The 45,368-nt window shown below is 36.2% G+C and carries 35 protein-coding genes; 33 read left to right on the top strand and 2 right to left on the bottom strand.

The window, feature by feature from the left end; genetic code table 11:
• The first annotated feature begins 166 nt into the window (after positions 1-166).
• The 19 genes from HPY74_04975 (at position 167) to HPY74_04885 (ending at position 26,981) form a co-directional block, all read left to right on the top strand.
• Positions 167-1,153, top strand: a complete 987-nt coding sequence (locus HPY74_04975; protein NSW90032.1) for a ketoacyl-ACP synthase III — start codon at positions 167-169, stop codon at positions 1,151-1,153.
• On the top strand, positions 1,150-2,748 hold the full coding sequence (ubiB, locus tag HPY74_04970; protein ID NSW90031.1) for a 2-polyprenylphenol 6-hydroxylase: 1,599 nt from the start codon (positions 1,150-1,152) through the stop codon (positions 2,746-2,748). Before HPY74_04975 ends, ubiB begins: the two co-directional genes overlap by 4 nt.
• A gap of 358 nt (positions 2,749-3,106) precedes the next feature.
• Positions 3,107-4,558 (top strand): aminotransferase class I/II-fold pyridoxal phosphate-dependent enzyme, encoded by a 1,452-nt coding sequence (locus HPY74_04965; protein ID NSW90030.1) that lies wholly within the window; start codon positions 3,107-3,109, stop codon positions 4,556-4,558.
• Positions 4,559-4,662: 104 nt separating this feature from the next.
• A complete protein-coding gene (locus HPY74_04960; protein ID NSW90029.1) occupies positions 4,663-7,404 on the top strand; it encodes a cation-translocating P-type ATPase in 2,742 nt (913 codons plus the stop codon).
• 180 nt (positions 7,405-7,584) lie between these two features.
• Positions 7,585-8,535 (top strand): ABC transporter ATP-binding protein, encoded by a 951-nt coding sequence (locus HPY74_04955; protein ID NSW90028.1) that lies wholly within the window; start codon positions 7,585-7,587, stop codon positions 8,533-8,535.
• A gap of 1 nt (position 8,536) precedes the next feature.
• Entirely contained in the window at positions 8,537-9,241 is a 705-nt protein-coding gene (locus HPY74_04950) for an ABC transporter permease (protein NSW90027.1), read from the top strand.
• A gap of 5 nt (positions 9,242-9,246) precedes the next feature.
• Positions 9,247-10,716, top strand: coding sequence for a Gldg family protein (locus HPY74_04945; protein ID NSW90026.1), 1,470 nt, complete (start codon positions 9,247-9,249; stop codon positions 10,714-10,716).
• A complete protein-coding gene (locus HPY74_04940) occupies positions 10,713-12,104 on the top strand; it encodes a DUF4340 domain-containing protein (GenBank protein ID NSW90025.1) in 1,392 nt (463 codons plus the stop codon). Before HPY74_04945 ends, HPY74_04940 begins: the two co-directional genes overlap by 4 nt.
• A 128-nt stretch (positions 12,105-12,232) precedes the next feature.
• Positions 12,233-13,291: a hypothetical protein gene (locus HPY74_04935; protein ID NSW90024.1), complete on the top strand. Its 1,059-nt coding sequence runs from the start codon at positions 12,233-12,235 to the stop codon at positions 13,289-13,291.
• A 208-nt stretch (positions 13,292-13,499) separates the two neighbouring features.
• Complete coding sequence (locus tag HPY74_04930; protein NSW90023.1) at positions 13,500-15,890, top strand: helix-turn-helix transcriptional regulator; 2,391 nt, start codon at positions 13,500-13,502, stop codon at positions 15,888-15,890.
• Positions 15,891-16,148: 258 nt separating this feature from the next.
• On the top strand, positions 16,149-17,759 hold the full coding sequence (locus HPY74_04925) for an extracellular solute-binding protein (protein ID NSW90022.1): 1,611 nt from the start codon (positions 16,149-16,151) through the stop codon (positions 17,757-17,759).
• 93 nt (positions 17,760-17,852) lie between these two features.
• A complete protein-coding gene (locus tag HPY74_04920; protein ID NSW90021.1) occupies positions 17,853-18,824 on the top strand; it encodes a sugar ABC transporter permease in 972 nt (323 codons plus the stop codon).
• 15 nt (positions 18,825-18,839) lie between these two features.
• Positions 18,840-19,715 (top strand): carbohydrate ABC transporter permease, encoded by an 876-nt coding sequence (locus HPY74_04915; GenBank protein NSW90020.1) that lies wholly within the window; start codon positions 18,840-18,842, stop codon positions 19,713-19,715.
• A 230-nt stretch (positions 19,716-19,945) separates the two neighbouring features.
• Positions 19,946-21,124, top strand: a complete 1,179-nt coding sequence (locus tag HPY74_04910; GenBank protein NSW90019.1) for a hypothetical protein — start codon at positions 19,946-19,948, stop codon at positions 21,122-21,124.
• A gap of 115 nt (positions 21,125-21,239) precedes the next feature.
• Positions 21,240-21,947, top strand: coding sequence for a CvpA family protein (locus HPY74_04905; protein ID NSW90018.1), 708 nt, complete (start codon positions 21,240-21,242; stop codon positions 21,945-21,947).
• Between the two features lie 353 nt (positions 21,948-22,300).
• Positions 22,301-23,968: a dihydroxy-acid dehydratase gene (ilvD, locus tag HPY74_04900; protein NSW90017.1), complete on the top strand. Its 1,668-nt coding sequence runs from the start codon at positions 22,301-22,303 to the stop codon at positions 23,966-23,968.
• A gap of 187 nt (positions 23,969-24,155) precedes the next feature.
• A complete protein-coding gene (gene ilvB, locus HPY74_04895; GenBank protein ID NSW90016.1) occupies positions 24,156-25,850 on the top strand; it encodes a biosynthetic-type acetolactate synthase large subunit in 1,695 nt (564 codons plus the stop codon).
• A gap of 473 nt (positions 25,851-26,323) precedes the next feature.
• Positions 26,324-26,554 (top strand): type II toxin-antitoxin system prevent-host-death family antitoxin, encoded by a 231-nt coding sequence (locus HPY74_04890; GenBank protein NSW90015.1) that lies wholly within the window; start codon positions 26,324-26,326, stop codon positions 26,552-26,554.
• Entirely contained in the window at positions 26,544-26,981 is a 438-nt protein-coding gene (locus HPY74_04885) for a PIN domain-containing protein (GenBank protein ID NSW90014.1), read from the top strand. Before HPY74_04890 ends, HPY74_04885 begins: the two co-directional genes overlap by 11 nt.
• Before the next feature lie 278 nt (positions 26,982-27,259).
• Here HPY74_04885 and HPY74_04880 read toward each other — a convergent pair whose 3' ends face one another.
• On the bottom strand, positions 27,260-28,417 hold the full coding sequence (locus tag HPY74_04880; protein ID NSW90013.1) for a Gfo/Idh/MocA family oxidoreductase: 1,158 nt from the start codon (positions 28,415-28,417) through the stop codon (positions 27,260-27,262).
• 336 nt (positions 28,418-28,753) lie between these two features.
• Positions 28,754-31,123: a glycoside hydrolase family 2 gene (locus tag HPY74_04875; GenBank protein NSW90012.1), complete on the bottom strand. Its 2,370-nt coding sequence runs from the start codon at positions 31,121-31,123 to the stop codon at positions 28,754-28,756.
• A gap of 401 nt (positions 31,124-31,524) precedes the next feature.
• On the opposite strand from HPY74_04875, the gene HPY74_04870 reads away from it, so the two are divergent.
• The 14 genes from HPY74_04870 to HPY74_04805 all read left to right on the top strand — a co-directional run bounded on the left by HPY74_04870 (position 31,525) and on the right by HPY74_04805 (position 45,076).
• Positions 31,525-32,550: a GntR family transcriptional regulator gene (locus HPY74_04870; GenBank protein ID NSW90011.1), complete on the top strand. Its 1,026-nt coding sequence runs from the start codon at positions 31,525-31,527 to the stop codon at positions 32,548-32,550.
• 23 nt (positions 32,551-32,573) lie between these two features.
• Complete coding sequence (locus HPY74_04865) at positions 32,574-34,052, top strand: alpha-N-arabinofuranosidase (GenBank protein NSW90010.1); 1,479 nt, start codon at positions 32,574-32,576, stop codon at positions 34,050-34,052.
• Positions 34,053-34,155: 103 nt separating this feature from the next.
• On the top strand, positions 34,156-34,419 hold the full coding sequence (locus HPY74_04860) for a hypothetical protein (protein ID NSW90009.1): 264 nt from the start codon (positions 34,156-34,158) through the stop codon (positions 34,417-34,419).
• 151 nt (positions 34,420-34,570) lie between these two features.
• Complete coding sequence (gene guaB, locus HPY74_04855) at positions 34,571-36,031, top strand: IMP dehydrogenase (GenBank protein NSW90008.1); 1,461 nt, start codon at positions 34,571-34,573, stop codon at positions 36,029-36,031.
• A 282-nt stretch (positions 36,032-36,313) separates the two neighbouring features.
• Positions 36,314-37,171, top strand: a complete 858-nt coding sequence (locus HPY74_04850) for a hypothetical protein (GenBank protein NSW90007.1) — start codon at positions 36,314-36,316, stop codon at positions 37,169-37,171.
• 51 nt (positions 37,172-37,222) lie between these two features.
• The gene (locus tag HPY74_04845; GenBank protein ID NSW90006.1) at positions 37,223-38,428 is read left to right on the top strand and encodes a Gfo/Idh/MocA family oxidoreductase; all 1,206 of its coding nucleotides are present in this window, start codon (positions 37,223-37,225) and stop codon (positions 38,426-38,428) included.
• Between the two features lie 82 nt (positions 38,429-38,510).
• Positions 38,511-39,500 carry a Gfo/Idh/MocA family oxidoreductase gene (locus HPY74_04840; protein NSW90005.1) on the top strand — a complete coding sequence of 330 codons (990 nt, stop codon included), beginning with the start codon at positions 38,511-38,513 and terminating at the stop codon, positions 39,498-39,500.
• Between the two features lie 251 nt (positions 39,501-39,751).
• On the top strand, positions 39,752-40,228 hold the full coding sequence (greA, locus tag HPY74_04835; GenBank protein NSW90004.1) for a transcription elongation factor GreA: 477 nt from the start codon (positions 39,752-39,754) through the stop codon (positions 40,226-40,228).
• Between the two features lie 326 nt (positions 40,229-40,554).
• The gene (lysS, locus tag HPY74_04830) at positions 40,555-42,048 is read left to right on the top strand and encodes a lysine--tRNA ligase (protein NSW90003.1); all 1,494 of its coding nucleotides are present in this window, start codon (positions 40,555-40,557) and stop codon (positions 42,046-42,048) included.
• Positions 42,049-42,110: 62 nt separating this feature from the next.
• Positions 42,111-43,001 (top strand): DnaJ domain-containing protein, encoded by an 891-nt coding sequence (locus HPY74_04825; GenBank protein NSW90002.1) that lies wholly within the window; start codon positions 42,111-42,113, stop codon positions 42,999-43,001.
• Positions 42,998-43,315, top strand: coding sequence for an STAS domain-containing protein (locus HPY74_04820; protein ID NSW90001.1), 318 nt, complete (start codon positions 42,998-43,000; stop codon positions 43,313-43,315). The genes HPY74_04825 and HPY74_04820 overlap by 4 nt, the downstream gene beginning before the upstream one ends.
• 4 nt (positions 43,316-43,319) lie before the next feature.
• On the top strand, positions 43,320-43,745 hold the full coding sequence (locus HPY74_04815) for an ATP-binding protein (GenBank protein NSW90000.1): 426 nt from the start codon (positions 43,320-43,322) through the stop codon (positions 43,743-43,745).
• Positions 43,726-44,496, top strand: coding sequence for a SigB/SigF/SigG family RNA polymerase sigma factor (locus tag HPY74_04810; GenBank protein NSW89999.1), 771 nt, complete (start codon positions 43,726-43,728; stop codon positions 44,494-44,496). The genes HPY74_04815 and HPY74_04810 overlap by 20 nt, the downstream gene beginning before the upstream one ends.
• A gap of 115 nt (positions 44,497-44,611) precedes the next feature.
• Positions 44,612-45,076 carry an ATP-binding protein gene (locus HPY74_04805; GenBank protein ID NSW89998.1) on the top strand — a complete coding sequence of 155 codons (465 nt, stop codon included), beginning with the start codon at positions 44,612-44,614 and terminating at the stop codon, positions 45,074-45,076.
• Positions 45,077-45,368 lie beyond the last annotated feature (292 nt).

The raw sequence follows: 45,368 nt of genomic DNA, 5'->3' as shown, positions 1-45,368 counted from the left end.
GCTATGAGGAAGCTGCAAGTATCTTACAGGGCGAAGGGGCTGATTTTCTGGACAATCTGTCTGCACAATGGGAAAAAGTATCAGAAGGCATTGCCGCGGAAAGATTGAAGACTAAAACAAGGTCAGAGATTTCACAATAGAATGAAAAAAGGGGTTATATACATCTGTGAGGAGCGTAGGAATTTTAGGATATGGATATTATCTGCCCGAATTGGTCTTGGCCAACCACGAACTGGCTGAACGTTTCGGGAAAACGGAAGACTGGATAGAAGAAAGAACAGGGATAAAAGAAAGAAGGATAACCGAATTCAATGTTGCTACATCGGACTTAGCTATAAAAGCTGCGTTAGCTGCAATTGACAGGGCAAACCTATTGCCAGGAGATATTGATTTGATTATCGTTGCTACAACAACACCCGACATGGTGTTTCCTTCAACTGCGTGTCTGGTTCAAAACGGGATTGGTGCACAAAACGCAGCGGCATTCGATGTTTCCGCAGCATGCACCGGATTTATGTACGGGTTGGACATTGCAGTAAGTTATGTATCATCAGGGCAATATAACTATGTACTGCTGATTGGAGCCGATACCTATTCAAGAATTACAAATTACAATGACCTAAACACGAGCATTTTATTTGGTGATGGAGCAGGTGCGGTTGTTGTAGGGCAAGTACCGGAGGGTTTCGGCATCTTGGGAAGCATAATAGGTGCGGACGGTTCAGGCGCGGATTTGTTAAAAGTACCGGCAGGAGGTTCAAGATTGCCTCTGACCCATGACCTTTTGGACAGCAGGCTGAATACAATAGTTATGAACGGAAGAGAAGTTTTCCAGTTTGCAGTAATGATTCTTGAAAAGATGATAAACCAGATTGTTGATAAAACAGGGGTAGCACTAGATGATATAAGCTTAATAATACCCCACCAGGCAAACAAACGAATACTTCTTTCTGTTTTGGAAAGACTGAAAATTCCTCCGGAAAAGATGTATTGCAATATCGAATATTACGGCAATATGTCTTCGGCATCCATACCTGTCGCTTTGTCTGAGGCATGTAACAATGGTAAAATTAAAAAAGACGACATACTGTTGTTCGCCGGGTTTGGATCAGGTTTAACCTGGGGGGCGAGCCTAATTAAATGGCATGACTGAAAGCTGGCTATAATATATTAAAAAAAAGGTTGGGAAAAGGCGATAGTGAGGACAATAATGAAAAGCTTTCAATCGGTGAACGTCTGAGGCTTTCGCTGGAGGAACTCGGGCCTACATTCATAAAGTTTGGGCAGATAATAAGCACAAGGCCGGATATTCTGCCTCCCAATGTAATTGCAGAACTTGAAAAACTCCAGGATTCCGTACCTCCATTTCTTTTTGAGGATGTAAAGGCCCTAATAGAAAGTGAATTTGACGACAAGCTTGAAAATATATTTAAAGAATTTAATGAAACACCCATTGCGGCGGCATCCATTGCTCAGGTGCACTTTGCCCGGCTGAATTCAGGCAAAAAAGTGGTAGTAAAGGTACAGAGACCCGGAATTGAAAGAAACATTGACCTTGATTTGAGAATACTTGAAGACCTGGCGCACTTTATAGACAGCCATACCAAATATGGAAAACTTTACGACTTTACCAAAATGGTATACGAGTTCGAAAATACACTGAAAAATGAGCTAGATTTCAGGGTCGAAGGTGAAAATGCAGAAACTTTCAAGGAGAATTTTTCTAAGGATAGGGGTGTTAAAGTTCCGGACATAAGCTGGATTCATACGACAAGACGCGTACTTACAATGGAATATATAGATGGAATACGGCTTAATGATTTTACTGCATTGGATAATGCAGGGTTGAACCGCAAGGTAATTGCCAGAAACCTTGCAGAGTCAATATTTAACCAGATTTTGAGGGATGGTTTTTTTCATGGAGACCCCCATCAGGGGAACATTATGGTTTTGCCTGATAACACAATTGGATTTCTCGATTTGGGAATGGTGGGGAAATTGAATGAAGAACGTAAAATTCAATTTTTAAAAATGCTTATGGGAGTGGCATTTAAAAATAGTAGGCTGATTACCCAAGCTATAATTGACCTAGATACCATGACGCATTGTATTAATACCAAAAAACTTGAAAAGGAGATTGATATATTAAGGGATAAATACCTTGCCATACCTTTAAACGAAATCAAAGTAGGAGAAGTTTTTAATGAGATTTTCAATCTTGCATTTTCTTATAACATTATGATCCCCGGCGAATTTACAATGCTTGCTAAATCCCTTGTTACTCTGGAAGGACTGGTTGAAAAACTTGATCGGGAGCTTAATGTTCTGGAGGTCGCAGAACCTATTGCAAGGAAGCTTATGTACAAGACATTTTCACCTGAAAAACTGAGGAAAGAAATTCTGGGTGGAGCTATGGACTATGGAAATTTAATAAGGGAATTTCCTAACTTTATGCTTAATTTTTTGAGAAAAATGGAAGATGACGAGTTTACCATGCAGTTTAAGCTGAAAGATATTGAGCGTATCGAAAAACGTATTGACAGAATTTTCAACAGGGTTTCATTCAGTATCGTACTGCTGGCTGTCAGTATAATAATAGCAGGGCTCATTGTGGGATTAGGTATGAGCGCTTATACTGGTACAGAAATATATTTTCTTAACTTAACCGTTTTAAGAATAGGTTTGGTTATTGCAGGGATAATTATTGTCGGTTTAGTACTTTCAATGTTCAGGTCAAACCGCTTTTAAAGACAGCTGATGGCTTTTAGTTTTACGGTGTTTTTTGGAGCTTTTACTTTTAAAGCTTTTGACCTCAATTTTTATGGATTATGAACGCAGGCCCTTATAATGCAACTCCTTTCTTTAACCTTATCACGTGGCGTTCACTGAGATTCAAAAGTTCAGCAGCTTCTTTGATGGTTATCACTTTATCTATTGTCTGGTTTACGACTCTTAGTCTTGTTATTTCCTTTTGAGTCATATTCAACCTAAACAGCTATTGACATTACTTTAATATTTTTTTATAATTCCCTTGTTCAATCTTAAGATGCGAGCAAACTATTAATAAAATAAAATTTATTGATATAAGGGAGGGCTAACCTTGATAATGTTGGAGCAAAAAAGGACTCCTATTTTTGATGCAGTTAAAAAATATGTTGATGATAAGGTTATCCAATTCCATGTACCAGGACATAAACAAGGGCGTGGACTTAAAGAATTAGCTGATTATATTGGAACACGAGCACTTGAGATGGATGCAAACGGAATGGAGGATCTTGACTATCTTACAAACCCTACTGGTGTAATACATGAAGCTCAAACTCTTATGGCCCACGCTTTCGGAGCGCAGGAAGCCTTTCTTTTAGTGAATGGAACTACTGCCGGAGTGCAGGCAATGATAATGAGTGCCTGTAATCCAGGGGATAAGATAATTATTCCGCGAAATGCCCATAAATCTACAATTGGAGGAATAATTCTGAGTGGTGCCATGCCGGTGTATGTACAACCTGAGGTAAATGAAAAGTTGGGAATTGCCATTGGTATTAGTGTGGATAGCATAAAGAAAGCAATAAAAGAGAATCCCCATGCCAAGGCAGTGTTTATAATAAATCCGTCATACTACGGTTTTACCTGTGATATGAAGTCTATTGTAAGGATAGCCCACAGGCATGAAATGGCAGCGTTGGTAGATGAAGCTCATGGTTCCCATATGTCTTTCCATGATGATTTTCCCCTTACTGCTATGGAAGTTGGAGCTGACATGAGCGCGGCCAGCATGCATAAAACTTCGGGTTCTCTTACTCAAAGTTCTATCCTTCTTTATAGAAGTAACATAATTTCTTTGGAAAGAGTTAAACAGGTATTGAACCTGACTTATACAACCAGTGCTTCTTATTTACTTATGTGTTCCCTGGACATTGCCAGAAAACAATTGGCTGTTTCAGGAAGTGAAATGCTTGAGAAAACCCTCCGGTTGGCGAGGTGGGCAAGGGAAGAAATAAATAAAATAGAAGGACTTTATGCATTTGGAAAGGAACTTGTAGGTACACCCGGGTGTTATGACTTTGATGAGACTAAACTCGGGATTAATGTTAGAGGTTTGGGTTATACAGGCTACCAAATGGAAGCTAAATTGCGGAAAGAGTATAATATCCAGATAGAAATGTCTGATTTGTATAATATTCTGGCGATTATTAGTATCGGCGACAGGCAGGAAGATGTAGAAGCACTTGTAAACGCATTAAAAGATATTGCCTCTAAGGAAAGGGTTACGGAATTTAAAAGTGTAATACCGGTACTGGAAAACCCTAAAATGATAGTTTCTCCAAGGGATGCATTTTATAGCCCTAAAAAAACTATTCCTCTGGAAAATGCAGAGGGTGAAATAGCAGGTGAGATGATAATGGCTTATCCTCCAGGAATTCCTGTTATTTGTATGGGCGAAAAAATTACCCGCGATATTATTGACTATATAAAAGTTTTAAAGAATGAAAAATGTGAACTGCAAGGTACTGCAGACCCGTTTGTCAACAATATCAGGGTACTGGGAGTGGAATAATACTTGTACTAAAACCTGTTTCAAGTGAATAAGAATATGAGGTAGAAAAGGATAAAGGAGGTATATTTCACTTGAAGCCGGTTTTAAAACAAGATGATTTATTATTGGAAAGTTTTGTAGGTAAAATAAGGTATGACAGGGGACTGAGTGAAAAAGAAGCGCAGTCCAGGCTTAATAAATATGGTCCCAATACTATATTAGAAAAAAAGAAAGTTTCCGCATTTAAAATCCTTCTTGAACAATTCACTGATTTCATGGTTTTAATTCTTCTTGCTGCTACTGCTATTTCAGCCTTTATGGGTGAAATGATGGAAGCAGTAACAATTGTTGCCATAGTAATAGTAAATGCATTATTGGGATTTATCCAGGAATATAGGACTGAAAGAACTCTTGAAGCGTTAAAAAACCTTGCCGCTCCATCTGCACGGGTTATAAGGGATGGGAAAGTTTCTGTTATACCTGCAGCTCAAGTTGTACCTCCAGATGTGATTATAATAGAGACAGGCGACAGGGTACCTGCCGATGCAATACTTATAGAATCATCAAACCTGGCTGCCGACGAATCTTTGCTCACAGGAGAATCAATTCCTGTTGAAAAACATGCACTTAAAAAGCTCAACTTGAAAGCAGGTATTAGAAATAATGCAGGTTTTGAAAATGATTTAAATATTAAGGATAAAGAAAATTTAATATATATGGGGACGATAATAACTTCCGGAAGGGGAAAAGCAGTTGTATATGCTACCGGTATGAAAACGGAAATGGGTAAAATTGCCGATATGATACAAAATATTGAAGATGAACAGACACCCCTTCAAAGAAAACTTGAACACCTGGGTAAGTTTATTGTATATGCTTGTATGTTAATTTGTGCTGTAGTATCTGTAACGGGGATATTAAGGGGAGAAGATTTATTTACCATGCTCCTTGCAGGAATAAGCCTGGCAGTAGCGGCTGTACCCGAGGGCCTTCCTGCCATTGTCACTGTATCTCTTGCTTTGGGTGTGCAAAGGATGCTGAAAAGGAATGCATTGATAAGAAAACTACCTGCTGTAGAGACCTTAGGGTGTGCCGATATCATATGTTCGGATAAGACAGGTACTTTGACAGAGAATAAAATGACTGTGAGAAAAATTTACGCTGGTGAAAATATATATGAAGTTAGAGGAAGTGGTTATGATACTAAAGGAGACTTCCTGATAAAAGGGAAAAAAATAGATCCAATGCAATACCCGATACTTAAGCTTACTCTTGAAATAGGTGCCTTATGTAATAATGCACAACTTGTAAGGGTAGTTGGCAATAAACAAACGCCTCCGGGGGAAATAAAATCAAAAATAAGTAAAATAAAATTTAGAAAAACCGGATGGTTGGATAGTACGGGTGACCCTACAGAGGTAGCGCTTTTGGTTGTTGCTGCCAAAGGAGGATTGACTCGTGAAATGTTGGATGAAATCTATATAAGGCAGGATGAAATTCCATTTGATTCTGAAAGGAAATGTATGAGTGTTATTTGCAGAAATCATAAAAATGAATCTTTTATTTTTACAAAGGGTGCACCCGATATAATTATTCAAAAGTGTAGTAAAATACTTACAACACGGGGGATTGTCAGTTTAACTCCGGATATAGTAGCGAACATACTGAAGATAAACGACAGTATGGCAGGAGAAGCATTGAGAGTATTGGGTGTAGCTTATAGGCAATCAAACCGGCAACCGACCTTAAAGGATAATGTGGAAGAAGAGCTGGTATTTGTCGGGCTACTAGGAATGATTGATCCGCCACGGGAAGAAGCGGCAGAAGCTGTCCAAAAATGCAAATTGGCAGGAATAAAACCTGTTATGATAACCGGTGACCATAAAATAACAGCTTGTGCAGTTGCAGGAGAACTAAATATATATGCAGACGGCGACATTGTACTGACGGGTGCTGACCTGGACGGCATGAGTGAAGATAAGCTTGCAAAAGTAATAGATAAGGTTTCCGTATTTGCCAGGGTATCACCAAAGCATAAGCTGAGCATTGTAAAAGCCTTTAAAAAACTGGGACATATAGTTGCAATGACAGGGGACGGCGTAAATGATGCCCCTGCAGTCAAAGAAGCTGATATCGGAGTATCCATGGGTATTATGGGTACTGATGTTACAAAAGAAGTTTCATCCATGGTGTTAATGGATGATAATTTCGCTACAATAGTAGCTGCTGTAGAGGAAGGAAGAGTTATTTACAGTAATATCAGGAAATTTATTCGGTATTTACTATCCTGTAATATTGGAGAAGTCCTTACCATGTTTTTAGGTATGTTGGCCGGACTACCTGTGCCCCTTTTACCCATACAAATATTATGGGTAAACCTTGTTACGGATGGACTTCCTGCAATTGCCCTCGGACTTGAACCCCCTGAAAAAGATGTTATGATGAGACCTCCAAGGGAAACAGGAGATAATATATTCTCCGATGGACTCCTTAGTCTGATTACTATTAGAGGTTTGTTACTTGGTATAAGCACATTGGCGGTTTTTGCAAGCATGCTCTATTTTACATATAATGTAGCCCTGGCAAGAACAGGAGCTTTTGTGACCCTGGTAATTACCCAGTTGATACATGTCTTTGAGTGTAAATCGGAAAGAAAGAATATATTTGAAATACCTATTTTTAACAATATTTATCTTGTGTTGGCAGTCCTTTGTTCCTTTATTATGATATTGTCGGTAGTGTATATACCATTTCTGAAAGGAGCATTCAGGACTGTCTCTCTCAATTTAGACGATTGGCTGCTTATAATCGGGTTCAGTTTCATTGGGCCTGTAGGTTCCAGCCTTTTCACAAGAAAGAGGAGATAAAATTACCTCTTGCAATATTAGTCTAAAAACTATACAATGGGAAATGACATTAATGTTTTGTTACAAAATGTTCACAATTTATTAAAATGTATCCTTGATAATATAATTATTGATTATTGTAGGATGCGCTTTCTTTTCTTTTAGTGTAGTTATTATAACATTTAAGTAGGGGGGAAAAAGATGATAGAAATACAAAATCTTACGAAATACTATGGAAACATAGTAGGCGTAAGGAACTTAAATTTCACTGTAGAAAAAGGCGAAATATTGGGGTTTCTTGGCCCGAATGGCGCAGGCAAAACTACAACAATGAATATAATTACCGGTTATATACCTTCAACGGAGGGAACAGTTAAAGTCTGCGGCTATGATATCATGGAGGAACCTGCTGAAGTAAAAAAGAGGATAGGCTATTTGCCTGAACATCCTCCGCTCTATTTTGATATGACGGTTACCGATTTCCTGAATTTTGTCAGCGAATTAAAAAGGGTGGACAAAAAAGTAAGGAGAAGCCAACTTAATGATATAATGGAGCTGGTCGGGATAACGGAAGTGAGAAATAGGCTTATAAAAAACCTTTCAAAAGGGTATAAGCAGAGGGTAGGATTGGCCCAGGCACTGGTAGGGAAGCCTGAGGTCCTTATATTGGACGAGCCTACAGTAGGCCTTGACCCAAAACAGATTATTGAAATCAGGAAGCTTATAAAAGCCCTGGGTAAAGAGCATACCATAATTTTGAGTTCCCACATATTAAGTGAAGTAAGTGCTATATGCGGCAGGGTTGTTATAATCCATAAAGGAGAGATAGCGGCTGTCGATACACCGGAAAACCTTTCAAAGAACTTCGGTAAGGTCTCGAAAATGTCAGTTACTATTTCAGGACCGAAAAATTCAGTATTGGGTCATATAAAGGAAATATATGGGGTTAAGTATGTTGAGCCAAATGTTGAAAAAGAAAGGGACGTTGTAACATATATCGTTGAGTCGGATAAGGATGTTGATGTAAGGCGTCCTCTTTTCTTTGCAATGGCAAAAGCCGGTTACCCGATTATAGAATTAAAATCACTGGGTATGACCCTGGAAGAGATATTCCTCCAGGTTGTAACCGAAGAAGGAAAGGAGGTAAGTTAATATGCAGGCTGTTTTTTGGAAAGAAGTAAAATCATATTTCTATTCACCCGTGGCTTATGTTTTGATAGGTATGTTTATACTTATATCTTCAATCATATTTTGGCCTAATTTAATCGGCATGTATGGAGAATTCAACGGGAATCTTGCGAGTATGGGCTATATATTAATATTTATAGTTCCGATACTGACCATGAGGATACTGGCAGAAGATAGAAAGAACGGTACTGAGGTTATTCTGCTTACATCGCCTGTAAACCTGATGGGAATTGTGCTTGGAAAGTATTTCGCTGCTGTATTTGTATTTCTTGTTATGGTCCTTATATCGTTTATATATCCCATAATTTTATTTGCTTTTGGTGCTTCGCTTACACCACCATTGGTAGGAGGATACGTAGGATTTATTCTTTTGGGAGCATCTTTCATTTCAGTGGGAGTATTTGCGTCAGCTTTGACTGAGAACCAGGTTATTGCTGCAATAATTAGCTTTGTGGGTCTTCTTATAATGTGGATTGCTGACGGTATAGGAGGAATGGTAGGGGGTTTCATAGCAAAAATCCTGTACTGGTTTTCGTTGCTTTCCAGGTATGAAGATTTTAACAGGGGAGTCCTTAATTTGAGTTCAATTATTTATTATCTCAGTTTTATATCGGTATTTATGTTTATAACAATAATGGTTATTGAAAGAAGACGCTGGAGTCAGGGGTGATATGGATGAGAAAAATTGAGTGGACGAACAGTATTAAGAAGACTTTTAATAAGATAATTAAAAGCAGGACTTTCAAATATGGGACCAATTCTATTATATTAATTGCCGCAGTAGTAGCAATTGCAATAGTATTGAACGTTTTGGTTGATATGGCACAGGTTAAATGGGACTTGACACCTAACAAGCTATATTCTATCGGGGATACTACCAAAAAGATTTTAAAGGAACTGGACAAAGATGTTATAATATACGGGTTGTTTGATGAGAGTAGAATAAGTTCTTCAAGCCAGGATAAGGAATTTGTTGATCTACTTGAGCAATACGCAAAATATCCCCATGTTACCGTAAAATATGTGGATCCGGATAAAAATCCCGGTATATTAAAAGAGATTGATCCTGACAATATATTGAAAGATGTCAGTAAAAGCGTTTTTGTCGTAAAGTCAGGGAAAAAACTGAAAAGCCTTTCTTATTATGACCTTTTCAGTACGTATTTCGATCAGTCAACATTCCAGACTCGCATTACGGGTTCAATAGCAGAGCAGGGTTTCACAGGTGCTATAAAGTATGTTACTTCCGAAATTACACCTACAATATATTTTACTACAGGACATGACGAAAAGGATATAGATAGCAATTTTTCTTCACTCAGAGATCAATTGGTAAATAATAATTTTGATATAAAGCCCATTAATCTCGTTATAGAAGAAAAAGTGCCTGAAGATGCTGAGATCCTGGTGGTAGCATCTCCCAAAAAGGATTTGACTATAAGCGAGAAAGATAAAATAAAAGAGTACCTTAAAAATGGCGGAAAAGCGATATTTATGTTTGACTACCTGGAACTCGATCCGCAGTTTCCCCAGTTTGAAAATATTTTAATGGATTATAACCTGGGGTTGAATTATGATAAGGTAAAGGAAAATGACGAAAGACGGCATTGGCCCCAAAACCCCTATGTAGTTTTGATGAATGTAAGCAGTAACAAAGTAATGTCCCAGAGCTTTAACATACTATTGGGAAATTCAAGAAGTATAAATATACTAAAAAATGTAAAGGAATATATTGACGTAATACCCCTTGCAAAAACAAGCAGTTTGGCTGTAGGAGAGCAGGTTGACAAGACAAGGGGCAATGATATAACCGGACCACTGGATGTTGCAGTTGCTGTCGAGCATACAGGCTGGCAGAAGCCTTCAAAAATAGCTGTAATAGGAAATAGCTCTTTCCTTGAAGATAGTGCAGCTGACACCCTTGGACCTTATTTCAGTAACAGCTTGGTATTCTTTCTTGAAATAGTTGGTTGGATGCGTGAAGCAAAAGATGATGTAATTATAGCACCCAAAAGTTACACAAGTCAGTATATTAATATTACAGCCGAACAGGCAAACTACATGGGAATTATTGTTGTAGTTGTACTCCCCCTCATAATCCTTGGGTTAGGTACTTTTGTATATTTAAGGAGGAGGCATCTATGAGAAGGTACAGAAACACTATAATTGTTTTAATTGTGTTTGTTTTGTTGTTCGGGGTCTATCTATTTGTCACTAACTACAAAAACAGTAAATCGTCATCCGACACAAGAAACTTTGATAAGATTATTGATTTGGATACACTGGAAATGGCAGAGATAACCATAGAAAACGAGGGAGAAAAGCTGGTATTTGTAAAGAATGAAAATGAAAATGAGTGGGAACTTGTTTACCCTGAAGGTATAAGGTATGATAAAAGCAAACTAAATAGTGTGGCCATAAACTTCTCCTCGATATTTGTTGAAAAGGTTATAGAAGAAAATGCAACAGACCTTGCACAGTATGGGCTCGATAAACCCGTTGTCGTATCTGCAAAAATGAAAGACGGGACGGTTGAGACACTGGAAATCGGCAGCCTTACCCCTACAAAGGGAGCATATTATGTAAAGAAGAAGGATAGTAACAAGGTATATACCACTGACACTTACACAATAGATAAAGTAAAAGTAAAAAGAAATGATATACGGGATAAAGCGCTGTTTACTGTGGAATCTGACGATATAATCAAAGTGTCCATGGAAAGAAAAGGCTCATTGGTTTTTCGGGCTGAAAGACCTGATAAAGACTCTGACTGGACAATGACATCACCTATAGAGGGGAATGTAAATGTTAGTGCATTATCTCCAATGCTTGATGCAATAACCCAGGCAACAGTTATTGAGTATGTTGAGGAGAATCCGTCAGACCTTGAAAAGTATGGGCTTGCAAAACCATCCTATGTTTTGGAGTTTGAAACTTCAGAAGGGAAAAACCGGCTTCTTATGGGACAGGAAAGTAAGGAGAACTCGAAAATATATGTGATGCTTGAAGGTGGAAATGAGGTTTGTACAATTTCTACTGAAGCTTTTACTTTCCTGGATAAACCGCTCAAGGAGATTGTAGAAGTATTTGCCTATATAACAAATATATGGGATGTAGAAAGAATAGTTGTAGAAATGGATGGCTACACACTGGACTGCGAGTTGCAAACGGATCCTGAAAAGGATACAGACAAGGACAAGTTCTTTGTGAACGGTAAAGATGCCAGCATGAAAGATGAAAATGATAAACAACCCTTCAGGACATATTATCAATCTCTAATAGGAGTAACCTTGAGTGAAGTGGAACCTGGTGCAACACCTGTGGGAGAACCCGAAATAACTTTCACTTATTACAGGAAGATTGAACCTAAGGTTATGAAAGTGGAGTTTATACCAAAAGATGACCGTTACTACTACGTAATGAGAAATGGAAAGTATAGCGGCATACTCGTTGAAAAGAAGAAATTTGATGAACCCGAGGGAGTAAGGGAATCTTACACGAAGTTAATGGAAGCAATAAATAAGAGCCAGTAAAACCATGACAAATGTTCCTTTGTATTGGAGGATTTATTACGTTAGAGCAGCTGTTGTGTTTAAAGTAATTAAGGTGATTACTCCGTCATAGTATTATAAGGGATAAATGCTATGACGGAGTCGTTTTTTTGAGGGGAGAAATAAGGAACATAATTAAAGTATCAAGCGTGTATTTAGCAGTAATAATTGGTGCAGGCTTTGCATCCGGCCAGGAAATAATACATTTTTTCACCAGCTATGGCAAAGGGGGCTTTTATGGTATTCTTTTATCAGGGGCTTTATTTGCTTTTTCTGGCTATATTATATTGGAAAAAGTATACCTGGAAAGAGTAAGGAATTTCGAGGAACTGATATTTCCAATAGCGGGGTTGCTCCTTGGCAGGATAATGCAATTGATATCTACCATTTTTCTGTTGTCGGTTTATTGTGTTATGATTGCAGGTATGGGAAGTATTTTATCAGGATTATTTCATTTACCCCTGGAATATGGCATTATTATTATCAGCATAATATCCATGATAATTATGTTTGTAGGTGTAGAAGGGATTGCCGCGTTAAGTGCCGTATTGGCACCTGTCCTTGTTGTGGGAATTATAGGTGTAGGATTTTTTATTATTATCAGCAGAAATAAAGAAGTATTTAGCATTATCAGGGGTGTTGAAATAATAACTAATAATTGGGTATTTTCTTCTCTTTTGTATGTTAGTTACAATAATATACTTGCAGCATCCGCTTTAAGTAGCCTATTACCTTACCTTAAGACAAGAAGGACCGCTATAGCCGGAGGCATTCTGGGAGGACTTTTATTGTGCTTTACTGCTTTAGTTTTAAACCTTGCCATATCAACTTTTTTTACAGATACGTTAATCGGAGAATTTCCAGTAATTGATATTATAGAAAGATATAGTAGTTTCATAATGAATGCATATAACATTGTAATGGCTTCTGCCATGTTGACTTCAGCAGTAACTTCAGGATATGGTGCAATTTGCAGAATAAGTACCAGGCTCAATCTCAACATAAAAACTACTACAGTGGTAATATGTGCATTATCAGTGCCATTATCCAGTGTTGGATTTTCAAGGCTGATATCCACAGTTTATCCCATATTTGGATATACAGGGATGTTTATGTTGTTTTTGCTGGTATTTGATTGGATTAATAGAGCTATCAGAACATCAGCTTAACGACATTAAGATTTTTCCTTGTTTACTCTTCCAAAAGCTGCATACAGGACAATAGTGCTCTTGGCAGAATGTTTGGGCTCATTTACAGAAATTAACATGTTAAATTAGAAAGAAATATGTTATTATATATATGTTATAAGTTGTGTTATTAATTATTTATAAGTGCTATAAATAAATTATTGAAAGTGTGTTTACAGGGGAGATTGCCTTGAAAAGGAAAATTATTGATATACTGCTATTAAGAACTATGTTTTCAAGATTAATGGCAAGTTTTTTATTAATAATACTGACAGTTTCTTTCTTTTACCTATATGCATATAAAACGTATTTGAAAATAATTGAAACTGAAATAACTGTAAATATGGATGAACGATTCAGTAAAGTTGTAGCTAAAAATGAACAGATTTTTGAGCAAATTAAGAATGCCATGGTACAGTTGCATTATGAAGAGGTCTTTTTCCCATTAATAAACGGACAGAGCACGAATATGTATGAAAAGAGAGTTTTATTCGAAAAACTCAACGAGCGAGTGTACAAAAAAAATTACAGTGGTTTTATGGATTATGTAAAGGCTATGTATATTATGCCAAAGCAGCCTGACAAGATTATTGTAGAGGCTTTGGGAACATATGACAGTGAATGGTTCTATACCAAATTTTTTAACAGCCGAAATTATACAAAGGAATTCTGGCTTGAGGAAATGAATAAGGATTTCATTTTTAAAATTTATCCTGCTGATACATTTAATGATTATAGCCGTATAGGTTCTTCCAGTAGTTTTCTTATGCCTTTTGCTTTCAAAAAAGGTAATAACAGCAATTTTCTTATAATAAGTTTGGTTAGAATTGAAGATCTTATAAGATCTATTGATAAAAGTTTTGTAGACTACTATTATATATATAATAATTATGGAGATATGATCTATCCTTCAGTTTCGGGTTCAAAACTTTTAATACCTGAAGGTGCTTTTGCTGATGGAAAAAACTTTGTTAAAACAAGCCAGGGATACCTTTTTATGAGAACATCAAATTTCAGCGGATTAACGTATTATAGACTTGTTCCTGATGCACAGCTAAAACAGCAGCTTGCCAAAGTTAATATTATTTTCAGGCTCGTATTGGTATTCTCATTATTGTTTAGTGTTTTATTGTCATTTTTAATTGTAGTTAAGTTTAATAATCCTGTAAAACAAATTGCAGAGGTCATAACACAATCAAAAAACTTTAAGCAGGAGCATTATGCAGTAAACCATGAAAAAACGGCGAAAGTATATAAACCCGTAAGTGCAATTAAATCTATGAAAATGAGGGAGGTTTCTTCACATAAAAACATTTTCGACCTTAATTATATTCGAGATAATGTAAGGTTAATTGTTGAACAAAATGCTGATTATGCCAGAGATATTAAAACACGCAACTCAAACCTGGAAGCGTTTTTATATCAGGCTAAGATGAAAGATATATATATACAAGCTGATGAGATAAAGGAGAACTTATCTGTAACTCAGAGTTATATAATCATATATTTTAAACTTCATTTTAAGCCTGAATTCCTTAAGAAAATGCCTCATGAACAAGAAACCAGCAAAATCACATTCTTGTTCAAGGAGCTGATTCAACTTTATGTAAAAGAGCATTTCAAAAGCTCCATTACTTTTCAGATGGAAAACAAGAAAATTGTTTCAATTATTAATGTTGAAAAAAATGAGAAGAATATTGAGATGTTGATTAATGATATAATCAGACAATTGGAAAATGATAAGGAATTTGTATATTTTACTATAGCAATAAGTAAGACCTATGATAATGTGTCTTATTTGAAAGAGGCATATAACAGCATGTTTGAAATTGCCAAGTATCGAAAACTGGTGCCTGAGACCCAGGTATTAACTGAAGATTCTATTAATAAAAACAGCAATAGGTTCTATTTCCCTCTGGAGCAAATGGAAGAGTTTACAGGTTTTCTTCGTAATGCACAAAAAAAGGAAAGCCTGAAAATGGTAAGTGATATTCTTGATTATAATATGAAAAAGGATGTTAATAGTTTTTATATTAAACTTCTCTGCATAGAAATAGTAAATTGCTCTATAAAGTTATTAACACGAATGTACTATGATATACCTAAAGAAATAAATACATCGAGAGTATATTATTTGCTTGAAGAATGCGATACCATTAAAGAATACGAAAGTATATGCCATGAGTTTATAGAGAATGTTATAGATTATATTGCAAGAAACAAAAAGAAAAATGATTATATTATCGATTTTATTATTAATTATGTAGAAGAACATTATATGGAAGATATTTATCTTGATTTGCTGGCGGAAAAGCTTAATCTTTCCGCTGCATATATATCTTCTTATTTTAAAGCAAGGCTTAATATAAATCTCAATGATTATATTAATAATTATCGTATAAAAAAATCTATGGAACTAATAGAGAACACTCAGATGAAGGTTAAAGATATAGCAATGAAAGTAGGATTTGCTAATGGCAATACTTTTATTCGATTATTTAAGAAATATTCAGGATTTACCCCAAAGGAATATAGAAGGAATTCAGGATTGTTGGATGAACCATTCAGGGCCGATTCCTGAGTACTATTAAGAAGAATTATTATTTTATATTGAAAATTTTAAGTTATCACTATATTTTTAAATATTTAAATTTATCGGTATTTTCAATACAAATAATCATTTATTTTATCACACGCACTTTTTATAATAAATGAGCAGCATGCTTTTTCAAACTTTAATAACTTTAATTTCAATATATAATGCAGAAACAAAGTCGACAGATTATAAGTTGAAAAAGCAGAGGCTGCACATTAAATTTTAAAAAGGAGGATTTATTACATGAAGGGAAAGTCTTTATTAAAAAGAATTATTGCATTGGCCTTAGTACTTTTGATAGTACTTGCACTGGCAGCCTGCAGCAATTCAAAAAAAGGTGGCGATACGCAGGAAGATAGAACTGCTGCCGATAACCAAAAAGATAATACCGGCGAAATTAAGAGCGGAAAACTCTTTGACAAGCCTACCAAGATATCAATTGTCATGGGTTCTCATGCAAGCTGGCCCTATGATCCAAACTGGGCAATGTGGAAAATAGTCTCTGAAGCAACAAATATTGAATTTGATATTCAAGCTATACCCAATACGGAAATGGAAACAAAGGTTAATTTAATAATGGCATCTAGGGATCAGCTTCCTGATTTGCTTCATTTAATTTCAAAAGCAATAGCTGATAAACATGCTCTTGCAGGTGCTTTTGTCAGCATTATGGACAATCTTGATAAGTTGCCGAATTTTAGTAATTGGATAAAAAATACCCCTGATTCAAAGGAATGTCTTGCACAACGTACATCTGGTGATGGAAAGATTTATTTCTTCCCAACTTATGGTCTCCATACTATTAATAATCTGAGAGCATGGATGTATCGTAAAGACATATTTGAAAAACATGGTCTTACTCCTCCAAAAGATGTAAATGAGATGTATCAGGTTGCTAAAAAACTAAAGGAGTTATATCCTGACAGTTATCCTCTTGCGTTCAGAACAGGTTTAGGACAACTTGAGATTATGGCACCTCAATGGAAACCTTATCATGCCCTCTATGGGTACTATGATTTTAATACAAAAAAATGGGGCTATGGTGCTATAGAAGATACTACAAAAGAAATGGTAATGTTCTTTAAGAAAATGGCTGATGAAGAGCTATTGCCTCCGGATTTCCTGACAATTGAGACAAAGAGCTGGCAAGAGCTGGTATCATCAGGAAGAGGGTTCATGATGCCTGAGTATATTGTACGTATCGACTTTTTCAACGGTCCCGCGCGTGTAACTGATCCTGAATATACATGGGCAGTTATGGCACCCCCGAAAGGTATTGGACCAAATGCAACCGACAGAATTAAAAAGACTAATTTCGAATTTTCCGGTTTCTTAGTATGTAATACAGGAAAACAGGAAAATATAAACAATGCGTTCAAGTATGTTGACTGGATGTATAGCCCTGAAGGAATTGAAATTCTTAGCTGGGGTAAAGAAGGTGTTACCTATAAAGTAGTTAACGGTGAAAAACAATTTATCCTTGATGACAAGGGTACACCCCCTCGTAATCTCTATGGTGTAGGTACCTACGGCCTTTATCAGGTAATTGACCCGGCATCAAACGAAGCCCTCTACTCAAAAGAGAATGTTGAACAGGCTCGTATAGCAATACAATATGTTGAAGAAAGGGCTAATCCACTTAATTGGCTTCCTTTTAATGAACAGGAAACTGAAATGAATGCGCAACTTGGAACAACTATTGCGACTTATGTCAACGAACAGCTTTCTAAATTCCTGCTTGGACAAAGACCGCTAAGTGAATGGGATGCATATGTTCAGGAAGTAAAGAAACTAGGGGTAGATAAGCTTATAAAAATGTATGAAGAAGCTTATAATAGAGTAGCAAAAGAGTAGCAAACGAGTAATCAAAATGGCACTGAAAAAATAGAAAATATTGGAGATACCGGGGAAATGATTCCCCGGTATCCAAAAGTTAGGGGTGATTTAATGGGGAGGGAAGTTACAAATAATACAAGTTCAGTTTTAGATATAAAAGCTATGCCTGTTTCCAAACCCAGAGGGTTTTTAAAGAAGCTAAAAAAGGGAAAATATTTGTTCCTTTTAGTTATTCCGGCAGTAATATGCATGCTTTTATTTTACTATCTTCCCATGTGGGGAGTTTTAATAGCATTTAAACAATACTCACCTTTTAAAGGGTTTTTTGACAGTCCGTGGGTTGGCTTGAAACATTTCAGGACATTTTTTAGCAACCCGTTTTTTTACAAGTATTTTAGAAATACTATACTGCTTTCGGCATATTCTATACTATGGGGATTCCCTGCACCTATTATATTTGCCCTTATATTAAATGAAGTGCAAAATATAAAATTCAAGAAATTTGTGCAGACTGTAAGCTACATGCCGCATTTTTACTCAACAGTAGTCGTAGTGGGACTTTTCAGTATGTTTCTATCACCAACCAGCGGCCCCATTAACAAGTTGCTAGTTTCCATGGGATATCAGCGAATAAACTTTCTTGCTGATGCAAAGTACTTCAGAACAATTTATATAGCCTCTGAAATATGGCAGGGACTAGGATGGGGCGCAATAATATACTTAGCAGCACTAACTAATATTGATCCTCAGCTATATGAGGCTGCTATAATAGATGGAGCATCAAGGTTAAAACAGCTTATTTATATAACCTTGCCATGCCTTGCACCAACTATAGTAACAATGCTGTTGTTAAGGCTTGGACATGTTATGAATGTAGGATTTGAAAGAGCTTATCTGTTGCAAAAGCCATCTACCTATGAAACATCCGATGTTATCCAAACATATATATATAGGACAGGTATTGAGAGCAATAACTTCAGTTTTGCTTCGGCAGTTGGGTTATTTAATTCAGCAGTAAATGTGATCTTCCTTGTAATTTGTAACAAGATTTCCAAATATCTGACAGAAACGAGTCTTTGGTAGAAAGGTGATGTAATTATGGTTAATAAAAATAAACTTTCATTTTGGACATTATTAAGAACGCTTTTGCTCTTATTTGTAATATTTGTTACAGTATACCCTTTTATTTATATGGTTGCTGTTTCTTTTTCAAAAAATATTTATGTTTTGAGAAATGAAATTACTTTTTATCCCAAAGGCTTTAATCTGGATGTATATAAAAAAGTATTTGAAGATAAAAGGATTTTTACTGCCTATAAGAATACAATTATTTATGTGGTTCTTGGTACAGCTATTGCTCTTTTTGTAACTACAACTGCAGCCTATGCCCTAAGTAAAAAGAACCGTTGTCCTTTTGCTAAAGTAATAAATGGAATGGTTATTGTTATAATGTTTTTTAACGGCGGAATGATTCCAACTTATCTGGCAATTAACTGGCTGAAAATATATAATACCATATGGGCGGTGGTGCTTCCCGGTGCATTAAGTGCATGGAATTTAATTATTATGCGAAGTTTCTTTTCTACATTTCCGACAGAAATAGAGGAATCGGGACAAATTGACGGTCTAAATGACCTGGGTATATTATGGTTTCTTGTTATTCCTACATCCAGTGCCGTAATTGCTACAATAGGATTATTCTATGCAGTAGGATTATGGAATGCATTTTTTGGACCGTTTATATATTTACGGGATCATACCAAATACCCATTGCAGGTTATATTGCGTCAGATAGTTCTTAAGGGCGAAGCCATTGATGCAGAAATGATTGTGTCCGGTGGGAAGAATATTATTGCCGAGGATTCAATTAAATATGCAACTATTATTGTATCTATATTGCCAATAATATTAGTTTACCCGTATTTACAGAAATATTTTGTGAAAGGTGTTATGATAGGATCAATAAAGGGCTGAGCATCATCTCTATATTCCATATTCTATGTTCTATATTGTCTCTATATTCTATATTGTGTACGTAAATCTCACAAGGGGCGGAATCAGCATCAGTTCCCCCGTCTAATAAATATTGTAATCACTAATAGCATTGTTTCAGTAATTTTTTTTATTTATTTATAAATACTTTAATCAATATTTATGGTAAAATAGACTTAAGTTAAAGAAGACAACTTGTGGGGTGAATTCCTTTGAATACTACTGATGAAAGGGCAACAGTAAGAGAAGGCAGTAAAAAGCCTAAAGTAATTTTATTTATTTTGCTTTTTATTGCTGTTTTGCTCACAGCATTTACGGCTTATTTAAGAAATAGCGATATTAATATTGATGAAAATTATATAAAAAAATTGTTTTACGACACTTTACATAAAAAAGGGGTTGATGAAGAGGATATAAAGCTTTGGGAGATAGAATACGAAGCAAAAGAAAGGCCGGATTTTGCAGTATATAAGGACTTGTTGGTAAAATGTACCATTTACGGTATAACCGCTATGGATAAAAAAGGGAATAAACAATGGAGTATTACAGTTAAAATGAATGAACCCATGTTAAAAACAAAAGGCCAAAATTTACTTGTAGCAGACATTGGGGGAAGACAAGCTTTTGTTATGGATACTAAGGGTTTAAAGTGGGAAGAAACTTTTGAGGGGGATATAATAAATGCTGATATTAACCAAAAGGGGTTTATTACTGTTGTACATGAATTGGAAAAATATAAGGGAATTGTAAAGGTTTTTAGTCCTGAAGGGCAGGAAATTTTCCGCAGGTCTATAATAGACACATTTGTATTTTCAAGTGAAGTTTTACCTTCCGGGGAAACCGTTATAATTCATAGCATTGATGTTTCAGGGATGAGTGCTGCCTCCTATATTGAGTTTACAGATTTATTAGGCAACCCCTTTGCAGCTTTATCACCCTGTGAAAACCATGTATATCCTTTTGTATGGGCACTTGAAGATGATTCATTCGCTATTGTGAATGATACATCAATTATATATTTTGATAAAAATAGGAGTGAGGTGTGGAAAAAGGAGTATAAAAGAGTGTATAGTACCGGCGTTATTGACGACAGGGTTTTTATTGCAGCTGTAAGCAGCGTAGAAGGGGCAAATGCATGTAAAATTGTGCTGATAAACAAAGCAGGAAATATAGTTAAAGATTACCAATTAGGTGAAGAAGTGTATAATATAAGTACTTACCATGATACAGCGGCAATAAATACCGGAAGAGAGGTGCATTTTGTAAACGGCAGAGGGGACTTAATTGTCAAATACAGTTCAATTTCGGATGTGGAAGAAGTACATTTCTTCAGTAAAAATGAGGCAGCTGTGGTTACTAAAAATAGTGTGGACATAGTAAGAATCCGCTGATGTTCTTTTCATACGAATTAAGAGTACATAGAGTACATATGAATTAAGAGCATAAGTTAAATTGACCGGCAAAATTATACACAAAATTATAAAAGTTTTTATAGGGGGAGAGAACATGAATTTAAGTGATATCGCGGTAGTTGCCATTATTTTGGGTTTCGCATTAGTGGGACTTAAAACAGGGTTTATTCTATCTATTTTTAAAATTGCCTCGTATTTTATTTCAATATGGATATCATTAAAATTTTACCCTAAGGTTGCAGAATTGCTAATGAAGACAAAATTATTCGAAAATATTAAAACATCAATACTTGATAATTTACTGAAGCAAAAAGCAGAACTTATATCCCAAACCGGTCAACAGGTAAAGGAGGCTGCCGTCAATACCGTTATTGAAAAGCTTCCTTTGCCCGAGTTTTTGAAAGGCAATATAATTAACCAGGTACCTGAGCCCGGAAAGCTTATAGATGTAAATAAAGTAATGGAAATAATAAGCGGAGAATTGGCAAAAATCATTATTTATATAATAAGCATGGTTTTGTTATATTTAGCAGTAAGAATTGCCATAGTTATTGTAAAACATTTGCTTGAGGGTATTACAAAACTCCCTGTGTTCAAACAGCTGGACAAATTGGGAGGTTTTGCACTTGGTGCGGTTGAAGGGTTGCTCACCGTGTATATTGTTTTTGCAATATTAATGCTTTTTAATTCTGTACCTTCCTTCAGGCAAATACATGATGCTATAGGAACTTCTACAATAGCCAAATTCTTTTACGAGAATAATTTTATTATAGACTTTATGTTCCCGGGCAAGGGGATATAGACATTTTGCAGAAACATGTAACATTTTACCGAACCGTGTAATTTGAGTTTTTGAATGTCGTCCTAAGTTGACGCTAACAATTTTACACAATTTTACAGCTTTAATGAAAATTATTGTGGTATGTATGAAATAGTTAACGAATTATACTTTTTTTATTTAATACTATGGACATACTAAAGCTTTGCATAGTAGAATAAAGAATAAATATTATAACAAGTTGAATTTAACCGGCGCTGTTATACGCACCTGAATTTGGGGTGTTGGGCTTTTGAGAGTAAGTTAGGTATTATATATGAGTGTTATACGTGAGTATAATATATAAAACAACACATGTTATGAAAGAGGGGATTTAAATGAGAAGCGATACAATTAAAAAAGGCATAGAGAGGGCTCCCCACAGATCTTTATTTAAGGCCATGGGATATACTGATGAAGAAATAAGGCGCCCCCTTATCGGTATAGCTAATTCCAAAAACGATATTATACCGGGACATACACACCTGGATAAAATTGCGGAGGCGGTAAAAGCAGGGATAAGAATGGCAGGGGGTACGCCTGTTGAGTTTGGTGTTATTGGGGTTTGTGATGGAATAGCCATGGGTCATTTGGGCATGAAATATTCTCTTGCTACCAGGGAGCTTATTGCGGATTCGTGCGAGGCAATGGCATTGGCACATAGTTTTGACGGCATGGTATTTATACCGAATTGCGATAAAATTATACCGGGTATGTTGATGGCGGCTGCAAGGATAAATATTCCCTCGGTATTTGTAAGCGGAGGACCTATGCTCTCTATAAAAAGGGATGGCAAGTACCTGGATTTAAATAGTGTATTTGAAGCTATCGGAGCTTACAAGGCTGGTAAAATGACAGAAGATGAAGTAAGGGATTGTGAAGAGTATGCGTGTCCCGGTTGTGGCTCATGCTCCGGAATGTTTACTGCCAATTCAATGAACTGCCTTACTGAGGCTCTTGGTATGGGACTTCCCGGTAATGGTACTATACCAGCGGTTTACGCGGAAAGAATAAGGCTTGCCAAGTTAACAGGGATGAAGATCATGGAGCTTATTGAAAAAGACATAAAACCATCGGATATACTTGTTCCTGAAGCTTTTAAAAATGCCCTTGCAGTAGACATGGCCTTGGGGTGTTCTACAAATTCAGTCCTACATCTTTTAGCTATTTCGCATGAAGCAGGGGTAAAGATAGACCTGGATATAATAAATGATATTAGCGCTAGGGTGCCAAATATATGTAAATTATCTCCCGCAGGGCCTCATCATGTACAAGACCTTTATGCGGCAGGAGGAGTACAGGCAGTAATGAAGGAATTATCCAAAAAAGGATTGTTAAATATTGAACTCATAACTGTGACCGGGAGAACGGTTGGCGAGAATATTGAAAAAGCCTGCGTTCTTGATAGGGAAGTAATCCGGAGTGTGGACAATCCTTATAGTCCTACTGGAGGAATAGCTATTCTAAAGGGTAACATTGCTCCTGATGGTGCTGTTGTCAAAAGGTCGGCGGTAGCTCCGGAAATGCTTTGCCATAAAGGGCCTGCAAAGGTGTTTGATTCGGAAGATGATGCTATAAATGCCATATATAATGGGAGAATAGTGAAAGGGGATGTAGTGATTATCCGTTATGAAGGGCCAAAAGGCGGACCCGGGATGAGGGAGATGCTAGGTCCCACATCTGCTATAGCAGGAATGGGTTTGGATAAAGATGTTGCCTTGATAACTGATGGGAGGTTTTCAGGGGCAACAAGAGGTGCTTCTATAGGGCATGTATCTCCTGAAGCAATGGAGGGCGGACCAATTGCAGTTGTAAAGGATGGAGATATCATAAGTATAAATATTCCTGGGGGAAGGTTGGATGTAGAAATACCGGATGAGGAGCTTAAAAAAAGAATGGCCGAATGGAAAGCCCCTGAACCGAGAATAACGGGAGGATACCTGGGAAGGTATGCAAAATTAGTGTCATCGGCAAGTACGGGAGCGGTTTTTAAGCATAAGACTTGACAAGCTTGCTGTAATTTATATTTCAATTAAATTGTTAATTAAATTGAACTGTTCATATAATTAGCCATTAATTAGCTATTGAAATATTGCAATCCGTATCCATATAGTGTATAAATATAGTAAGCCTTATGAGTTGTTAAGAGACAGTTTGTTTTGACTTTAAAAAGAGAAAGTGGTGAGAGTTCAAATGAAATTAACCGGAGCTGAAATAGTAATAGAGTGTTTAAAAGAACAGGGTGTTGATACTGTATTCGGCTTCCCCGGGGGAGCGGTATTAAATATATATGATGCGTTATACAAGGCACAGGGTGAAATAAGGCATATATTGACATCCCATGAACAGGGAGCATCTCATGCAGCGGACGGTTATGCCAGAGCAACGGGAAAGGTGGGTGTATGTATTGCTACATCGGGGCCGGGGGCTACAAACCTTGTTACTGGGATTGCAACAGCATACATGGATTCAGTACCGATAGTTGCATTTACCGGCCAGGTTGCTACCTCTTTGCTTGGCAAAGATTCTTTCCAGGAAGTAGATATTACCGGAATAACCATGCCTATAACAAAACATAACTATATAGTAAAAGATGTGACAAAACTTGCAGGAATAATCAGAGAGGCGTTTGTTATAGCAAAAGAACGAAGGCCGGGGCCTGTACTTATAGATATATGTAAAGATGTAACAGCAGCTGTTGCAGAATATCAACCCGAAGATTTTAGTAATAGAGTTAAGGTACATGATGTTTTATCCAGGAAAGGTATAACTCAAAAAATAAAAGAGGAAGATATTGCCATTGCGGCTGAAATGATTAGCAAGGCCGAAAAACCCGTAATCTTGTCTGGTGGAGGTGTGTCAATTGCTGCGGCAGACCAGGAAGTTCTGGCTTTGGCTGAAAAGGCAAAAATACCGGTAACTACGACACTTATGGGCCTGGGATCTTTCCCGGGGACTCATGAACTTTTTATGGGTTTGGTGGGCATGCATGGAGCACGGACCACTAATATGGCTATTTCCGAGGCAGATTTGTTTATTGCTATTGGTGCCAGGTTCAGTGACAGAGTAATAAGCAATGTAAAAAGATTTGCACCTAATGCAAAAATAATGCATATAGATGTAGACCCTGCAGAAATAGGGAAAAATGTTAATGTACATTACCCGTTAATTGGAGATATAAAAAAGATATTACAACTTATAATCCAAAAAGTACCTGAAAAGGGGTATTCCGAGTGGAACAGGAAAATTGACCAATGGAAAAAAGAGTACCCTTTAAAGTATACACAGGATGGCACTTTAAAACCTCAATATGTAGTGGAAAGGATATATGAACTAACAAAAGGTGATGCAATTATTACTACTGAAGTAGGTCAAAACCAGCTTTGGGCAGCACAATTTTATAAGTATACAAGGCCAAGGCAGTTTATTTCATCAGGTGGATTAGGTACAATGGGATATGGCCTGGGGGCATGTATAGGAGCCCAGATAGGCAGACCGGATAAAAAAGTTATTAATATTGCCGGTGACGGCAGCTTTAGAATGAACTGCACCGAACTTGCAACGGCAGTCGAGTATAAACTGCCTATTATAATAGCAATCCTGAATAACCGGGTGCTTGGGATGGTAAGACAGTGGCAGGAGCTTTTTTATGGAGGCAGGTATTCATGTACTACAATAGATAGGGGGACTGATTTTGTGGCCCTTGCAAAAGCCTTTGGCGCAGAGGGCATAAATGTTACGAAACCTGAGGAAGTAGACCCTGCATTAAAGACAGCACTGAACTCAAAAGACAGACCGGTATTAATAAATTTTGAAATTAATAAGGATGAAAAAGTATTTCCGATAGTCCCGCCGGGAGCACCAATATATGAGTTGATAGAGGAATAAACTAAGGACTAAATATAGGAATGAATTATAGGAAAGATATTTAAGGATGTAACAGGTACAACTGGATGGAAATACGGATTGCTATATATAATCTTTTTACAGTATATCAACCGATTTCTACCCCGTGCTCGCGAAGGTGAGAAATCATAGCATCCCTATTAGGGTTTTGAACAGAGATAACGGCTGGATGGACGCCGATCTTCCATGCGATGTACATATGCCGCTTATAAAAAACGGAATAATAAAAGAGCCTCTTGAAGCTGATAATTGTTTCGATTGTGAGTGGATAGAAGACAAGTGATAAGCGCGGTAAACTAGCACGAAAATTCGGGAACATGATAAAATGTACAACTTTTAATAAATTATGTACATAATTATTGACTAATTGAACTATATCTTTTATAATAAATATGTATTAGTTTTATTGTTGAGTTTTTAGTTTTTAAGTATTAGTAATGGATAGAGGAGTGAGTATGTTGAAAACAATGTCTGCCAGTGAAGTAAAAACCAAATTCGGAACTTTTATTAAATATGCTCAAAAAGAAGAAATAATTATTGAAAAAAATGGAGTGCCTTTACTTAGGGTTACACCTATAAGAAGGTCCAAAAAGGAAATCATTGATGACCTGTTTGATTGGGGCGTAACCGGACTAAAAGACGAACACGTATTAAGTGGAATGTTGGAGAAGTATTATGGGAAATAAAGTTTTTATTGATACAAATATTCTGTTTGATGTAATAGACGTTTCAAGACAAAACTCAAATAATGTCAGAAGTATGTTTAAATTGATTGAAGAAAAGAATCTTACTTTTTTTATTTCAGCTATAACGATAAACAATATTATATATGTAATGCAGAATAGATTTAAAATGAAAGCTTCAATCTTGAAGGAAAGAATAAATAAATTATTACAAGTTGTAGAGGTTGTTCCCTTTGATATGGAAGTAATGATTTATGGTCTGCACTTGGATTTTTATGATATTGAAGATGCGTTTCAATTTGTCAGTGCATTAAAATGTCAGTCGGAATATTTGGTTACCGAAGATAAAGATTTTTTAAAAATGAATCTTGATAATGATAGAATACAAGTTATCAGTACACAAGACTTTTTAAGGATATTGTCATCATAATTGAAGGGTTTGTAAAACGGATTATAAATTCCCATTGTACTTGCAATACCGATAGACAGTTCTGAAGTGTAACCTGTCCGGGGAACGTGTGTTAATATTTCCTTCTGTAATTTATTTTATCTAAACTCCTGTAGATTAGCTTATCCTATAACAATTTTTTTTCTTTTCTAAAAAATTGAAAACTATATTCTATTTTATTTCCTCCCTTCGTGGAGATTTAAAGATAAAAGACAATACAACGCAAAATATAGCTAATATATCATCAGATAGCATGATATTTATATAAATAACTCATCATAGACATTTTCCAGGGAATATTTACTTGGTAAACCAGGTTTTCTATCTATCCACTTACCATTTGTAAAATCAGGAAATGCTATAGCGCTGCTCCCTGTGGCAATTGATTGCTCCGAGAGAGGCGTAACAGCCATCCAGGTAGCAGTATCATATACATCTATAGGAGTATCAGTTTTAGCTTTTACACTTTCAATATAAGCTCTCAGGACAAGATAATCCATACCACCATGACCACCACGAACTCCAAGGCCAAGATATTCTCTCCATAATGGATGTTCATATTCTTCCAGGTAATTCTCAAAAGGTTCCCAGGTATGTGCGGGGCTTTTTCCCTGTATGTAAATAGATTTATTATCCTCCATCCATATGCCTTTTGTTCCTTGCACTCTTCCTCCTCTTGAATAGGGGCGAGGAAGTGATGTGTCATGAATTATAAGGATGGTTTCACCATGAGCACATTTTATCATTGTAGTAACTATATCACCTAATGCAAAATTCACTTTTGCAAGGGGATGGTCTTCTCCCTTGTTCTCTTTAATCCATTCATTAATTCCACGAGATTTTGAAGACATAGAGGTTAAGCTTATAAATCTATTGCCTCTATTAATATTTAAACACTTAGCCATAGGACCAAGTCCATGTGTTGGATAAACATCCCCATTTCTATTCAAATAATTATGAATTCTGTAGTGCCTGTTTTCTATTCCACATGCAACTTCTTGTCTAAGGTCATGCTCATATCCACATTGACAATGGATCAGTTCACCAAAAAGGTTCTTTTTAACCATATTAAGTATAGCCATTTCTTCTCTACCATAATTACAGTTCTCAAGCATCATGCAAGGCATTCCGGTTTCTTCGGAGGTCTTTACCAAATCCCAACACTGTTGAAGCGATGTAGCTCCACCAACTTCAATAGCGGCATACTTTCCTGCTTTCATAGCTGCAATAGCAATTTCAACATGAGTAGTCCATGAGGTAGCAATAATTACTCCATCAATGTCTTTACGCTCTAATAATTTTTTATAGTCTTTGTATCCTTCGGGTTTTTGTCTGGCTGAAGCTTCGATCCGGTCAATGCCCATTCGCAGCCTATCGTCGTATAGTTCACACACTGCAGGAACGTCAACATCCTCCATTGTTAAAACAGTTTCCAGGAGGCCTATTCCACGGCCACTAAGACCAATAAAACCTAATTTCACTTTACTTTGACAATTTTCAATATTTTTACTCAATTCAATTCACCTCTCAAATAAAATGCAAATAGTATTAGTGAGACTATTGTTGTGTAAGTTATTACACGGAATATCGCATATCACATCTCTTATACAACTTATTATTAAATGTACTATAATATAATAATAATCTTAAATATATAATACTTTGAAATGTAAATTTAATCAAGGGTAAAATATAATTGGGCGCATTTTTTCATAAAAATAAAATGCGCCCATATTAATTCTTTGTATTCATGTTTATTGTGTTAAGGACTTGAGATCGTATTCCCAGCCCATGACATTAATAAGTTTTTCCAGCATCTTAATATACATTTCAGCATTAAATGGTGGGTTTCCTGAAATATAATGGTTCTTTCCACTTTCGTGCTCACTCTCCCATTCCACTATATAGAATCTTTTAAATCCATTGCTGAATGGAATGCTTCCGATAACTGTTGAAGAATCCTTATAGCAAACAGCGTTCCCGCTTTTTAGTATTTCTCCGGTATCCAGGTCCTTTACAGAATACATAATGTCAATATTGTCCCTAGTGTCGTTACACGCAATGATGTCATGTTCCCATCCTTTTGGCTCTGCAATAACCAGGCAGAAGTCCTTTTGGGAGTTCCTTATGTAATAATAGGCAAGCTTTTTTTCAAAGTAATAATCTACAACTGCATCAGAAAACTGTGGCCATCCATCCAATATGTTCCACCAAATGATACCGGTTCTTCTCCATTTCGATGCCCTGAACAATTCTATGAAATACTTCTTTGCTTCCGCTTGACATATCTGGCTTAAAAGTGAGAATTTTTCTAAGCTGTCAGGAACCACTCCAAACATTTCTTTGATCTGATTAGCCATCAGACTGATACGGTAACTCCATGGCCCTTCTTTTTCAGGCTCGGGGTTGGATGAATGAATAATCCATTCGTCATTATCTTCATAAGGCCATAATTTATCTGCGGAAATGAATTTTTTTATCGACCTGGGAGATGGACATCCATGATACCCGATTTCACTTGCAAAATGGCATAAGGAATTACTATAGTAATCACTCTTGAAATAATTCCTGGGGCCCCATAGGTGATCTTCCGTAATATAGGTTTTACCTGTTTTGACCGCTTCCTCATCCATATAGGGCGAACTTGGCAAATATGGTCTGTGTGGATCGTGCAGCCTTATAATTTCAGGCAGTATTTTGCGTGTAAGTATATTTTCATTAGGGTTCCTGCTCGTTTTTTTCCAGTAATATGCCATATCACATTCATTGTCTCCGCACCACAACACAATGCATGTATGCTGCCTGAGTCTCTTTACCGTACATACCGCTTCATGCTCAATTCTTTCGCAGAACTCCTTGTCTTGCGGATAAACAGCGCATGCCATGGCAAAGTCCTGCCATACCATTATACCCTTTTCATCGCATAAATCATAAAACAGGTTATCTTCATACACGTTCCCACCCCAGCACCTTAGCATATTACATCCTATATCATCTACCAATGAAATGGCATTGGGTATTCTTTCCCTATCCCTCGAATGAAAGGCATCCAGTGGAACCCAGTTGCTCCCTTTTATGAATACCCTCTCACCATTTACTTTGAAACAGAATTCACCTTCTCCTTTCAAACCGGTTACGCTTGTTCTTATAAGTTCTATTGTTCTTATACCATATTTGAATGATACAGTGTCAATACTCTTTCCATTTCTTAAAAGAGATACGGTTATGTTATAGAGGTTTGGCTTTCCTTTTCCCTTTGGCCACCATAAAGCAGGATCGTTAACATAAAAGTACATATGACCGGCAATGAAATGCATTTTTTTCTTTTGCTCAAAGGAAGAACTGCCGCAACAGCCGTTGACAACGATTTCCCACTTGTCGTTATTGTTGCCGTTATTATTGTTATTATTTTCGTTTCTTATTTTTACCTTGTAATACAGTGATAAATATGCCAGTTTTTTATCATCAGACACATCTATCGTCTGCAAATAAACCTCTTCAATTCTATCCTTTGGTCTATATTCTATGTATACGGGTCTCCATATACCTGCGGAGACTATTCTTGGCATAATATCCCATCCATACATGTGGGGAGCTTTTCTTACATAAAGAGATTCATACCAGTATTCACCGGAAATTGCAGATACAGGGTAATCATATTTTTTAGCTTCAATACATGCAGGCCTAATATGAACTACAATTTCATTATTCCCTTTCAGATAATTATTGATATGAAATTTATGTTCTATCAGCATATTATCACATGATGCAACATGCATACCATTTATATAAATATCCGAGTAACAGTCCAATCCTTCAAAAACAAGGATTGCATCAATTTCTTCTTTAAAACCGGAACTGCTGAACTCCCTGAAATACCATACGTGACATTTTTCCAACCATCGGTTTTTATATGAATTGGTCCCGAAAAACAGATCCTCAATTATACCTGCTCTTTGTAAATCCAACTCGAAATTTCCTGGAACAACTGCTTCAATTTCTTCCATACCTGATTTTTTTATTGATTCAATTGTTGTATATTCTTTTTCCGGTTCATTAAAGCTGTATGCAAGACCCCATTTTCCATTCAAATCAAGACAGCTGCAATTGACACCAAATTTCATACTTACCATCCTTTCATATTAATATAAATAAGATAATATAAGATGCTTTCCAACTTTTGAATTATTTACTTCTGCTATTAGACGGTAAAATTCAGATTCAATGCTTTCATATCCTTTCCCATCTAATTGCGCAGTGTAGCAGCCATATTCTGAAAAAAGAATATCCTGCAAAGAATCGTTAATCATAAAATCCGTGAGATTCTATAAAGGACTTTTAGCCTTTATTTTTTGATATAATTATACTAGAAAACAATTATATTATCAAATAAAATGTCTGCTTATATGTGTCTGCTATATTGACATTGACATATTGACATACATATCTTGACACACATATTAAGTATTGGTATTATATTGGTATTATATTAGTATTAATTGGAACTGGAAATGGAGAACAAATAATGCAAAAGCCCCTTATTAAGGAAAAAACTACAGAAAAGCTTAGAACACAAATACTGAAAATTCGTACCGGTTCACTTGTAAAAATTGCTTCCGAAAGGGAACTGGCTGAAACCCTGGGTGTTAGCAGGGTCAGCGTAAGAGCGGCAATTAAAGCACTTACAAATGAAGGCCTGCTTATACAGATACGCGGCAAGGGAACTTATATAACGCCGGATATAAAACTCAATTCACTTCACGTGCTTTGTTCTCCTGATATTAAGGCTAACGACCCCTTCTATAATATGTTTCTTGTCGAATTGACCAATATGGCTGTCAGGCACTCAATAAATATTTTTATGAAACATCCGGAACACATAAATAATAATTCAATAGAACCTTTTCCTCTCATAGTAGTCGGTATAATAGATGACAGGATTATGGAAAGGATACAGCAGGCATATAAAATAATCATTACATTGCATGACTACCCAAACTTCAATAATATAATACAGATTTACTATGATGATTATAAAATTGGGTATAAAGCGGCTAAAACTCTTACGGAGCATAACCATAGAAACATCTTGCTTCTTGCGGGACCTGGAAAATACCCATCCGCTCTAAATAGAAAAGAGGGATTTATTGATGCCTCAAAAGCTTTAGGAACAAACCCAACTGTAATAACAGAAAAGATGAACTGGGCCGGAGGCTATAAAGCTGCTGAATATTTATTGAATAATTTCTCTGAAAGTACGCGACCTACCGGTGTTTTTGCTTCAAATGACTGGATGGCGGTAGGATTTATACAAAGATTAAAGGAAGGAGGTTTAAGGGTGCCCGAAGATCTATCAGTAATAGGGTGTGACGATATCCCGCTTGCAAAGGAATACTTTCCCGCCCTTACAACATTTAGTCTTGATATGAAGTATCTTGTTGAGGAACTGTTTTCAATCCTCAGTAAAACAAGCATAACAGGAGGCGATATAGGTAAAAAAGTATTGCTTAATCCTTCGTTAGTTTATAGGGAATCCTTAAGAAAAATATAACTTTATGAAAGGAGAATATTCTAATGACAAAAATGGTTATCAATGCTGATATTAAAAAGGGTAAAATCAACAAAAACATTTACGGGCATTTTTCCGAGCACCTGGGAAGATGTATCTATGGAGGAATCTGGGTCGGAAAGGATTCGCCAATACCTAATACTGGAGGTATCCGTAATGATATTATAGAAGCATTGAGGGAGTTACAAGTCCCGGTATTAAGGTGGCCCGGAGGGTGTTTCGCAGATGAGTATCATTGGAAAAACGGCATAGGGCCTTATGAAGAACGCGTCAAAATGATTAATACGCACTGGGGAGGCGTTATTGAGAACAACAACTTTGGTACCCATGAATTCATGACATTATGTGAATTAATTGGCGCTGAGCCTTATATCTGTGGCAATGTAGGAAGCGGCACTGTCCAGGAAATGCAGGAATGGATCGAATATATAACCTTTGACGGGGAGTCCCCAATGGCTAATCTTAGAAGGAATAACGGGCGTGAGGAACCCTGGAAACTGCCCTATTTTGGGGTAGGGAACGAAAATTGGGGCTGTGGAGGGAATATGCGGCCAGAGTACTATGCTGACTTATACCGCCGATATTCCTGCTATGTAAGAAACTTTAGCGGCAATAAGGTATATAAAGTAGCGTGTGGTGCAAACAGTAAGGATTACCGCTGGACCGAAGTTTTGATGAGAGAGGCTGCCAAATATATGGATGGTATAAGCCTTCATTATTATACCGTACCCAGACCAACCTGGGATAGAAAAGGCTCTTCCACCGAGTTTGATGAGTTTGAATGGTTTACTACCTTGAAGAAAACCCTGTTCATGGATGAATTGATTACTAAACATAAATCGATAATGGATCAGTATGATCCGGAAAAAAGGATAGGCTTAATTGTTGATGAATGGGGGACATGGTATGATGTAGAGCCGGGAACAAATCCTGGATTCCTTTACCAGCAAAACACGCTGAGGGACGCTCTCGTAGCCGGCATAAATTTGAATATATTCCATAACCACTGCGACAGGGTGCACATGGCAAATATTGCCCAAACAGTTAATGTCCTGCAGGCAGTAATACTTACTGAAGGGGAAAAAATAGTTCTTACACCTACATACCATGTGTTTAATATGTACAAAGTACATCAGGATGCAGAACTATTATCTTTGGAATTTGACAGTCCCAAATATACCTTGGAAAATGAAGAAATCCCTCAGATAAGTGCATCTGCCTCTGTAGATTCGGGTAACAGCATAAATATATCACTTTGTAATCTTAATCCCAATGACGGTATTGACATTACTTGTGAATTAAGAGGATCAAACATATCAAAAGTGACCGGAACTATTCTGACATCTACTGAAATGAACGCACACAATACATTCCGATCGCCGGAAACCATAAAACCGTCAGAATTCAACGGGGCTTCAATTGAAAGAAGTGCTATTAGTATATCATTGCCACCCAAATGCGTAGTTGTACTAACTGTTGAGTAGAAAAAGCAAAGTTTGACAGGGGGACGCAAAAATAGGACTGTTTTCCGATTTGGTATTTGGATTGTCTCTCCTGTTAATTATATGCTGTGAAAGAGGATTGAAAATGCAAGATAAAGGAAAATGCAAAAGCTGCATGGACATTGTAGGAATAACGCCGGAAGAGACAGCCCAAATTTTCGGTAAAACTCTCAAAATAAAGAATATTAAACTGGTTACAGAAAAAGAATACGAACAAAGACTTAATATATGCACGGAATGTGCTTATCTCGATTACGGTACTACTTGTAGGCACTGCGGATGCCTCGTTCATATAAAAGCCAAAATTGCAGGTACACACTGTCCTTATCCCTATTCGTCAAAATGGTAGAATATACCACTTGTTTGCAAGCTTACTCTAAATTACTCTAAAGTTGATAGTTTGAATTATTCTTGACGATATAGCCATTCTCTAGTATAATATATCCTAATATTTTTGTGTCCGTAAAATCCGCCCCAGACAGGGCAAAGGAGGGAAAAATATGCAGGATAGATTTGAAAAAGAAGGGCTCACATTTGATGATGTGCTTTTAATACCTCAAAAGTCTGAAATATTGCCAAGGGATGTAGATGTTACAACACTACTTACAAGAGATATTAAACTTAATATACCTTTAGCCAGTGCTGCCATGGATACTGTCACCGAATCCAGACTGGCTATTGCAATAGCCAGGGAAGGAGGAATAGGAATAATTCATAAAAATATGTCTATTGAAGATCAGGCAACTGAAGTGGATAAAGTTAAAAGGTCGGAGCATGGGGTTATTGTAGACCCTTTTTATTTATCTCCTGAGCATACTATCTATGATGCTCTTGAGCTAATGAAAAAGTATAGGATATCCGGAGTACCAATAACTGAACATGGGAAATTGGTAGGAATATTAACTAATAGGGACTTAAGGTTTGAGACCAATTATAACAGAAAAATAAGCGAGGTAATGACAAAAGATAGGCTAATTACTGCACCTGAAGGGACAACATTGAATGAAGCCAAAGAGATATTACGTAAATACAAAATTGAAAAATTGCCCATAGTAGATAGTGATGGTTATTTAAAAGGACTAATTACAATAAAGGATATAGAAAAAGCAATTCAATACCCCAATTCGGCCAAAGATTCCAGTGGAAGGCTCCTTGCCGGAGCAGCGGTAGGAGTGACCAAAGAAATGATGGAGAGAGTAGAAGCCCTTGTAAGCTCAAAAGTTGATGTGGTGGTGGTAGATTCTGCCCACGGTCATTCAGCAAATGTTATTAATAGTGTGAAAAGGATAAAAGAAAAGTTTCCTGATCTACCTGTTATTGCAGGTAATGTAGCAACAGCTGAAGGGACAAAGGATCTAATCGATGCAGGAGCAGATGCTGTAAAAGTTGGTGTAGGACCTGGTTCTATTTGTATCACCAGGGTTATAGCAGGTACTGGTATTCCCCAGATAACGGCAATAAATGACAGTTATGAAGTAGCAAAAAAATATGGCATTCCCATAATTGCTGACGGAGGGATTAAATACTCGGGAGATATTGTCAAGGCAATTGCAGCAGGAGCTGATATAGTTATGCTAGGTAACCTGTTTGCAGGTACTGAGGAAAGTCCGGGAGAGTCTGAAATATACCAGGGAAGACGTTTTAAAGTTTATAGGGGGATGGGTTCTATCGGCGCCATGCAAAAGGGAAGCAAGGACAGATATTTCCAGGAAGATGCAAATAAGCTTGTACCTGAGGGGGTAGAAGGTAGAGTTCCTTATAAAGGGCCTTTATCTGATATAGTATTTCAATTGGTTGAGGGTTTAAAACATGGTATGGGATACTGTGGCACCAGGACAATTGAAGAATTAAAAACCCAATCGAAGTTTGTTAGAATAACCAGTGCAGGTTTAAGGGAAAGCCACCCTCATAATATAAATATTACCAAAGAGGCACCTAATTATAGTATAACGAATGTGTAACTTTTGCCTGTTGACTGCTGATCTTTGCATATTCTATCTGTGGTGACAATATTAATACTATGTATTAACTATGTACTATTATATGTAATCTATTAAACTATTAAAGGCAGGGGAATATGCATGGCTGATATTTTACTGGTATTATGTTCCGAAAATATTGAAACAAGTACTGTAGATACCAAAACGTCAGTTAATATATGGCACAGAGCGCTAAAGTTATTAGGAAGATTATTTTACAAAGATATAGTTATGGACCATATTATGGACCATATAGAAGAAAGTTTGAAAGAAATTGAGGTGTATAATGATTTAAAAGTTTATTTATTGCAATTACCCTGTACTATCAATGATGAAGTTTTCAGGACAATAGAGTTGGTATGTTCCAAAAAAAATATTGGAAGGTTTTATTTTTCAAGAAAGTTAATGAATATTTATAATTTGAAAGAACATTATGAAGAAGTTTCTGGCGGTAGGTTTTTGTTTCAAGCCCTTGTTGTTGAGATACTGAAAAAACTTTACCCTGATAAGGCTGATATTGGCCATTTGGATATTATTGTTATTGAAGGTGATAATAAAAACGAAGTTATTAATGTCGTAAGGATGCTTTATCCTGTAACAAAATTTATTACACTTTTAGCTATGGATAGGACATGGCTTCAAAAAGAGCTTGAGGACATTTATATTAATACCGGACTTTCGATAAGCGTAATTTCTGATTTTAAAAAGGGCTTGAATAATGCAGATGTTATTATAAATTTTGGGGATATGGGTAAAATTGATGAATATGCAAAAGTTAAACCAAAGGCTGTGATATTAAACTTTGGTCCGGGTTTATATAAAACCGGATATTTGAAAAGCTATTTAAATAAGGAAGAAATTAGTACGGGAAATATTGTGATATGTAGCCTTGAAATTTATATTCCACCTGCTATTATGGTGAAGCTGGGAAAGTTAATACCAGCGGACTTTAGCAGTTTGGAGATGGCTGAGTTCTTGATACAAAACCGGATTGGGCCTTTATCAAATAACGTACAGGGAGATTATATCATGCAGGATATGGCAAGGACTTTTAAAGAAAATGGTTATTACATAAAAGGATTTATTGGAGTAAATATTTCAGATGTATCAAGTATATATTGAACCAAAATACATTGGACTAAATAAAAAAATTATTAAGAGAAGGTGTAAATTATGAGAAAAAAAGTATCGATTGTGTTGGTTGGTGCAGGAGGTTATGGTAATATATATATTAATGAACTCTTAAATCATATGGATAAAGACAGTTTTTCAATAGTGGGTGTGGTTGATCCAAATCCTCAAGGCTGCAAGTTTCTCAAAAAGCTTGAAGAGCTCAGAATTCCTTTTTTTCAAACCATAGAGGAATTTTATATGGGAAATAATGCTGAGCTTGCAGTAATATCTTCACCCATACAATATCATTCGTATCAATCTTGTTATGCAATGATGCACGGTAGCAATGTTTTATGTGAGAAACCCGTGAGTGCAACTGTGCAGGATGCTCTTAAAATGACGGAAGTCAGAAATAAAACAGGCAAGTTTCTTGCTATTGGTTATCAATTGTCTTTTAATGATGCAGTTCTTGAACTAAAAAGAGATATTATGGAAGGAAAGTTGGGAAGGCCTTTAAGGTTAAAAACAGTTGTTTTATGGCCGAGAGACAAAAAGTACTACAGCAGGAAATGGGCAGGCAAGAAAAAAGATGAATATGGCAATTGGGTATTAGACAGTGTGGCAGCTAATGCTACAGCTCATTATCTTAATAATATGCTTTTTGTATTGGGCGAAAAAGAAGACGGAAGCATATATCCATCCGAAGTAAAAGCGGAGTTGTATAGGGCCAATGATATTGAAAACTTTGATACTGTGGCGGCTCATATAATTGCTCAAGACGGCGTAGATATAATGTTTTATGCATCCCATGCGGTTAATGGGAATATAGGTCCCGTATTTTGCTATGAATTTGAAAAGGCAGTGGTTACATATAAGCATGGAACGGAAAATAGCAATTTAATAGCCCAATTTAAGGATGGAACAATAAAAAATTACGGTAATCCTTTTGACAAAGAAGTTAAAAAACTTTGGATATGTATAGATGCTGCAGGAGGACTTGATGTAAATATAACATCAAAAGTTGAGACTGCCATTCCTCACATTATATGCGTAAATGGAATGCAGGAATCGGTACCTGAGATAATCAACTTTCCTAAATCATTGATAAAGGTGGAAGGAGAACCTGAGCTTGTTTGGGTTGATGGTTTAAAAGAGATTTTACTGGAATGTTATGAAGATTGGGCTCTGCCGTCAGAAAAAGAAATATGGTGGGCAAAAGCAGGAGAAAAGGTTAACCTGGTTGGCTATAAGTATTTTGGGGCTTGAATTAACTTGGTATGCTGATTGTATTTATGATTGTATTTAGGACTGGGACAATAGATTAAATTGCTCACGGGAGGATTATATCATGAAAGTCTCTATAATTGGCTCAACGGGTCATTATGGGTATGTTTTAAATGGAATTAGAGATGACCGTGAAATCAAAATAGTAGGTATATCACCAGGATCTGAGGGTGAAAATATATCTTCTCTTTATAATATTGTTGCAAAAGATCATCCGTATGTTAAAACATATGACGATTATTGTAAAATGTTGGATGAGTTAAAGCCCGACATTGCGGTTGTGTGCTGTTATTTCGGCGACCATGCAAAGGTTGCTGCTGAAGTTTTAAGACGGGGAATTCACTTATTTATAGAAAAGCCAATTGCTACTAATATGGAAGACCTTTATATGTTGAAAGAAATCTATAGTAAATCGGGAGTGTTTCTTGCAACTATGTTCGGTATCCGGTACACACCCTGGTTTCTTACTGCATGGGAGGCGGTAAAAAAGGGTAAAATCGGCGAAATAAGGCTTATGAACGCTCAAAAATCATATAAACTTGGCAACAGGGGAGAACACTATAAAGACAGAAAAACTTATGGAGGTACCATCCCCTGGGTAGGGAGCCATGCCATTGATTGGCTTTATTGGTTTAGCGCCAAAAAATTTATATTGGTATATTCGTCCCATTCAAATCTTTTTAATAAAGGGCATGGGGATTTGGAAATAACTGCTCTTTGCCACTTTGTTATGGAAAACCAGGTATTTGCTTCAGTAACAATTGATTATATGAGACCGGATACAGCAAAGGGGCATGATGATGACAGGATAAGGATAGTCGGTACAGAAGGGATATTAGAGGTATGTAACCGGAAGGTTTATCTTGTAAATAAAGAGACTGAAGGGACTGTGGAACTTGACTTACTTGAGGGGAGAGAAATTTTCCAGGATTTTTTAAAGCAGGTACGAAGTGAAGAGAAATGCATGATTAGCGCAGAAGATTCTTTTTATGTAACAGAAGCGTGTATTAAAGCAAGGATGTCTGCCGATGAAAACAGGGTGGTGTATTTTTGAAACTAAACTGAATTTTTGATTTTTAACTTCTTGACAATTCAATACTATGTATTCTATAATAAATAGAACTTGAAAATACCTAAAATATATTAGGATTTTAGACATTGTGGCACTGTTGGTATTATCAGTGCTGTTTGTTTTATATCCTTGAAATGAAATATATTGCCTTAAACTTCGAATAGCTGGAATAAATAAGGCTTTAATGCATATATTATCAACACATAAAAACCATTGTAAAGGAGAGGCTTCAAATGACAGGAAAAGAAGTCATATTAACTTATGAAGGATTAAAAAAACTGGAAAAAGAGTTAGAATATTTGAAGAGTATAAAAAGGAGAGAAATTGCAGAAAGAATAAAACAGGCCCTATCATTTGGAGATATAACCGAAAATTCCGAGTATGACGAGGTAAAAAATGAGCAGGCTTATATAGAAAGCAGAATTGTTCAAATTGAGACCATGTTAAAGAACGCGAAAGTTATTGATGAAGAAGATGTTAATACTGAAACGGTGAGCCTCGGCTGTAAGGTAAAAGTATATGATATGGATTTAAAGGAAGAGGTTGAATATTTTATTGTTGGTTCTACAGAAGCTGATCCCGGAAGGTATAAAATATCAAATGAATCTCCTGTGGGCAGAGCGCTTATTGGAAAAGAGAAAGGAGATATGGTGGAAGTCAGTGTCCCTGCCGGAGTTATTAAGCTTAAAATATTAAACATTGATAAATAAACTTCGAATATATCCAGTATATCCATTATCCAAATATATAAAAACAAAATACAAAATTCAAAGCATGTCCTCAATATCAAATATTGGCATCACACAAATATTGGCATCAGCTTGAAATATTAAGATGATTTATATATAATTTATATATAATTGTAAATATAAATTACAACAATACAACTGCCCGCCACTAAAGTGGCGGGTTTGCACAACGCCTGTATTTACTTTGGGCGACTTTTAGTCGAAAGTATAGTCCCTGCACTTTAGCGCAGGTGTTGTTAAGTTTAACAGTAAGCTGCTATCTTTATAGTTTACAAGGAGGATAAGTTATGCCCGACAGTTTGGACTACGCTAGCGAAGTTAATGATTTGAACGAAATATTAAAAGTTAGAAGACAGAAATTGAAGGAACTTAAAGAGGAGAATAAAGATCCCTTTAAAGTTGTGAAATACCATGTCAGCAGCTCAAGTTCACAGATAATTGATAATTTTAATGAAATGGATGGGAAGTTTGTTTCCGTAGCGGGCAGAATAATATCAAAAAGAAGTATGGGAAAAGCTTCCTTTTGCGATATCCAAGACAGAGAAGGCAAAATCCAAATTTATGTAAGAATTAATGAAATTGGAGAAGAAGCTTATGAGGACTTTAAGAAGTATGACATTGGAGATATTATAGGTATAGAGGGACATGTTTTCAAAACACATAAAGGTGAAATTTCAATAAAAGCCAACAACATATTATTACTTGCAAAATCATTGCAGCCTTTACCTGAAAAGTGGCACGGGTTGAAAGATGTTGATTTAAGATACAGGCAAAGATATATTGACCTTATTGTCAATCCGGAAGTGAAGAAAACATTTATAACCAGGACAAAGATAATTAAAGCTGTGAGAAGGTATCTTGATGAAAGAGGTTTCCTTGAAGTGGAAACCCCTTTATTGAATGTTATTCCCGGAGGCGCTGCTGCCAGACCTTTTATTACCCATCATAATACTCTGGATATGGATTTATATTTAAGGATATCTCCTGAATTATATTTGAAGAGACTTATTGTAGGCGGGCTTGAAAAGGTATATGAATTGGGACGTATGTTTAGAAATGAAGGTATATCCGTAAAACACAATCCGGAGTTTACTATGATGGAGGTTTATGAAGCTTACACTGATTACAATGGAATGATGGAACTGGCAGAAGGATTGATTTCTTCAGTTGCAATGGAAATATTAGGGACAATGAAGGTTATTTATCAGAATATGGAAATTGACCTAACGCCGCCATGGCAAAGGCTTACTATGGTTGAAGCTGTAGAGAAATATACTGGCATAGATTTTGGTAAAGTAAAAGGAAATGAAGAAGCTAAGAGAATTGCTAAAGAAAAAGGACTTGAGTTTAAAGAAAATATAAAATGGGGAGAAGTGCTCTATTTATTTTTTGAAGAGTTTGTGGAAAGCCATTTAATACAGCCTACATTTATTTACGATTATCCGGTAGAGATTTCTCCTCTTACAAAAAGAAAACCCGATAGACCGGAGTTGACAGAGAGGTTTGAGATTTTTATTACAGGTAGGGAAATGGGAAATGCCTATTCTGAATTGAATGATCCGTTGGACCAAAGGGATAGGTTCATAGAACAGATGAAAAAGAGGGAGGCAGGAGACGAAGAAGCCAATATGATTGATGAAGACTTCTTAAATGCTCTGGAGTACGGTATGCCGCCTACAGGAGGTCTGGGAATAGGTGTTGATAGGCTGGTTATGCTGCTTACTGACTCATACTCCATAAGGGATGTACTATTGTTTCCTACTATGAAGCCAAAGCCTTGAAAATAAAGGCCTCAATTATAAACTTCTATATATTTTATAAAGGAAGTAAGGGGGGTTTTAAATTGCAAAAACAGGAAGCGTATAAAGTCCTTGGCGTTAAAGAAGATGCATCGAAAAATGAAATAGAAAAAAGATATGCAACAATATTAAGAAAGTATCGTGCCGGTAATAATGAAGGGCTTTCGGAAGAGCAATTTGGTAAAATAACGGAAGCATATAATCTTTTAATGGGCTATATAGTTGAATCAAAGGATGACGGGAAGGAACGTAAAAGGCCTAATCCCATATTACAAAAGCTTGGAATTGACGAGGATAAATTGAAAAATATCCTATATTACTACAAAATCCATATAATCGTGGGTATTATAATGCTTGTTGCTATAATATCTACGATTAGAGGTTGTGTTAACAGGGTAGACCCGGATTTGTATGTGGTTTTTATGGGTGAGGTTTACTGCAATGAAACAGAACAGTTGGAAGAAGATATTAAATCCAGGATGCCGACGATAGAGGCCGTAAGTTTTGAAAACATCTTAATTTCAGAAGCCCAGGAAAAACAGGATCCTCAAGTACAGATGGCAATGTTGCAAAAAGCAATGGTATTGATAGCGGTAGGGGATGTAGACGTCTTGATTTTAGACAAGGCTCAATTTGAAAAATTTGCGAAACAAGGGGCATTTATGAAACTGGATGAAATTGTTAGTGAGATGGGTTTGCCGGAAGATAAAGTGTACAGGGAGGAAATTGAAGAAGAAAATAAAGAAGGAAAAATAGTAGTGGTAGATGAAGGTATCTACGGAATTAATGTCAAAAACAGCAAAATTCTTACGGATGCGAAAACTGCCGGAGAGGAAATGATTGCAGCTATAAGTATAAGAGCAAAACATTACGATAATGCTGTTGAATTTATTAAGCTTTTGGTAAATACTTCCGAGGAGGCGATGAGAAAATGACAAGCGATTTGATTATTAAAGAGGAATATTCAGGAGAAGTCACAAGAGTTTTAGTTTCAGGAGAGGCAGATATTTATACCTCTTCAAAATTAAAGGACAGGTTATACCATATTGTTGATAGCCGGAAAACTGACATTAAAATAGACTGCAGTAAATTAAACTATATTGACAGTACAGGCCTGGGTGTTTTCGCAGGTACTTTGAAAAGGGCAAAACAATACGGAAATAACATTCATTTAATTGGATTAAAAAGTAATATAAAAAAGCTTTTTTCAATTACTGGCCTTGACAAATTATTTATTATTGAGGAGTGAAGGTATGGAATCGTCTGTTGATTGCATTGAACTTTTATTGCCTTTCAAAGCTGAATATGTAAGTGTGGCAAGGCTTGCGGCATCTGGAATTGCAAACCGCATAGGCTTTGACATTGAGGCCATCGAAGATATAAAAGTTGCCGTATCTGAAGTTTGCAGCAAGCTGGTCCACATAGGAAGTAAAACCGCTTCCGGATATAGAATTATCTTTAATATTGGGAAATTAGTTTTGAATATAGTTTACGATTGTGAGGACAAGTCTCTAAAGTGTATTTTTAATAGTGAGATGGACGAGCTGGCTATACCTATAATAAACTCACTTATGGATAATGTTGAATTATGCGGTGATAATAGTTATATATTATCTATGTCTAAAAATGTCGAGGAGAAAATTGAGGAGAAAATTAAGGATGCAACAGAAAGCAAATGATACCCTACCGTTTCCTACAGATAATGATAATGATAATGATAAAGATATGTTTAAAAGATATAAAGAAAAACCTACGATATCTAATAGAAACGCAATTGTTAACAAATATCTTTACCTAGCAGAAATTATATCGAAGAAGTTTGTCAACAGGGGAGTCGAATATGAAGATATTTTCCAGGTTGCTTCTATTGCTTTGATTAAGTCAGTGGAGCGCTATAACCCTGAAAGGGGTGTAAAATTTATCAGTTTTGCAACTCCTACTATTATTGGGGAAATAAAAAGGTTTTTCCGTGATAAAGGTTCGGTAATTAGAATTCCAAGGAGAATCTATGAAGATTACAAAAAAGTTAATCTTGCAAAAGAACAATTATATATAAAGTTGCAAAGGCCGCCGCGTGTAGATGAAATTGCAAGTTATTTGAATATAGATGAGGAAAATGTGCTGGAAATAATTGAATCAAAAAATGTTTATAATTTGACATCCTTTGACCAAAATGCATATACTGATGATAATATAGAACTCCATGAAACAATAGGAGAAGAAGATGAAGAATTTGAAAAGATAGAAAACAGAGATTTCCTTGAAAAAAGTATGAATAAACTTAATGATATTGAAAAAGAGTTTATAAGATTAAGGTATTATGAAAATAAGACTCAAAAGAATATAGCCGAAAAACTAGGCGTGTCTCAAATGTACATTTCTCGGATGGAAAAGAAAATCTTAAATAAGCTTAGAATTATTTTAAAATAATAGGCCAATATAGGTTAAATTGTTGTGCTAGTTTATATTTTAAAACTATTTTTTGTTTATGAGTAAACACTAATGGGTATTTATTATAAGAATAAGTGGCGAGGAAGGGAGTGTCTTGAACTCATTAGAATTAGAGCTTTCAAATGCTTATAATAAAGTGATTCCAAGCAAGGTTGAAGTTGTAGGCTATACTGTAAATGAGGTTATTCAATATTTAATTGATAATTGTGGGGCTATTCATGATGATATTCTTTTTGAATTGAGAGTAATTCTCAATGAGTTGCTTTTAAATGCAGTAATACATGGTAATAAGGAAAATAAAGATAAGCTAGTCAGGATAACTGTTGGCATTACAAAAAATAAGTGTATATTAATGATGGTTACCGATGATGGAGAAGGGTATGACTATAATTTTTATTTGGAAAAGTGCGAAGAAAGCCAGGACACGTTTTGCTGGAGCAATATAGAGGAAAGAGGCCGAGGAATTAAAATTATTAAGAAGTTGTGTGATAAGGTAGAGTTTAATAAGGAGGGTAATAAAATATCGATATTGAAGAGCTTAGAAAAGCATCCGACGTAAAAATTTAAAAGGATTTTGAAAAAAATAGATTTTGCAAAAAGGTTGTTGACAAAATAAAAGTTGCATGTTACTATAGAAAAGTCGCTCTGAGGGGAAGCTAAAGCAGGTGCCTAAAGGGAACCTAAGCAATGCGGATATGGACATTGAAAAGTGAACAGTGTATAGAAAGAGGGCTCTTTGAATTGAGAAAACGAAGCGAGAGCGAAAAAAGAAGAGCAAGGACAAAGCCTTGAGATAAGGATAAGCTAGCGGATATAGAAGTCCGCGTAGAGATAGGAATTAACTAGAGGGT

The sequence above is a fragment of the Bacillota bacterium genome (assembly GCA_013314855.1).
Taxonomy (GTDB): Bacteria; Bacillota; Clostridia; order Acetivibrionales; family DUMC01; genus Ch48.
The sequence above is the reverse complement of the archived record's forward strand: the minus strand, read 5'-3'. Positions and strand labels throughout refer to the sequence as shown.

Excerpts from the sequence above, each read along its gene's own strand:
- HPY74_04885 (NSW90014.1), top strand. The coding sequence starts at position 26,544 with ATGGGAAATAAAGTTTTTATTGATACAAATATTCTGTTTGATGTAATA.
- guaB (NSW90008.1), top strand. The coding sequence starts at position 34,571 with ATGCAGGATAGATTTGAAAAAGAAGGGCTCACATTTGATGATGTGCTT.
- ilvB (NSW90016.1), top strand. The coding sequence starts at position 24,156 with ATGAAATTAACCGGAGCTGAAATAGTAATAGAGTGTTTAAAAGAACAG.
- HPY74_04940 (NSW90025.1), top strand. The coding sequence starts at position 10,713 with ATGAGAAGGTACAGAAACACTATAATTGTTTTAATTGTGTTTGTTTTG.
- HPY74_04915 (NSW90020.1), top strand. The coding sequence starts at position 18,840 with ATGGTTAATAAAAATAAACTTTCATTTTGGACATTATTAAGAACGCTT.
- lysS (NSW90003.1), top strand. The coding sequence starts at position 40,555 with ATGCCCGACAGTTTGGACTACGCTAGCGAAGTTAATGATTTGAACGAA.
- HPY74_04905 (NSW90018.1), top strand. The coding sequence starts at position 21,240 with ATGAATTTAAGTGATATCGCGGTAGTTGCCATTATTTTGGGTTTCGCA.
- HPY74_04920 (NSW90021.1), top strand. The coding sequence starts at position 17,853 with ATGGGGAGGGAAGTTACAAATAATACAAGTTCAGTTTTAGATATAAAA.
- HPY74_04815 (NSW90000.1), top strand. The coding sequence starts at position 43,320 with ATGGAATCGTCTGTTGATTGCATTGAACTTTTATTGCCTTTCAAAGCT.
- HPY74_04860 (NSW90009.1), top strand. The coding sequence starts at position 34,156 with ATGCAAGATAAAGGAAAATGCAAAAGCTGCATGGACATTGTAGGAATA.
- greA (NSW90004.1), top strand. The coding sequence starts at position 39,752 with ATGACAGGAAAAGAAGTCATATTAACTTATGAAGGATTAAAAAAACTG.
- HPY74_04870 (NSW90011.1), top strand. The coding sequence starts at position 31,525 with ATGCAAAAGCCCCTTATTAAGGAAAAAACTACAGAAAAGCTTAGAACA.
- HPY74_04965 (NSW90030.1), top strand. The coding sequence starts at position 3,107 with ATGTTGGAGCAAAAAAGGACTCCTATTTTTGATGCAGTTAAAAAATAT.
- ilvD (NSW90017.1), top strand. The coding sequence starts at position 22,301 with ATGAGAAGCGATACAATTAAAAAAGGCATAGAGAGGGCTCCCCACAGA.
- HPY74_04880 (NSW90013.1), bottom strand. The coding sequence starts at position 28,417 with ATGGAGGATGTTGACGTTCCTGCAGTGTGTGAACTATACGACGATAGG.
- HPY74_04925 (NSW90022.1), top strand. The coding sequence starts at position 16,149 with ATGAAGGGAAAGTCTTTATTAAAAAGAATTATTGCATTGGCCTTAGTA.
- HPY74_04950 (NSW90027.1), top strand. The coding sequence starts at position 8,537 with ATGCAGGCTGTTTTTTGGAAAGAAGTAAAATCATATTTCTATTCACCC.
- HPY74_04845 (NSW90006.1), top strand. The coding sequence starts at position 37,223 with ATGAGAAAAAAAGTATCGATTGTGTTGGTTGGTGCAGGAGGTTATGGT.
- HPY74_04820 (NSW90001.1), top strand. The coding sequence starts at position 42,998 with ATGACAAGCGATTTGATTATTAAAGAGGAATATTCAGGAGAAGTCACA.
- HPY74_04875 (NSW90012.1), bottom strand. The coding sequence starts at position 31,123 with ATGAAATTTGGTGTCAATTGCAGCTGTCTTGATTTGAATGGAAAATGG.
- HPY74_04890 (NSW90015.1), top strand. The coding sequence starts at position 26,324 with ATGTTGAAAACAATGTCTGCCAGTGAAGTAAAAACCAAATTCGGAACT.
- HPY74_04810 (NSW89999.1), top strand. The coding sequence starts at position 43,726 with ATGCAACAGAAAGCAAATGATACCCTACCGTTTCCTACAGATAATGAT.
- HPY74_04840 (NSW90005.1), top strand. The coding sequence starts at position 38,511 with ATGAAAGTCTCTATAATTGGCTCAACGGGTCATTATGGGTATGTTTTA.
- HPY74_04865 (NSW90010.1), top strand. The coding sequence starts at position 32,574 with ATGACAAAAATGGTTATCAATGCTGATATTAAAAAGGGTAAAATCAAC.
- HPY74_04955 (NSW90028.1), top strand. The coding sequence starts at position 7,585 with ATGATAGAAATACAAAATCTTACGAAATACTATGGAAACATAGTAGGC.
- HPY74_04945 (NSW90026.1), top strand. The coding sequence starts at position 9,247 with ATGAGAAAAATTGAGTGGACGAACAGTATTAAGAAGACTTTTAATAAG.